We start from the raw sequence: 54723 nt of genomic DNA, 5'->3' as shown, positions 1-54723 counted from the left end.
GTCGTTCGTCCAGACCCTGTCGCCCAAGCAGCGTGCCGTGATCGTCCTGCGCTACTACGAGCAGCTCAGCGAGGCCGAGATCGCCGACGTCCTGGGCATCTCCCCCGGGACGGTGAAGTCCCAGGCCAGCCGCGCCCTCGCTGCGCTGCGTGCCCGCGCCCCCCACTCCCTCAACCCCCACGAGTCCGGAGACGCACGATGAACGAGACTCCCCTCGAGGACCAGGTCCACGACGCGCTGCACCGCCGGGCCGACGGCGTCCAGCGTGCCCCCTTCGACGTCACCGACGTCCGCACCCGCGCCCGCCGGATCCAGCGCCGGCGCACCGCGACCGTGGTCGCCAGCGTCGCGGCAGTGCTGGCGATCGCGGTCCCCGTCGGCGTCACGATGGTCGGCTCCGCCCAGCGCAGCGACGTGCCTCCCGCACCCCAGCCACCGCCCGCCGTCGCCAGCGGCACCATCCGCGTGGACGCCCGCAGCGCCCCCGTCGAGGGAGGCCCGGGAGTGCCGATGATCAACGTCGTCGAGCCGACGTACGTGGACGGTGACGAGTCGATCCCCCTGCCCGAGGCGTACGACTCGCTGGTGCCCTACGGCGACCGCTGGATCGCGACGGTCAACGTGGAGGGCGACCAGACGGTGCAGGTCCTCGACGCCGACTTCCAGCCGGTCGACGGCGACGGGCGTCCCACGACCGGTCTGACGGTCTCGGCCGACGAGTCGCGCATCGCCTGGGCGGAGTACGACGGATCCCGCTGGGTCGTCGTCGACCGCGCCGCCGACGGCAGCCGGGAGGACCGGCGCACCGAGCTGCCGCCGGCCCCGGAGGACGCCCGGGTGACGACCGTGGGCTTCGTGTCCGACACCGAGGTGCTCGCCAGCCGCACCGATCCCGTCGACTACTCGCTGTCGACGTTCGTCGTGGACGGTTCCGGCGCCTCGGACCTTCCCGGGGTCGTGCGCCCGTGGGCCGCCTCCGCAGCGACCGGGATGGCGGCCGGGGTCACGCGCGTGAAGGCCGACAACTCGTCGTGCTCGGCCGTCGTCGACGCCCGCGCCCGCACCGGGGAGCCGCTCTGGAGCACCTGCGAGCACACCCTGGTCTCCTTCAGCCCCGACGGCGCCTACGTGGTCGGCTTCGCCAACTACCTGACCGGCGACGGCTCTCCCACGCTCGCGATCCTCGACGCGGCCACGGGCGAGGAGGTCATCGACTTCGACCTCGTCGGCCCCCGCCTCGGCATCCGCGGGATCCACGAGGTCGCCTGGGAGGACGACGGGTCGATGCTCGCGACGCTGGTCAGCGGCAGTGACCAGTTCGTCGTACGCCTCGGGCTGGACGGCACCGTCGAGCGCGTCGACGTGGACCTCTCGGGGGTCGATCCCGGCGTCGTCCCGATCAAGTTCGCCGCGAGCCAGGCCGGGACCTGAGGCGGGACGTCAGCCGACGTCGGGCGTGAAGGTCGCGAGCAGGCTGTCCATGACGCCCTGGAACTCCTCGTCGCTCAGCGGCACCTTCGGGTTCCCGACCCGGGTGATCCGGATCAGCCACGCACCGTTGAGGAACATCACGCCGTAGTAGTGGATCTCGTCGCCCTGCGTGGCGGAGGTGTCGAGGACGTGCCAGGCGTTGTACTTCCCGCCACCGATGACGACGTCGTCCTGCCGCTGGGCCACCTTCTTGCCGCCGTGGTCGGCGACGAACTCCTTCGCGAACGCGTCCAGGGAGGCGGGAGCCGACAGGTCGGGCGAGAAGGACACGGCGGTCCTCCGGTCGCTGTAGCCCTGCAGGATGCCGTAGTCGGCGTAGCGCTTGTAGGTCGACAGCGCCCGCATGGTGGCGCCGGGCACCTTGATCAGCTTGCCGTCGGCCGGCTCGACCGTCGGGGTGGTCGACGTCGGCACGGGTGAGGGCGGGGCCGACGAGGTCGCCTCCGAGCCGGACGACGGCTCGTCGGCCGGGTCGTCGGCCGACGACTGGCACCCGGTGGCCGCCAGGAGCACCGCGAGGCAGGCCGACACGGCGAGGCGAGTGCTTCGCGGTCGCTGGGACGTCATCGATCAGCCTTCCGTCCGGGGACTCTCGTAGGACGCGATCACCGATTCGAGGACCGCGAGCGTCTTCTCCTCCGCCACCCGCTCGGGCATCTCCACCTCGACCTTCACGACGTACCCGGCGTCCCACAGCCCGACGGCGTGCGTGACGCCGTGCCGGTCGCGCACCACGTAGTGGTACGCCGTCAGCCCACCCATCACGGTCGTGGGCTGGGCCTCGTAGCCCTCCGGCTTGCGGCTGCGGGTCCAGAAATACTTCTCCGCCTGCCTGAGGGACAGCTGGTCGCCGCCGGTCCCGGCGGCACTCAGCATCACCGACCCGCTGTCGTCGTCCTCGGCCATGTCGACCACGATCGTGTCGTAGGTCTGGACCCACGTCTTCGGCGCGTTGACCTTGATGCCCTCGACGTCGAGCTGCGGCCCGGTCGCCGGCTCGACGGTGGGCGTCGGGTCAGCAGGCGTCGTCGACGGGCTCGGCGACGCACTGGTCGAGGCACTGGTCGAGCTCGTGGGGACGTCCCCGTCCGACCCGTCGGCGGACGCGGTGCCCTCGTCGCCGCAGCCCGTCACCGCTGACAGCGCGACGGCGCAGGACAGCGCGGCGAGCCGACGACGGTTCCCCCGAGCAGTCATGGCGGCGAGCCTAGCGTTCGACCGTTGATGCTCCGGGCGAGAGTTCCTCGATCTAGAGTGGTTTCGGTTCTGTGATCAGGGGGAAAGGACAGACCATGCTGCCGCTTGAGGACCGAGAGCTGCTCACCCAGACGATGGTGGGCCTCAACGTCGACGCCGACACCATCCAGTCGCTCATGGACTCCTTCGACATCGCTGCCGAGGACCTCGAGGCCAATCCGATCCCGGCCGTCCCGAGCACCACCTTCGGTGAGTCCTACACCGGTGGCTACCGGCTCGCGACCAACGTCGACATGGCCCACGTCGCCGTCCGCGAGGAGCTGGCCAAGATCATCGCCGGGCTGCGCCAGATGGGCGAGTCCGTGCAGCTGTTCAGCGAGGACGTCCAGAACACCACCGAGCAGACGACCGCGACGATGAACCTCTACAACGCCGGTGTGTCCTGCGTCGCCGCCCCCGACTTCGGCACCGACCAGTGCACGATCCCCACGGACGAGGGCTGAGGCATGACCAAGGGACCCAACCGCCAGGTGCTCGACAGCTATCTCGACACCGCGCAGGAGGGCCGGCTCAAGACGGCCGGCGAGCAGTGGAAGCAGAAGGCCACCGACCTCCAGACGCTGGCCGACGCGCTGTCCAAGGCCGCTGAGCAGGCCGAGCTCCGCATCGGCGAGCAGACCCTCACCGGACCTGCCGTGCGTGCCGGCATGGAGAGCTCGTCGACGTCGCTCAAGGCGAAGTCCGAGCAGCTCCACACCGCCGGAGAGGCGCTCAAGCAGGTCGGCCAGCAGATCGACGACACCCGCACCACGCGCGACAGCCTCGCCGACCTCGGCGAGAAGCCGCCGGCCTACCAGGCCCCTGCCAACACCACCGGCGTGCCGCCGACGCAGGAGGAGATCTCCGCCCAGGCCGCCGCCTCGCAGGCGCGGCAGAACGAGCGGAGCGCCTGGCAGTCGGACTACGACAAGCAGGAGGCGAAGTCCCTCGCCCTCACCAAGCAGATGGACGCCGCCTTCCTCGGCGCCATCCCGCCGATGAAGGACATCCACGGCCAGTCCGACCCGACGGAGCCGCCGCCCAACGTGCCGTCCGGTCCGCAGGGTCCGCTCCTGCCCGGCGCGGCTGTCCCCCCGAAGGGCCCGGGCGGCGGCGACGACGACGGCGGCGGCAAGGACAAGGACGACGACAAGGGCGGCAAGGGAGACGGGAAGGACGACGGCAATGACGACGGCAAGAACCCGCCGACGACCACGACGACCACCACCACCACGACCACCACCACCACGACGCCGACCACGACCACCACACCGACGACCGAGGTGTCGCACCCGACGCACCCGTCGTCCACGGTGACCGCCACGTCGCAGAGCGGCACCACCTACCAGCCGACGACCGGGTCGGTCTCCGCCCCGGGCGCCACCGGCGGCACCTCGGCGGGTTCGACCGCCGGCGCGTTCGGTGCGGCCGCGGGTGCGGCCGGCGGCGCGGGCGCGATGGGCGGCATGTCGGGCGGTGTCCGGCCCGCACTTCCCGGAGCGTCCGGCAGCACGAGCCCGGCCCGCCCGATCGGGGCGACGGGTCGCTCGGGCAGCGCGGGGGCGCTGTCACGCGCCAGCGGTTCGGCGGGCTCGTCCGCTGCCCGCAGCGGCGCCCCGGGCAGCGCGGCCTCGCGTGGCTCGGCGGGTTCGGCGTCCGGTCGCGGCACCGGCAGCTCGGCCGGTGGCCGTGGCACGGCCGGTGGACGCGGCGCGGCCGGCGGTTCGCAGTCCGGCTCCCGCTCGGGCGGTCGCGGCAGCAGCGGTGCTCGCAGCGGCGGCGCCGGCGGCCAGGGCGGTCGCGGCGGCCGCAAGGGCGAGCGCGACAAGGCAGCGGAGCGCGACAGCCTGGTCTACGACCAGGACTGGCTCGGCGACGACGACGTCGCCCCCGGAGTCCTCGACTGAGGCCACCCCTCGGTCAGGTGAACATGTGGCAGGTCCCCGCTCTCGGGCGGGGACCTTCTTCATGCCACCTGCGGTGACCCGACGGGTCAGGCGACGACGGTCGTGATCGGCAGCGAGCTGTCGGCGGGCAGGTCCAGCAGCGACGGCGTACGTCCGCGCGCGACGAGCTCGGCGCCGAGCGCGGCGACCATGGCTCCGTTGTCGGTGCACAGGCCGGGTCGCGGCACGCGCACCCGGATCCCGGCCGCGGTCGCGCGCTCCTCGGCCATCGCCCGGAGCCGGCTGTTGGCGGCCACGCCGCCGCCGATGAGGATGTCCTCGATACCGCGGCTCGTCGCGGCGTCGATCGCCTTGCGGGTCAGCACGTCGCAGACCGCCTCCTGGAACGAGGCCGCGACGTCGGCCACGTCGATCGTCACGCCCTCGCGCTGCTGGGTCTCGACCCAGCGGGCGACGGCCGTCTTGAGCCCGGAGAAGGAGAAGTCGAACCGGTGCCGCTCGAGGTCGCGCCGGCTCGTCAGGCCGCGCGGGAAGTCGATCGCGACGCTGTTGCCGCTGCGGGCCTGCTTGTCGATGTGGGGCCCACCGGGGAACGGCAGGCCGAGCAGCCGGGCGACCTTGTCGAAGGCCTCCCCCGCCGCGTCGTCGATCGTCGAGCCCATCGGCTCGACGCCGACGGTGACGTCGGTGACCTCGAGCAGGCTGGAGTGCCCGCCGGAGACGAGCATCGCCAGACAGGGCTCGGGCAGCGGGCCGTGCTCGAGCTGGTCGACGGCGACGTGCGCGGCGAGGTGGTTCACGCCGTAGATCGGCTTGCCGAGGCCGATGGCGAGCGCCTTGGCACTGGCCACCCCGACCAGCAGCGCGCCGGCCAGGCCGGGCCCGCTCGTCACGGCGATCGCGTCGATGTCGCTCAGCGCGACGCCGGCAGTCTCCGCGGCCCGCTCGATGGTGGGCACCATCGCCTCGAGGTGCGCACGGCTGGCGACCTCGGGCACCACGCCGCCGAAGCGCGCGTGCTCCTCGACGCTGCTGGCGACCGTGTCGGCGAGCAGGGTGTGGCCGCGGACGATGCCGACGCCGGTCTCGTCGCAGGAGGTCTCGATGCCGAGGACCAGGGGCTCGTCAGTCATGCGAGGTCGCCGTCTCCGCGCGGGCCGCACCGGGCAGCCAGCGGCACATCACCAGGGCCTCGGAGCCGTCGCGGTAGTAGTGGGGTCGTACGTCGATCACGCTGAACTGGCGGGCGACGTAGAAGCCGAGCGCCTCGGAGTTCGTCACGCTCACCTCGAGCAGCATCCGCGACGCGTCGTCGGTGCCGACCAAGAGCTCGTCGAGCAGCCGCGAGGCGATGCCGTGGCGCCGGGCGTCGGGGCGGACCCCGATGCGCAGCAGGTCGACGATGTCGCCGGCCGTCATCGTCACGCCGTAGCCGGAGAGGTCGTCGGCCACCACGAAGCGGCGGCCCGGTCCCTCGATCTCCTGGCGGATCAGCTGCTCGCTCCACGCGTCGAGGCCGAAGAGCTCCTGCTCGAGCGCGGCGAGGGCGGGCAGGTCGGCCAGCACGGCGGGACGGATCACGAGACGGGCTTTCTGGGTGCGCCGGCGACCGCATCGGGACGTCGGAGGTAGAGGGGCTCGGGGTCCAGCAATTCTACGAGCTCGGCGCCCACGCCCGCCGCGAGCCAGCCGGCGCTGGGCCGGGTCGGGGTGATCGCCGTCGGGAACGCGTCGGGGTAGAGCCCGGGCCCCGCTCCGGCGACCGGGGTATCGGTGGCGACGTCGGCCGGCTTGGTGACGACGGGGCCCTCCAGCCGCCGGCCGTCGACGTCGTACGACGCGAGGTAGACCTCCTTGCGCCGGGCGTCGGTCGCGACGAGGAAGCTGCCGCTCGCCGCGCCGGTCTCGACCGCCTCGAGCGCGATCGCGTCGAGGGAGCACACGCCGTAGACCGGGACGTCCAGCACGAAGCCGAGCGTGCGGGCGGTGACGACGCCGACGCGCAGGCCGGTGAACGGGCCCGGGCCGACGCCGACGGCGATCGCGGTGAGGTCCTGGCGCACGATGCCGACCTCGGCCATCGCGCGGGCGATGAGGGGGGCCAGGTGCTCGCCGTGCTTCATCGGCACGTCGGAGGAGTGCTCGACGACCACCCGGTCGCCGTCGTGGAGGGCGACGGAGACGAGCGGGGTCGCGGTGTCGAAGGCGAGGAGCACGGCGTCGAGATTACTGCCCGACGACCCAGCGCAGGGACACGCGTCGCGGGTCGAGCTCGTCGTCGGCGGGCGCGTCGCCCACCGTGCGTTCGATGGTGACCTCCAGGCGCGAGTCGGCCAGGCCCTCGGCCAGGCCGGCACCCCACTCGACGACGGTCACGGCGTCCTCGAGCGAGGCGTCCAGGTCGAGGTCGTCCAGCTCGTCGAGGCCGCCGAGCCGGTAGGCGTCGACGTGCACGAGGTCGGGCCCGCCGACGAGCGAGGGGTGGACCCGGGAGATCACGAACGTCGGCGAGGTGACGCCGCCGCGCACCTGGAGCCCCTCGCCGAGGCCCTGCGTGAAGGTCGTCTTGCCGGCGCCGAGCTCGCCGGTGAGCACGACGAGGTCCCCGGCGACCAGGCTCGCGCCCACGCGGGTGCCCAGGCCGCGCATGGTCTCGGCGTCCGGTGCGTCGAAGGTCGTGCCGAGCCACAGCGCGAGCTCGACGTAGGGGCTGGTGCGGCCGGTGACGACGAAGTCGTTGGCCTCCCAGAACGCGACGGTGCCGGGCAGCTCCTCGCGGGCGAGCACGATGATCGCGGAGCGTCCGGTGGCCGCCTCGCGCGCGGCCTCGACGAGGGCCGTGGCGACGCCCCGGCCCTGGGCCTCGGGCACCACGCCGAAGCGGCGCAGGACGACGGCGTCGTCGCGCGGGTCGAGCACGACGCACCCGGCCGGGGTGCCGTCGACGGTCGCGAGGAGGCCGCCGCGGGCGGCCAGCAGGCGGGCGATCGAGTCGAGGTCCTCCGACAGCGCGTCGGCCGGCGGGTCGAGCGGTGCCCGCGCCCCGAAGGCCGCCTGCACCACCGCCAGGACCTCCGCGGCGGCCTCGGGACCCACCCGGCGCACGACGACGCTCATCGCGTCCCCTGCCCCTGGGCCAGGGAGATCAGGTCGTCGAGCTCGGCCGTGACCTCCTTGTGGTGCTCGAGCAGCACCATGTGGCCGGCGCCCTCGCACTCCAGCAGGCTCGAGCCGGGGATCCGGCTGTGCAGCTTGCGGCTGTGGCCGACCGAGGTGATCTTGTCCTCGGTGCCGCAGATGATCGAGGTGGGCACGCGGCCGAGCGCCTCGAGGTGGTCGAACTTGTCGAGCGTCGCGAAGGCCGGGTAGAACTCCGCGACCACGGCGAAGGGCGTCGCGTTGAGCATCGAGAAGACGAACTCGACCATCGCAGCGGGGACGGGGTCGGTGCCGAAGGCGTAGCGGTCGGTGATCACGTCCGCGACCGCCCGGCCCCACGAGCGGGCGATGTCGACGGCCCGGTGGCCGATCGTGAGGGTGCGCACCGCGCGCCCCATGAACCTGCCGCCGAGGCCGAGCGGCAGCACCGGGAAGAGGATCCGGCCGGGGTCGAGGCCGCCCGCCGTCGTGGAGACGAGGGCGGCGCCGACGACCTTGTCGCCGAAGAGGTCGGCGTGCTCGTGGGCGAGCGCGATGACGCTCATCCCGCCCATGGAGTGGCCGACCACGACGCACCTGCCGGGCACGGTGTCCTCGATGACGCGGCGCAGGTCGGAGCCGAGCTGCTCGATGGTGCTGTGCTCCTCGCTGGAGCGCGCGGAGCGCCCGTGGCTGCGCTGGTCGAAGAAGACCGTGCGCACCTCACCGCGGTAGGCGGCGCGCTGGAAGTGCCAGCAGTCGAGGTTGAGGCAGTAGCCGTGGACGAAGACGATCGTCAGGTCGCCGTCGGCGGGAGCCACGCCCCCGAAGTCCTGCGGCTCGTCGATCTCGACGTGGAGGTCGAGGGAGTCGTCGGCGACGACGACCCTGGCGGGGCTGTGGAGCGATCCGAACTCGACCTTCTCGCCCGCGTCGCGCTTGCCGATGATCCGGCTCTGCCGGGCGATGCCGACGGCACCGGCAGCGGCTGCGAGGCCCGCCGCCCCCACGACGGTGCCGAAGATGCGGCCCTTGATGCTCAACGTGCGGTCCCTTCGACGTCGGGGCTGGCGTCCGAGTCGACGTGCCGGCGGACGAACCGGCCGCCGATCCGGGTCACGATCTCGTAGCTGATGGTGTCGACGGCGTCCGCCCAGTCCTGGGCGGTCGGCTCGCCGCGGTCGCCGGGGCCGAAGAGGACGACCTCAGTGCCGGGTGGCGGCAGCTCGCCGTGCAGGTCGACCACGAGCTGGTCCATGCACACCCGGCCACGGACCGGGCGGAGCGAGTCCTCGACCCAGACCGACGCGGCGTTGCCGGCGGCGCGCGGCACGCCCTCGCCGTAGCCGGTGGGGACGACGCCGACGCTGGTGTCGCGGTCGGCGACCCAGGTGTGGCCGTAGGAGACGCCGTCGCCCGCGGCGATCTCCTTGCTCATCACGAGCCGGGCGCGGGCGGTCATCGCCGGCCGGAGCCCGACGCGGGGGCTGGTGCCGGGGGCCGGGTCGAGGCCGTAGGTCGCGATGCCGCAGCGGACCAGGTCGAAGTGCGCGGACGGGCGCAGCAGCGTGGCCGCCGAGTTGGCGAGGTGGGTCACCTCGGGCTCGAGCCCGGCCTCCTCGGCGAGCACGAGTGCCTCGCGGAAGGCCGCCTCCTGCGCGTCGTTGGCCGGGTGGGCGGGCTCGTCGCTCGCGGCGAGGTGGGACCAGAGGCCGGTGACGGTGATCCGCCGGTCGTCCTCGAGGGTGGCCGCGGCCGCGAAGAACGCCGGCCACTCCGCCCGCGGCGCTCCCCCGCGGGACAGCCCGGTGTCGACCTTCAGCTGCACCCGCGCACCGCCGACGGCGGCGATCTCCTCGAGCTCCTCGACGGAGTACGCCGTGAGCTCGATGCCCGCCGCGACCCCGGCGGCGTAGTCGTCCCCCGGCGCGGTCAGCCAGCACAGCAGCGGTCCCTGGTCGCCGGCAGCGCGGAGGGCGAGCGCCTCGTCGAGCGTCGCGACCCCGAGCCAGTCGGCGCCCGCGTCCCGCGCGGCGGCGGCGACCTCGACCATGCCGTGGCCGTAGGCGTCCGCCTTGACGACGGCCATCAGCTGCACGGGCCCGTCGACGGAGACGAGGTCCTTGAGGATGCGGACGTTGTGCCGGACGGCTGCCAGGTCCACCACGATCTCGGCACGATACGCGGGACCGGTCATGGGGTCGATCCTCCCAAACCTGCGAGGACCTCGCGCACGACCCGCGGGATCTGGACCGCCACCCGGCTCGCGGTCAGGGGCCCGCCGTCGGCGGCCTCCGTCGCGGCGGCACCGTGCAGCCAGGACCCCACGGAGGCGGCGTCGTAGGGCTCGAGCCCGGCCGCCAGCAGCGCCCCGACGAGTCCGGAGAGCACGTCGCCCGCACCCGCCGTGGCCAGCCACGGCACCCCGGTCGTCGTCACCCGGACCCGGCCGGACGGATCGGCGACGAGCGTGTGGTGGCCCTTGAGCAGCACCACGCAGTCCCAGCGCCGGGCCGCCTCCCGGGCGTGCTCCAGCGGCGCGGCCTCGACGGCGGCGCGCTCGACGCCGAGCAGGGCGGCGAGCTCGCCGGCGTGCGGCGTGAGCACCCAGCCCGGCACGGGTCCGTCGACGTGGCGCAGCGCGTCGGCGTCGACCACGACGGGTGCGCCGTCCGCGCGGGCCTCGACGAGCATGTCCCCTGCGTCGTCGCCACCACCGGGCCCGACGACCCAGGCCTGCACCCGGCCGTCGCCGACGACCTCGGGGTGCGCGGCGCGGACGGTGTCGGCGACCTGCTCCGGACCGACGTACCTCACCATGCCGACCAGGCCGGTGTTGGCGCCCGACACGGCGAGCAGGGCGGCCCCGGGGTAGGTGCCGGAGCCGGCGCGGACGCCGACGACGCCGCGGGTGTACTTCTGCGCGTCGACGGACGGCCGCGGCAGGAGGGCGCGCACGTCGTCGGGCTGGAGCGCCTCGAGGGCCGGGTCGGCGTGGACGAGGTGCGGCTCGAGGTCGAGCTCGACGAGGTGCAGCGCGCCGCAGGCGAGCGACGCCGGGTCGGCGAGGTGGGCGACCTTGTGGGTGCCGAAGGTGACGGTGAGGTCGGCGGTCACGTGGGGTCCGGCGAGCCGGCCGGTGTCGACGTCGACCCCGGACGGCACGTCGACCGCGACGACGGGCACGCCGGCGAACCGTTCGAGCGCTGCGACCGCGTCCGGCCGCAGCCCGGGGCGCCCGCCGATGCCGACGATGCCGTCGACCAGGACCTCCTGGCCGTCGCCGAGGTCGTCGAGGACGTCCGTGGCCAGCCCGCCGGACGCACGGAACGCCGCCAGGCCCTCCTCGTGGATGCGCTCGGACAGCAGCAGGGCCTCGACCCGCGCACCACGCCGGGCGAGCCGGGCGCCGGCCCAGAGCGCGTCGCCACCGTTGTCGCCGGAGCCGACGAGCAGCAGGACCCGGTGGCCGTACGCACCACCCAGCAGGTCGGTGATCGCGGTGGCGAGGCCTGCCGCCGCCCGCTGCATCAGCGCGCCGTCGGGCAGCCCTGCCATGGCGAGGGCCTCGGCCCGACGTACGTCGGCGACGGTGTGCGCGTGGAGCATGTCGTCCTCCTCAGGACTCGAGCACGACGACCGCCGAGGCGATCCCGGCGTCGTGCGAGAGCGAGACGTGGACGTGCGCGACCCCGAGCTGCTCGGCGCGGGCGGCGACCGTGCCGCGGATCTCGAAGCGCGGCCGGCCCGTGTCCTCGGAGACGATCTCGGCGTCGTGCCAGTGCATCCCGACCGGTGCGCCGAGCGCCTTGGCGATCGCCTCCTTGGCCGCGAAGCGGGCCGCCAGCGACGCGGGCGGCCGGACCGCCTCGGCAGGGGTGAACAGCCGCGCCCTGAGGGAGGGCGTGCGCTCGAGGGAGGTCACGAAGCGGTCGATGTCGACCACGTCGATCCCGACGCCGATGACGGGCACGGGGTGCCTACTCGACCGTGACGGACTTGGCGAGGTTGCGCGGCTGGTCGACGTCGTGGCCGAGCAGGGTGGCCAGCTCGCACGCGAACAGCTGCAGCGGCACGACCGCGACGAGCGGCTGGAGCAGCACCGGCACCTGCGGCAGCGTGATCAGCACGTCGGCGTAGGGCTCGATGGCGGTGTCGCCCTCCTCCGCGAGGCAGAGGGTGCGGGCGCCGCGGGCGCGGACCTCCTGGATGCCGCTGATCATCTTGTCGTGGAGCTGGTCGCGACCCCGGGGAGGTACGACGCACAGGATCGGCAGGCCCTCCTCGACGAGCGCGATCGGACCGTGCTTCAGCTCGCCGGCCGCGAACCCCTCGGCGTGGAGGTAGGCGATCTCCTTGAGCTTGAGCGCACCCTCGAGGGCGACCGGGTAGCCCGCGTGGCGACCGAGGAACAGCACCGACTTGTTGTCGATGTGGTCGCGGGCGATGCCGTAGACCTGCTCGGCCTTGGCGAGCACGGTCTCGACGTGCCCGGGCATCTCCTCGAGCTGGTCCATGACCTGGGAGATCTCGTCGCCGAAGCGGGTGCCCTTGACCTGCGCCAGGTAGAGCGCGAGGAGGTAGCAGGCGACCAGCTGGGTCAGGAAGCCCTTGGTCGAGGCGACGCCGATCTCCGGGCCGGCGTGGGTGTAGATCACGCCGTCGGACTCGCGCGGGATCGTGGAGCCGTTGGTGTTGCAGATCGCGAGCACCTTCGAGCGCTGGACGCGCGCGTGCCGGATCGCCTGGAGGGTGTCGGCGGTCTCGCCCGACTGGCTGATCGCGACCACCAGCGTGGAGGCGGTGAGGATCGGGTCGCGGTAGCGGAACTCGCTCGCGAGCTCGACCTCGACCGGGATGCGGCACCAGTGCTCGATGGCGTACTTGGCCACCATGCCGGCGTAGAACGACGTCCCGGCCGCGATGATGATGATCTTGTCGATGTCGCGCAGGTCCTGGTCGGACAGCCGCATCTCGTCGAGCTGGAGCAGCCCGTCGGCGCCGCGGCGACCGAGCAGCGAGTCGGCCACGGCGCGCGGCTGCTCGAAGATCTCCTTGCGCATGAACCAGTCGTGGCCGTCCTTCTCGGCGGCCGACAGGTCCCAGTCGACGTGGTAGCGCGTGCCCTCGGCCGGGGTGCCGTCGAAGCCCGTGACGCCGACGCCCTCGCGGGTGATCGTGACGACCTGGTCCTGGCCGAGCTCCATCGCCTCGCGGGTGTGCTCGATGAAGGCGGCGACGTCGGAGCCGAGGAAGTTCTCACCCTCGCCGATGCCGACGACGAGGGGTGAGTTGCGACGGGCGGCGACCACCCGGTCGGGGTCGTGCGCGTCGACGGCGACGAGGGTGAAGGCACCCTCGAGGCCGCGGCAGACGTTCTGCATGGCGACGGTCAGGTCGATGCCGGTCTCGAGCTGCTCCTCGAGCAGGTGGGCCGCGACCTCGGTGTCGGTGTCGGAGGCCATCTCCACGCCCTCGGACTCGAGGCGCGCACGGAGCTCGGCGAAGTTCTCGATGATGCCGTTGTGGACCAGCGCCACCCGCCGCGCGCGGCCGAGGTGCGGGTGCGCGTTGCGGTCGGTCGGCGGGCCGTGGGTCGCCCAGCGGGTGTGGCCGATGCCGGTCGTGACCGCCGGGAGCGGGGACTCGGCGATCGCCTTCTCGAGGTTGGCGAGCTTGCCGGCGCGCTTGTCGGCGACGATCTCGCCCGCGTCGATCAGGGCGATGCCGGCGGAGTCGTAGCCGCGGTACTCCAGTCGTCGCAGCCCCTCGATGACCACGCCCTCGGCGGGCTTGTCGCCCACGTATCCCACGATTCCGCACATGACCGGGAAGTCTATCGGCAGACCGGGTCGCCACCGCGCGGCGGCGCGGTGCCACAATCGCACCCATGTCCGAGGCCTCGTCGTCCGCCCACGGCAGCTCCGCCCAGCACGAGGTCTCCCCCTACGTCGAGCTCGAGCGCGCCGCGTGGGCACAGCTCGCGGGCACCGCCGAGACGTCGCTGACGCCCGAGGAGGTCGTCCGCCTCCGCGGCCTGGGCGACCAGCTCGACCTGCGCGAGATCGAGCAGGTCTACCTCCCGCTGTCGCGACTGCTGAGCCTCTACGTCGCCGGCAACTCGCGCCTCCACCGCGAGCAGGAGGAGTTCCTGCACCGCGTCACCCCACCGCGTACGCCCTTCGTGATCGGCCTCGCCGGGTCGGTCGCGGTCGGCAAGTCGACGACGGCGCGCGTGCTGCAGCAGATGCTCGCGCACTGGCCCGAGCACCCCAACGTCGCGCTCGTGACCACCGACGGCTTCCTGCTCCCCAACGCCGAGCTCGAGCGCCGCGGGATCCTGCACCGCAAGGGCTTCCCGGAGTCCTACGACCGCCGCGCGCTGCTGAAGTTCGTCGTCGACATCAAGTCCGGCAAGGACGAGGTCGAGGCGCCGATCTACTCCCACCTCGTCTACGACGTGCTGCCCGACGAGAGGGTCGTGGTCAAGCGCCCCGACATCGTCATCGTCGAGGGCCTCAACGTCCTCCAGCCCGCGCGGGTGCGCGACGACGGCCGCACCGGGCTCGCGGTCAGCGACTTCTTCGACTTCTCCGTCTACGTCGACGCCGCCCTCACCGACATCCGCCGCTGGTACGTCGACCGCTTCCTCCGCCTGCGCGAGACCGCCTTCCGCGACCCGGCGTCCTACTTCCGCAAGTACGCCGCCCTCTCCCACGACGAGGCCGTCGACCAGGCCTCCCGCATCTGGGAGTCGATCAACGAGCCCAACCTCGTGCAGAACGTCGCCCCCACCCGCTCCCGCGCGAACCTCGTCCTCCGCAAGGACGCCGACCACTCGGTCCGCTACGTCCGCCTCCGCAAGCTGTAGCGGGACGTCATGGGAAATCCCGGTTCGAACCGAGGATCCTCATGACGCAACGGCCATGGGACAGCCGCGTGAGGCCAACGCCTCGATGATCTGGGCGAAGAAATCGTCGGCGGCCACCCGGAGCCCGAGCAACGGCAGCCGGAGCACGATCGCGCGGTCGATCGCGATCGTGTTGTGCCGCAGGGCGTCCGCGACGACGTTCGTCGCCCAGGCATGCTGGATCCCGTCGATCTCGACGACGACACCCCACTGCTCCCAGTAGACGTCGAGGTACCACTTCTTGTCCGGCCCCTGCCTGAGCACCTGCCTGGTGGGCTCGGGGATGCGACGCAGCCGGCACATCTGCGCGAACTCGTGCTCGCCCAGTGACCGCACACCGCCGACGAGGTCGGTGACGACCGTGGCCACGAGGAGGCGCCGTCGGTCGCGCCTGACGGTGAGCAGCTCCGCGCCGAGCCGCTCGGGCAGGGTCATCCCCTGCTGGACGACCATCGTCAGGATCAGCGTCGCCTGCTTGTCGGACTTCGCCCACAGCGCGCCGCGCACGCCGGCCACGTGCGGTCGCGTCCGCGGGATCCCGGACGGCTCGAGGTCGGCGGCGCGGAGCCGACGCGTCTGTCGTACGTCGATCCCGGTCGCACGGCGTACGAGCACGCCCCGCGGCACGGACACCCGGATCACGTCCTCGGTGAAGTGCTCGAGCCCTCCAGCGACGAGCGAAGAGGTCCCGTCGAGGCAGCCACGACGTCCGGCCTCGAACACGGCAGCCCAGTGCTGCCCCAGCACCGGCAGGGGTCCGGTGTGCACCGCGAGGCTCTGGGTGTGGACCGGCCGCCAGCGTCCGGCGTGCACGTGCGCCAGCACCTCGTGGTCCGTGATCCGCAGCTGGCGGAGCTGGTCGCGCGACACGACGCCACCCTGCTGGTCCGCGATGCCTCGGACCAGCCCGAGGCGCCGGGCTCGCTCGGCGTGGCTGCGAGGCGGTCGACCCTTCTGCGGCATCGCACGACCATCGCGCCTTGCGAGGCTGCCCGCATCCGTCGACCGCCCGGGCTGTGGAGAACCCTCGTCGAGGTCATGGGAAATCCCGGTGCGAACCGAGGATTCTCATGACGTCCGGGCCTACAGCCTCTTCTGGAGCTCGAGGAGCGTCTCGATCGTGCGGTAGCCGAGCGCCTCGTTGACGGCGTTCATCCACGTGTTGACCTCGGCGTTGGAGGTGTCGACGGAGACGAGGGAGGGGTACGTCGCCACGGCCACGTCATGGGTCGCGAGCTTGAGCACGAGCCCGAGCCGGTGGCCGCGGTGGGCCGGGTCGACGAGGGTGATCCCGACCTGGCCGTAGGCCGGGTCGTCGTCGTCGATGCGGACGTCGGACACCCCCGCGACCGAGCCGTCGGGGGCGATCGCCAGCGCGGTGTGCATGTGGCGGCCGATCTCGGTGAGCCGCTGCTCGGCCTCCCGGATGCGCGCACCGTCCCACTCGGAGTCGGTCAGGTCGAGGTCGCCGAGGGGCACCTCGTCGAGCAGCATCCCGAGCAGCCGGCCGTAGGAGTCGAGGTGCTCGTCCGGGCAGACCGTGTCGAAGGTGACGATCCGGTAGCCGTCCGGGACCGGCGCCGACGCAGCGAGGTCATTCCGCCGTGCCACGTAGTCGGCCAGGGTGAGCTCCTTGATCGACTCGCGGCTCGCGACGGCGTAGCCCATCGCGGCGGCGAAGGCCTCCGACGCGCCGCCGGACCCGTCGGGCGGGAGGTAGGCCTCGCTCTGGAGCGTCGTGCGCCCGTCTCCTCCTGCGACCACCTCCAGCTCGGTCGCGAGCCGTCGCCCGATGCCCTCGCGGGTCCGGTCGGGCCGGACGTAGGCGAAGGCCGTCGCCGTGTGGAGGTTCTCCTTGAGCGGCCGGATCAGCAGCCCGGCGCCGACCATCTCCCGGCCGTCGATCGCGCCGATCAGCGTGATGCCGCGCTCGGGGTTGTGGGCCGGCAGCGCGACGCGGCTCTGCTCCCACAGCGGCCACGGCTTGCCGGGGCGGTACGACGTCGCCGCGTGGCCGACCTCCCACCAGGCGCGGAGGGCCGCCTCGTTGCGCGGGTTGAACTGCTCGACGTCGACCACGGACCGACCGTAGCCATCCCGACCAGCGGTGGCCACGCAGATATCGGGTGCGGCACGACGCGGAGCCGCGGCAGGCTGGTGCCATGACGACCGACTCACCGCTCCGCACCCGACTGCGCTCCGCGCTGCTCGAGGCGCGCCGGGCCCGCGACGCCGAGACCGTGTCCACCCTGCGTACGGCCCTCGCCGCGCTGGAGAACGCCGAGGCCGTCCCGACCGAGGCGCGCGCGGGTGCGCTCGAGGACGCCCCGGTCGGTGTCGGCGCGACCGAGGCCGAGCGGCGGGTGCTCAGCGACGCCGACGAGGCCGCCGTGCTCGACGCGGAGATCGCGTCGCTGCAGGAGGCCGGGCGCGCCTACGCCTGCTCGGTCCCGGAGCGAGCGCTGGCCGCACGCCAGGCGGCGCAGACGCTGCGCGGCCTGCGCGAGGGCTAGGACGCCGGAGGACCAGGGGCGTGGCCGCGCCGGGCCTCGATCCGCTCCGCCTCCCGGACGACCGCTCGCGCCTCGGTGCGCCCGCGCCAGCGCACGACCAGGCCGATCAGGAGGATGAAGAGGGGCAGGCCGATCCCGAGCCAGAGCCACGTGGTCAGGGGTGAGGTCGTCTCCACGACCGAGCCGTCCGGGGAGACCCAGAGGTCCCAGGTGTCGCCCACCGCGTGGTCGGGGTCCCCGGAGCGCCGGAAGGTCGCGGTGCGGTCGTCAGCGCCGGCGGACCAGGTGAGGTCGTAGGTCGTGCGCGGCTTGTCGACGTCGCCGGGCACGGCACCGGGACGGACCGCGACGACCGTGGTCTCGCGCAGGTCGGTGCCACCGAGCAGGTGGGTGCGGGCGCCCGGGGTCACGACGACGAGGGCTGCTGCGAGCACCAGCCCGACGACGATGCCGAGGAGGACGTCCCTGGGCGAGAGCAGGCCCGGGACCTCGGGCGCGCCGCCGTCGAGCCCCGTCCCCGGATCGGTGGTCACGACAGCGAGAGCTGGCGCTTGACCACGTCGGCCAGCCGGGTGGCGACGGCCTGTGCCTCGTCGTGGGTGGGCGCCTCGACCATGACGCGCACGATCGGCTCGGTGCCCGACGGGCGGAGCAGGATCCGGCCGCGCTCACCGAGCGCCGCCTCCTCCTCGGCCACCGCCGCGGCGACCACCGCGTCGTCGTCGGCGCGCGACTTGTCGACGCCGGGGACGTTGAGCAGCACCTGCGGCAGGCGCGTCATGACCGACGCGAGCTCGGCGAGCGTCCGGCCGGTGGTGGCCATCCGCTCCATCACGTGGAGCGTGGTGAGGATGCCGTCGCCGGTGGTGGCGTGGTCGCTGAGGATGACGTGGCCCGACTGCTCGCCGCCGAGGTTGTAGCCGGAGACCTTCATCGCCTCGAGGACGTAGCGGTCGCCCACCTTCGTCTGGCGCACGCCGACGCCGCTGGCCTTCATGGCCTGCACGAAGCCGAGGTTGCTCATCACCGTCGCGACGACGGTGTCCTTGGTGAGGCGGCCCTGCTCGAGGAGGGAGAGGGAGAGGATCGCGAGGATCTGGTCACCGTCGACGACGTTGCCGTCGGCGTCGACCGCCAGGCAGCGGTCGGCGTCGCCGTCGAGGGCGAAGCCGGCGTGGGCGCCGTGCTCGACGACGGCGGCCTGGAGGTCACCGAGGTGGGTCGAGCCGCAGTTGTCGTTGATGTTGAGGCCGTCGGGGTCGGCGTGGATCGCGATGACCGTCGCGCCGGCGTCCTCCAGCGCCCGCGGGCCGGCCGCGTGGGCGGCCCCCTCGGCGCAGTCGAGGACGACCTTCAGCCCCACGAGCGGGTGCGTGATCGTGCTCTCGAGGTGGGCGGCGTACTCCGACACGGCGGTCTCGTAGGTCTTCACCCGGCCGACGCCGCCACCGGTGGGCCGCTCCCACGGCTCGCCCATGCGGCGCTCGATGGCGATCTCGATCGCGTCGTCGAGCTTGTGCCCCCCGCGCGCGAGGAACTTGATGCCGTTGTCGGGCATCGGGTTGTGCGAGGCGGACAGCATCACGCCGAGGTCGGCGCCGAGCCGGTCGGTCATGTAGGCCACGCCCGGGGTCGGCAGCACACCCAGCAGGAGCACGTCGACTCCCGCCGACGCGAGGCCGGCGACGACCGCCGACTCGAGGAACTGCCCGGAGATGCGCGTGTCCCGGCCCACCACGGCGAGGGGACGGTGCCCCTCGAACTCGCCGCGGTCGGCCAGGACGTGTGCCGCACAGACGGAGAGGTCCAGGGCCAGCTCCGCAGTGAGATCTGCGTTTGCCAGGCCCCGGACCCCGTCCGTGCCGAAGAGTCGCGGCAAGGTCAGCGCTTGCTGAACTGCGACGCCTTGCGAGCCTTCTTGAGACCAGCCTTCTTGCGCTCCACGACGCGGGCGTCGCGGGTGAGCAGGCCGGCCTTCTTGAGCGCCGGGCGGTTGGCCTCGACGTCGATGCCGTTGAGCGAGCGCGCCACGCCGAGGCGCAGGGCGCCGGCCTGGCCGGCGATGCCGCCGCCGTGGATGCGGGCGATCACGTCGAAGCGGCCCTCGAGCTGCAGCTCGACGAACGGCTCGTTGGCGATCTGCTGGTGCAGCTTGTTCGGGAAGTAGCTGTCCATCGTGCGGCCGTTGATGGTCCACTCGCCGGTGCCCGGGACGATGCGGACGCGGGCGACGGCCTCCTTGCGACGGCCGGTCGCCGCGCCGGGCGCGATGGTGGCCGGGCGGGCGGGGGTGTCGGCCGAGGCGTCGCTCTCGGACGTGTAGGCGACGCCGTCGGCGTCGGTCTCGAAGGTCTCCTCGACCTCGGTGGTGTTCTCAGTCATCTGTGAGTCCTCAGTCACTGGGAGATCTGCGAGATCTCGAACGGGGTGGCCTGCTGGGCCAGGTGCGGGTGGTCGGGGCCTCCGTAGACCTTCAGCTTCTTCAGCATCTGGCGACCGAGCTTGTTCTTGGGGAGCATGCCCCACACCGCGTTCTCGATGGCCTTGCGCGGGTCCTTCTCGAGGAGCTCGCCGAACGGGGTGGCCGAGAGGCCGCCCGGGTAGCCGGAGTGGCGGTAGGCCATCTTGGTGGTCTTCTTGGTCCCCGACAGCGACACCTTCGAGGCGTTCACGATGATCACGAAGTCGCCCATGTCCATGTGAGGAGCAAAGGTCGGCTTGTGCTTGCCGCGGAGGAGGTTCGCGGTCTGGACGGCGAGGCGGCCCAGGACCACGTCGGTGGCGTCGATGACGAGCCACTCACGCTGGATGTCAGCGGGCTTGGGGCTGTACGTGCGCACGGCGGTATCCCGTTCTGGTTCGTTGGTCCCGCTCCTCGGTCGAGGAGCGGAGGTCGTGCTGCGGCTTCTGACGAACACGGCCCGGATCGCTCCCTGCTCAGCAGGGATGACGTCCGGATCTGCACCCGCCCCCGGAGAGGACGGACGCGGCAGGAGTCGCGACCAGCAAGAGTACGGCGCGTCGGCGCGGGGGGTCAAAACGGCGCGGGACCATGATGGGGCCGTGCGCAACGGCGGTGTGTCCTTCTGGTGGCAGCAGGTCGGGCTGCCCTCCCCCGCCGACCGGCTCGAGGGTGGCACGACCTGCGACGTCGCGATCGTCGGGGGCGGCCTGACCGGGCTCTGGACGGCGTACTACCTCCACGAGGCCGACCCGTCCCTCGACATCCGCGTGCTCGAGGCCGAGTTCGCCGGCTTCGGGGCGTCGGGGCGCAACGGCGGCTGGCTGTCGTCGGAGCTGGCGGGCAGCGCCGCGACGTACGCCGCCGTGGCGGGCGAGGCCGGCGTCCAGCGGCTGCGGGCCGAGCTCCGCGCGAGCGTCGACGAGGTCGTCGACGTCACCGACCGGGAGGGCATCGACGCCGACGTGGTCCGCAGCGGCGTGCTCTACGTCGCCCGCTCGCAGGCCCAGGCGGGACGGCTCGCCGGCGAGCTCGACGCGAGGCAGGTCGCCGAGCGGATCAGGGTCGCGGGTGCGCTGTCCGGCCACTTCGACCCCGACTGCGCGCGCGTGCACCCCGCGAAGCTGGTGTCCGGGGTGGCCCGGGTCGTGCGCGAGCGCGGCGTGCGCATCCACGAGGGCACCCGCGTGACGTCGGTCGGGCCCGGCGTCGTGCGCACCGAGCGGGGCACCGTCCGGGCGCCGGTCGTGCTGCGCTGCCTGGAGGGATTCACCGCCGGGCTGGCCGGGCACCGCCGCGACTGGCTGCCGATGAACTCCGCCATCGTGGTGACCGCTCCCCTGACCGACGCCCAGTGGGACGCCGTCGGCTGGTCGGGCGAGGAGCTCCTCGGCGACGAGGCGCACGCCTACTGCTACGCCCAGCGCACGGCCGACGGCCGGATCGCGCTCGGCGGACGCGGGGTGCCGTACCGCTTCGGGTCCCGCACGGACGTCGACGGCCGCACCCAGGACTGGACGGTCGAGTCGCTGCGCACGACCCTGACGTCCCTCTTCCCCGCCCTCGAGGGGATCCGCTTCGACCACGCCTGGTGCGGCGTCCTCGGCGTGCCGCGCGACTGGAGCGCGAGCGTGTCCTTCGACCCCGCGACCGGGCTCGGCCACGCCGGCGGCTACGTCGGATCGGGCCTCACCGCGACCAACCTCGCGGGCCGCACGCTGCGCGACCTCGTCCTCGGCCGCAGCACCGACCTGACCGCCCTCCCGTGGACCGGGCACGACGTGCGGCGCTGGGAGCCTGAGCCGCTGCGGTGGCTCGGCGTGCACGCGCTCTACCGCCTCTACCGCGCCGCCGACAGGCGCGAGGACGCCGGGCTGACCCGCACGAGCCGGATCGCCCGGGTGGCCAACCGGGTGGCGGGTCGGTGACGTCCTACCGAAGTAGGGGTCGGGTCCCATGGTGGACACCTGGTTCGCGACGTGCGGAGTCACCCGACTAAGTTGGGCAGGACAACTAGACGTGCACATACGTAGTGAACAGGAGCCGACGTGACCGACGTTGCGGCCAAGGATTCCCTGACTGTCACCGACAACCGGACCGGTCAGACGTACGACCTCGCGATCACCGACAACACGATCGCGGCCAAGGACCTGGGGCAGATCCGCCTCACCGACGACGAGCCCGGACTCGCCACCTACGACCCGGGCTTCGTGAACACCGCGTCGTGCCGCTCGGCCGTCACCTTCATCGACGGCGACAAGGGCATCCTCGAGTACCGCGGGTACCCGATCGAGCAGCTCGCCGAGAAGTCGAACTTCCTCGAGGTGGCCTACCTCCTCATCCACGGCGAGCTCCCCACCAAGGAGCAGTACGACTCCTGGGTGCACGAGATCACCTACCACACGTTCGTCCACGAGAACGTGAAGACCTTCATGCAGGGCTTCCGCTACGACGCCCACCCGATGGGCATGCTGATGGCCTCGGTCGGCGCGCTGTCGACGTTCTACCCCGACGCCCGCAACATCAGCGACGCCGACAACCGCCACATGCAGATCGTCCGCATGATCGCGAAGATGCCGACCCTCGGCGCCTGGTCGTTCCGCCACGCGCAGGGCAAGCCCTACGTCTATCCCGACAACGACCTCGGCTACACCGCCAACTTCCTCTCGATGCTCTTCAAGATGAGCGAGTCGAAGTTCGAGGCCGACCCGCGCCTGGTCAAGGCCCTCGACGTGCTCTTCATCCTGCACGCCGACCACGAGCAGAACTGCTCGACCAACGCGGTCCGCTCCGTCGGCTCCTCGCAGGTCGACCCCTACTCCGCCGTCGCGGCCGGGGTGGGCGCGCTCTACGGCCCGCTCCACGGTGGCGCCAACGAGGCGGTGCTGCGGATGCTCAAGCGCATCGGCAGCAAGGAGAACATCCCCGCCTTCATCGAGGGCGTGAAGAACGGCAACGAGCGCCTCATGGGCTTCGGCCACCGGGTCTACAAGAACTTCGACCCGCGCGCCACGATCATCAAGAAGGCCTGCGACGACGTCTTCGAGGTCACCGGGGTCAACCCGCTCCTCGAGATCGCCAAGGAGCTGGAGAAGATCGCGCTCGAGGACGAGTACTTCGTCAAGCGCAAGCTCTACCCCAACGTGGACTTCTACTCGGGCCTGATCTACGAGGCCTTCCAGTTCCCGCCGGAGATGTTCACGGTGCTCTTCGCCATCGGCCGCACGCCGGGCTGGCTGGCTCAGTGGTCCGAGCTGGTGCAGGACAAGGACCAGAAGATCGCCCGTCCGAAGCAGATCTACACCGGCGACCGCGAGCTCACCTTCACGGCCGCCTCCGAGCGCTGGGCGTGACCACCAGCTCGTAGCAGCCCGACGAGAGCCCCCGGCCCCTGGCCGGGGGCTCTCGCCTTCTGACGCGCCGCAGGCAGACGTCACTACACTCCGGCAGCGTGGGGACGACGACGCCCGGAGGCCTGGCCCCGCTGCTGCGCAGGCTGCGTGAGGCCGCCGGGTTGTCACAGGAGGAGCTGGCCGGGCGCTCCGGCCTCAGCGTGCACGCCATCAGCGCGCTCGAACGCGGCACCCGCACACGTCCCTACCCGCACACGCTCCGCTCGCTCGCAGCCGCTCTCGGGCTGACCGAGGACGAACGCACCCGCCTCTTCGGGTCCGTGCCGGCACGCGGCGCGCACGCCGCGGCGGTCGACGTCGAGGCCGTGACCCCACGCGGGCTCCCGAGGCCGGTGACCGATCTGGTGGGCCGCGAGGAGGACGTCGAGCAGGTCGCAGAGCTGCTGAGCACCAGCAGGCTCGTCACCCTCAGCGGTCCTGGCGGAGTCGGCAAGACCCGGCTCGCGCTCGCGGTCGCGACGCGCGTGAGCAACCGATTCGCCGACGGGGTCGCCCTCGTCGAGCTGGCTCCGCTGCTCGACCGCGACCAGGTGCTGTCCGCGGTCGCGGACGCCGTCGAGGCCGGCCGAGACCCCGGCCGCGCGGTCCTCGACGGAGTCGTCGAGCGGCTGGGTGGGCGCCAGCTGCTGCTCGTCCTGGACAACATGGAGCACCTCCTCGCCGCTGCTCCCGAGGTCGTGGCTCTCGTGGAGGCCGTGCCGGACCTGAAGGTCCTCACGACCAGCCGTGCCCCCCTCCGCGTGCGGGGTGAGAAGGAGTACGCCGTCGAGCCGCTCGATGCGACCCCGCTTCCCGACGGATCCGCCTCGCCCGCGGCGCTGCTGCTGCTCGACCGGGCGCAGAGGGTCAGTCCCACCTGGGGTGAGCGGTCGTCCGACGCGGACGCTGTCGCCGCCATCTGTGAGCGGCTCGCCGGTCTCCCCCTCGCCCTCGAGCTGGCGGCCGCCCGCGCGCGCGTCCTGGACCCCACCTCGCTCCTCGACCGCCTCGACTCGGCGTTGCGCTCCGGTCCACGCGACCTGCCGGCACGCCAACGCACGATGCGGACGACGCTCGACTGGAGCAACGGTCTTCTCGACGAGCCGGCTCAGCAGCTCGTGCGCCTCACCGGGGTCTTCGTCGGCGGCACCACGCTGGCCGACCTCGAGTCGGTGGCCCACCTCGCCGGCGCGACCTACGACGTCAGCGAGGCACTCGAGTCGCTGGTCGAGCACTCCCTCGTCGTCGCCGAGCCGTCGGGTCGTGTCCGGATGCTCGAGCCGGTCGCCCAGTACGCGCGTGACCTGCTGCACGAGTCGGGCGAGTGGGACGCGGCCGCCCGAGCACACGCCGCGCACTACCTGGCTCTCGCAGAGCAGACCGCACCCAGCTATCGCCGGGGCGACCAGGTCTCGGCCCTGACCCGCATCGACCTCGACCACGCGAACCTGTCGGCGGCCGCGGAGCGCAGCCTTGCCTCGGAGGACCTCGAGACGCCGGCCCGCATCGCCTGGGCACTGTGGCTCTACTGGTGGCTGCGGGGGCACCACGCGCACGGGCGGCGACTGTCCGAGGCGGTGCTCGCGCGCCACGACGAGTCGGCGGACGGGCTGGACTCGCTGGTCGTGGCCCGCACGGCGCTGGCGGCGGCGACGATGGCGTTCGCCATGGATGAAGTCGACGGCGCCGCGCGATGGTGGCAACGCGCGGCACGTCACGGCTCCTCCGACGACGTGGTCGCCGCCAACAGCGTCGCGGGCTCCGGCCTCGTCGCACTCGCTCGCGGTGACCTCGTGGTGGCGGAGGGGCTGTTCCGTGAGGCCGTGCGCCACGCCGAGGCGGCCGGCGACGAGGGCGAGTGGACGTGGGCACTCAGCCACGTGTGGCTCGGCACGGTGATGCTGTTGCGGGGACGCCCCGAAGAAGCCGTGGACCTGGCGCAGGCCGGCCTGCGGTCGGCATCGGCGCGCCACGACCGGCTGTCGAGCTACATCGCCCTCTACAACCTCTTCCAGGCGGAGCTGGCCCGCGGGGACCACGCGGCCGCGCGCCTCCACCTGCAGGACGGCGTGCGACTCTCGCTCGAGACGGGCGACCAGGGCAACCTGGCCTACCTGCTCGACGCCGGGGCCGTCCTTGCCGCAGCGGCCGGGCAGCACGCGCGCGTCCCCCTGCTGCTCGGCGCGGCCCAGGCGACGCGCGAGTCCCTCGGCTCCTTCGGCTACGGCTACTACCGCCCCGACCCCTCAGCGATCGCGGCCGCCGAGGCAGACGCCCGCAGCCACCTGGGCGGCGATCGCTTCGACGACGCGCTCGACACCGGGCGCGGACTCGGCGCCGCGGAGGCTGCGGCCATGCTCAGCGGCGCCTGACCGCTGACGACCCGTCGCGCGCCACCCGCACACCACCCGTACACCCCACGCTGTCCGTGGTCCGTGACGGCGGTCGGTCCCAAGGTGGAGGCACACGGCACCCACCGGTGCACCACCTCCAGGACGGGAGCAACCATGAGCGCCACGACCGACCTGCCGGACCTGAGGGTCGCCGGGGCCAGGGACCGCGACTTCGCGGCCTACGTCGACGAGCGACGCCCGGCGCTCCTGCGCTGGGCCCGCGCGGTGGCGGGCGACCCGCACACCGCCGAGGACCTGCTGCAGACCTCGCTCGTGCGTGTCCTGCCCCACTGGGGCCGGCTGCGCGACGCGGCCGCGGCGGACGCCTACGTGCGACGCGCCATCCTCCACCAGCACGTCAGCTGGCAGCGCCAGAGGTGGCGCCGCTCGGAGGCGCCCACGGACCTGCTGCCCGAGCCCGACACGTCGCACGACACCCGCCACACCCCGGAGCCACCCGGCCCTGACCTCGGTGTCGAGCTGTGGCGGTTGGTGAACGTCCTGCCCACCCAGCAGCGGGCCACCGTGGCGCTGCGGTTCTACGAGGGACTCAGCGTCGCGGAGACCGCGACCGTGCTCGGGTGCTCGTCCGGCACGGTCAAGTCCAACACCAGCCGTGCCCTCGCCGCGCTCCGTCGGCGCGCCGCCCACTCCGCGCTCGCCGGTTGACCCCTCCGGTTCCCCGGGACCGCCCGTCCGACCGACCTGTCCGTCTCCACCCACCACTCACCTGAGGAGCTCCCATGTCCCCGTCCAGCTGGCTTCCCGACGACTTCCACCACCCGCAGCGGGTCGAGGTCGCCTTCGGCCACCACCTGCGCCCGATCACCCCCGCCGACACCGATCTGGACATGGTGGCCGTCATGGGATCGCGTGAGCGGTTGTGGAGCATCTACGGCGAGGCATGGGGCTGGCCCCCGGCCCACATGACCCACGAGGCCGACCGTGAGGACCTGGCCCGGCACGCGGCGGAGATGGAGACCCACCAGTCCTTCAACTACGCCCTCTTCGACACCGATGAGACAGCCCTCCTCGGCTGCGTCTACATCGACCCGCCGGAGAAGCCCGGCGCGGACGCCGAGATCTCCTGGTGGGTGGTGGACGAGTGCGTCGACACGCTGCTCGCGCGTGCCCTGGACGAGCTGGTGCCCCGCTGGATCGCCGAGTCGTGGCCGCTCGCGAGTCCACGCTACGTCGGCCGCGACCTGTCCTGGGCGGCCTGGATGGCGTTGCCCGACCTGCCGCGCTGAGGTTTCTGCACCTTCCCAGCCGGTTCTCAGGGCATCCACAGGCTCGCGGCGCAACCTCGAAGTCATGAGCGACGGACAGAGCCCCTACCAGCCCTCCGAGCAGGGCCCCCAGCAGGACCCGCAGCACACCACCCCGCACCACCCCCAGCAGAACCCCTTCACGCAGGCGTCCTCCGGGTGGTCCGGCGGCGACCAGCCCGGCGGTGGGCTCGCCGCCCCACCTCGTCCCGCCGAGCCGCGGAAGCGTCGTCGTACGGGCCTCGCCGCCGCGGTCGTCGCGACCTCGCTCGTCTTCGGTGCCGGTGCCGGCGTCGGCGGTGCGGCCTTCTGGGACGCCACGCACGACGACTCCGCCACCAGCTCGCAGGCCGACCAGGTCGCGACGTCGCCGGTCTCCCAGACCCAGGCCCCGGCGGCCGACGGGTCCGTGGAGTCGGTGGCCCAGAAGGTGCTGCCGAGCGTGGTGAAGATCGACGTCACGACCGCCGAGGGCGGCGCTTCCGGCTCCGGCATCATCCTCACCGCCGACGGCACGATCCTGACGAACAACCACGTGGTCGAGGGCGCGGAGCCGGGGTCGCTGAAGGTCTCCTTCGCCGACGGCACGACCGCCGACGCCGAGGTCCTCGGCACCGACCCGCTCACCGACACGGCCGTGATCAAGGCCCAGGACGTCTCGGGCCTGACGCCCGCGACGATCGGCAAGTCCGCCAACCTGGGCGTCGGCCAGGGCGTCGTCGCGATCGGCTCGCCCTTCGGCCTCGACGCCACCGTGACGAGCGGCATCGTCAGTGCGCTCGACCGCCCGGTCAACGTCGGCTCCGACGACCAAGGCAACTCCACCACGTACCCCGCGATCCAGACCGACGCGGCGATCAACCCGGGCAACTCCGGTGGTCCGCTCGTCGACATGAACGGCGCCGTGATCGGCATCAACTCCTCGATCCGCACCGCGTCGTCGAGCTCGGGCTTCGGCTCGTCGGGCCAGTCGGGCTCGATCGGCCTCGGCTTCGCGATCCCGATCGACGAGGTCATGCCGATCGTCGACCAGATGGCCAAGGGCGAGACCCCGACCCACGCACGCCTCGGCATCCAGGTCGGCAACCCCACCACCGGTGACGAGTCCGGTGCGGTCGTGTCCGACGTGACGGCTGGCTCCACCGCCCAGAAGGCCGGGCTGGGCTCGGGCGACGTGATCACCAAGGTCGACGACCAGCGCATCACGGGTGCCGACTCCCTCGTCGCCACCATCCGCTCCTACCGTCCGGGCGACACCGTCAGCGTCACCTGGACGAGCGGTGGCAAGGAGCAGAGCGCGGACCTCGTGCTCGACTCCGACGCCACCTCGACGAACGGCTGACCCCTACCCCTCCGGGGGACCTCCGTCGTCAGGCTCAGGCCGGCCGCGCCATGATGGTGCGGCCGGCCTGATCCGTCTTCTACCGAGGAGTCACATGCAGCTCGAGCTGAGCCCGTCCGACGCCGAGTTCCGGGACCGCATGCGGGAGTTCTTCACCAGCAAGGTCCCGCAGGAGATCCGCGACACCGTCCTCGAGGGGCGCCACCTCTCCCGCGACCAGATCGTGGAGAGCCAGCGGATCCTCAACGCCGAGGGCCTCGCCGTGCCGCACTGGCCGACCGAGTGGGGCGGGCAGGACTGGACCGAGCTCCAGCGGCACCTCTGGCACGAGGAGATGCAGCGCGCCGGGGTGCCGATCCCGCTGGCCTTCAACGCCTCCATGATCGGCCCCGTGATCGCGCAGTTCGGCAGCGAGGAGCAGAAGCAGCGCTTCCTGCCCGACACCGCCAACCTCGACATCTGGTGGTCGCAGGGCTTCTCCGAGCCCGACGCCGGCTCCGACCTCGCGAGCCTGCGCACCAGCGCCGTGCGCGACGGCGACGACTGGGTCGTCAACGGCCAGAAGACCTGGACGACGCTCGGGCAGTACGGCGACTGGATCTTCACGCTCGTGCGCACCGACCCCGAGGTGAAGAAGCAGCAGGGCATCTCGATGCTGCTCATCGACATGACCACGCCCGGCGTCGAGGTCCGCCCGATCGAGCTGATCGACGGCGGCCACGAGGTCAACGAGGTCTGGTTCACCGACGTCCGCGTGCCCGGCGACAACATGGTCGGCGAGCTCAACAGCGGCTGGACGCAGGCCAAGTTCCTGCTCGGCAACGAGCGGGTCGGCGTCGCGCCGGTCGGTGCCACGAAGCGGGCGCTGGCCACCCTCAAGCAGACCGCCGCGGACCAGATGCAGGACCCGCTCGTGCGGGCTCGCGTCGCGGAGCTGGAGAACGAGCTGCTCGCCCTCGAGCTCACCGCCCTGCGCGTCGTCGCCAACTCCTCCGACGGCGCGCCGCACCCGGCGTCGTCGGTGCTCAAGCTCAAGGGCACCGAGCTCCAGCAGGCCGTCAGCGAGCTCGCGCTCGAGCTCGCCGGACCTGCGTCGCTGGCGTCGCGAGCGGGCGACGACTCACCGCAGGAAGGCTGGGCACGGCGGTCCGCACCGACCTACCTCAACCTCCGCAAGGCCTCGATCTACGGCGGGTCCAACGAGATCCAGCGCCAGATCATCAGCCGCACCATCCTGGGACTCTGAGGGAGCAACGACGATGGACTTCACCTACGACGACGAGCAGCAGGCCCTGCGCGAGGCCGTCCGCGGCCTCCTCAATGGGGCGTACGCCGACCACGAGGCGCGCCGGCGCACGGTGGCCGAGGAGCCGGGCTTCGACCGCGCCCTCTGGGGCAGGCTGGCCGAGATGGGCGTCCTCGGGCTGCCCTTCAGCGAGGCCGACGGCGGCGTCGGGGCCGGGCCGGTCGAGATCGGCATCGTGTGCCAGGAGCTCGGCCGCGTGCTCGCGCCGGAGCCCTACCTCGCCACGGTCGTGCACGCGGGCGGCCTGGTCGCCGCGGTCGGCACGCCTGAGCAGAAGGCCGACCTGCTGGGCCGGCTGAGCTCCGGGGAGATCGTGCTCGCCGCGGCCGACACCTCCCCCGGTGGACGCTGGGCCTCGCGCGCGGACGGCGTCCGCGCCACCGTCTCCGGCGGCGACTGGACGCTCGACGGAGTGGCCGACCCGGTCGTCGGCGGCGAGTCGGCCGACCACCTGGTCGTGACCGCGGCCCTGCCTGACGACGGCGGCACCGGTGTCTTCCTCGTGGCTGCGTCCGCAGCCACCGTGACGGGATACGCGACGGCCGACCTCACCCGCGCTGCCAGCGTCACCTTCGACGGCAGTGCGGCCACGCCGCTCGGCGAGCCCGGACGCGACCTGTCCGCCAGCATCGCCACGATCAGCGACCTCACCCGGATCATGGGCGCCAACCAGGCGCTCGGCGTGATGCAGAGCCAGGTGCGGGCGACGACCGACTACCTGAAGTCGCGCAAGCAGTTCGGGGTCACGCTCAACACCTTCCAGGCGCTGAACTTCCGCGCCGCCGACATGTACGTCTCCCTCGAGCTCGCGACCAGCCTCGTCGACTGGGCGACGATGACGATCGCCGGCGGCGACCCCGAGGCTGTCGCCGACGCAGCCGACCGGGTGGGGCTGCAGGTCAGCCGGTCCGGGCGCCACATCGGCCAGGAGGCGATCCAGCTGCACGGCGGCATCGGGATGACCGCGGAGTACGCCGTCGGCGTCGGCACCGCGCACCTGACCGTCCTGGAGCAGTGGCTCGGCAACGGCTCGCACCACCTCACCCGCCTGGCCGCGCGCGTCGACGACCACGAGCTGGTCGAGGCGCTCTAGGCATGGACCTCTCGCTCACCGAGGAGCAGCAGGCCTTCCGGTCGCTGGCGCGCGACTTCCTCGAGCGCGAGGCGGTCCCGCACCGGATGCAGTGGGACCACGACGAGTCGGTCGACCTCGCGATCGTGCCCCGGATGGCCGAGCTCGGCTTCTTCGGGCTCACCATCCCGGAGGAGTACGGCGGCGTCGGCGGCGACTACGTGACGTACTCCCTCGCGATGGAGGAGCTCGGCCGCGCCGACTCCGCGCTGCGCGGGATCGTCTCGGTCAGCAGCGGGCTCGTCGGCAAGTCGATCCTCTTCCACGGCACCGAGGAGCAGAAGCAGGAGTGGCTGCCCGCGCTCGCGTCCGCGACGAAGCTCGGGTGCTTCGGGCTCACCGAGCCCGGCACCGGCTCGGACGCCGGCAACCTCACCTCGCGCGCCACCCGGGACGGCGACGACTGGGTGGTCAACGGCCAGAAGCTCTTCATCACCAACGGCACCTGGGCCGACGTCGCCCTCGTCTTCGCCCGCACCAGCGACGACGGCCCGCGCGGGGTGACCGCGTTCCTCGTGCCGACCGACTCCCCCGGCTTCCGCGCCCGCGAGGTGAAGAACAAGCTCGGCCTGCGCGGCCAGGCGACGGCCGAGCTGTTCCTCGACGACGTACGGCTCCCGGACTCCGCGCGCCTCGGCGAGGTCGGCCAGGGCTTCAAGATCGCGATGGGCACCCTCGACAAGGGGCGCCTCGCGGTGGCCTCCGGCTGCGTCGGCATCGTGCAGGGCTGCCTCGAGGCGTCGGTGGCGTACGCCGCCGAGCGCACGCAGTTCGGCAAGCCGATCGCGTCGTTCCAGCTCGTGCAGGACCTGATCGCCGACATGTCCGTCGACGCCGACGCGGCCCGCCTCCTGGCGTGGCGCTGCGCCGACCTGATCGACCGCGGCGAGCCCTACGGCACCGCCGCGTCCAAGGCCAAGCTCTTCGCGTCCGAGGCCGCGGTCCGCGCCGCCAACAACGCGATCCAGGTGCACGGCGGGGCGGGCTACGTCGACGACTTCCCGGTCGCGAAGTACCTGCGGGACGCCCGCGTGATGACGCTCTACGAAGGCACCTCGCAGATCCAGAAGCTGCTCATCGGGCGCGCGGAGACGGGCATCAGCGCGTTCTGAGCGGCGGGCCGACCACGCGGCGCTGCTCGGCACCCTCGATCGAGTCCATCGCGCGGGGATCGGGGACCTGCCCCGGCGACAGGCCGGCGAGGTAGTCGCGCTGGCCGCGGAAGAACTCCTCGATGCCACCGGGCGTGACCACGGTGACGAACCGGCACGGTGCCGCGCCCAGGTTGGCGACGGCGTGCGGCACGGACCGCGGGAACCACAGCACGCCGCCCTCGGCGAGGACACCTCGCTCGGCCCCGACCTGGTAGTCCAGCTCTCCTTCGACCACGACGACGACCTCGTCCTCGGCGTCGTGGACGTGCAGCGGCGGCCCTCCCGCGAGGACGACCCCCTCGAGGACCGTGACGAGACCGTGCGACTCGGCTGCCGTCACCTTGAGCGACAGCAGGCTGCCGCCTCCCATGTCGAGGTCCTCGAGCGCATCCCCCGGTCGCAGGGCGTAGCCACCGTGGAAGGTCACACCCGTCAGCATCACCCTGGTGCCCTCGCGTGGCAAGGGTCCGGCGATGCGGCTCGCGCACCGGCGAAATCGGCGAATCCACCACCACACCGCGCGCGCAGTGGGAAGGTCGTGCGCGGGCAGGGACGTGGCAGCCGCGACGGACGCCCACGACTCCGGGACGGGTGGACACATGAGGATCGGCTACGCGCACGTGACCTCGACGCTGGCGCTGGTGGTGGCACTCGGCGGGACGTCGTACGCCGCCGTGCAGGTCACGGGCAAGGACGTCCTCGACGGGTCGCTGACGGGCAAGGACCTCAAGGCCGGCACCATCACGGGCAAGAACGTCAAGAACGGCGCGATCAGCAGCCAGGACGTCGCGGACGGGAGCCTCGCCGCCAAGGACTTCGCGGACGGCCAGCTCCCCGCCGGCGCGACCGGTCCGGCCGGACCTGCCGGAACCACCGGGCCGACCGGACCTGCCGGAGCCACCGGGGTGACCGGACCGGCCGGGGCGACGGGCCCGAGGGGCGCCGACGGGCCCCAGGGCCCCGTCGGGCCGGCGGGGGTCTCGGGCTACCAGGTGGTGCGCGGGACGACGGTGTCGTCGAACGGGTCCTACACCGCCCAGGCACTCTGCCCGACGGGCAAGAAGGCCATCGGCGGCGGCGGGAGCCAGGCGCAGTACATGTGGTTCCTCGACGACAGCAAGCCGCTGAGCGACGGGACCGGGTGGCAGGTCGAGTACTCGCCGGGCCCCAGCGCTCCGACGCCCGGGTTCGGCGAGGCCTGGGTGGTCTGCGTCAACGTCTCCTGAGGCCTGGCCGAGGTACGAGGAGTCCCGGACGCCGCCTCCGCGTCATCGGGCCCGGCTGACGCGTCCCTCGTCCCAGACCGGGCCGGGCGACTCGTAGACCTCGCCGTCGGCGCCGTAGACCAGGAACCGGTCGAAGCCGCGGGCGAACCAGCGGTCGTGGGTGACCGCGAGCACGGTGCCCTCGAAGGCCTCGAGCCCGGCCTCCAGCGCCTCGGCCGACTGGACGTCGAGGTTGTCGGTGGGCTCGTCGAGCAGCAGCAGGGTGGCGCCGGAGAGCTCGAGGAGCAGGATCTGGAAGCGCGCCTGCTGGCCGCCGCTCAGCGACTCGAAGGCCTGCTCGCCGGCGTGGGCGAGCTCGTAGCGGTCGAGCACCCGGCTCGCGGCCTCGCGGCCCATGCCGTCACGGTGGTCGTCGCCGCGGTGCAGGATCTCCAGCAGCGTCCGGCCGACGAGCTCGGGATGGGCGTGCGTCTGCACGAACCACCCCGGACGGACCCGGGCGCCGAGCTTGGCGTTGCCCGTGTGGCGGACCGGCTCCGGCGGGTCGCCGACCGGCTGGTGCTCGACGTCCGGGTCGCTGCCGCCGGCTGCGAGGAGACGCAGGAAGTGCGACTTGCCCGATCCGTTGGAGCCGAGCACGGCCACCCGCTCGCCGTACCAGACCTCCAGGTCGAACGGCTTCATCAGACCGGTGAGCTCGAGCCCCGTGGCCACGACGGCGCGCTTGCCGGTGCGCCCGCCCTTGAGCCGCATCGTCACCTGCTGCTCGCGCGGCTGCTCCATCGGCGGTCCGGCGTCCTCGAACTTCTTCAGCCGCGTCTGCGCCGCGCGGTACTGCGAGGACATGCCGTCGTTGTACTCCGACTTGATCTTGAGCCGCAGCACGAGCGCCTTGATCTTGGCGTGCTCCTCGTCCCAGCGCCGGCGCATCTCCTCGAAGCGCTCGAAGCGGTCGCTGCGCGCCTCGTGGTACGACGCGAAGCCGCCCGGGTGGGTCCACACGAGGTTGCCGGCGCTGCCGAGCTCGACGGTGACGATGCGGGTCGCGGTGTTGTTGAGCAGCTCGCGGTCGTGGCTGATGAACAGGATGGTCTTCGCCGACTCGCGGATCCGCTCCTCGAGCCAGATCTTGCCCGGCACGTCGAGGTAGTTGTCCGGCTCGTCGAGCAGCAGCACCTGGTCGGGGCCCCGCAGGAGGTACTCCAGCACCAGCCTCTTCTGCTCACCACCGGAGAGGGTCGACAGCAGGCGGTGGCGCGCGCGGTCGAACGGCAGCGACATCGACGCGGTGGTGCACACGTCCCAGACCACCTCGGTGTCGTAGCCGCCGGCGTCGGCGTACTCCCCCAGGGCGGTCGCGTAGGCCATCTGGGTGCGCTCGTCGTCGACGTCCATCAGCGCCAGCTCGGCGGCGTCGACGGCCTCCGCGGCCGTGCGGACCCGCGGCGGGGCCACCGAGAGCAGCAGGTCGTGGACGGTCTCGTCACCGCCGCCGTGGCCGACGAACTGGCGCATCACCCCGAGCCCGCCGGACCGGGTGACGACACCCGCGTGCGGGGTCAGGTCGCCGGTGACGATGCGCAGGAGCGTCGTCTTGCCGGCCCCGTTGGCGCCGACGAGGGCGACCTTCTGGCCGTCGCCGACCCGGAAGCTGACGTCGTCGAGCAGCACCCGCCCGTCCGGCAGCTCGTACCTCACACCGGCCACGTCCACATGTCCCACGTGGACGATTGTCGCAAGCCCGACCCCGAGTCGTCGCATGGATATGCGGTCTAGTCCACCGTTAGGGTGGCACGCATGGCCTCGACGACCACGCCCGAGCAAGCGCCCGCCACGAAGTGGAAGATCGTGGGTCCCGGACTGGTGGTGGCCGCCACCGGCGTCGGTGCGGCCGACCTGGTCGCGACGCTGATCGCGGGGCAGAAGTTCGGCTACACGCTGCTGTGGTGCGTGGTCGTCGGCTGCGTGATGAAGATCGTGCTGGTGGAGGGCGCGGGCCGCTACTCGCTGGCGACCGGAAAGACGATCTTCGAGGGCTGGCGCTCGCTCGGGGCATGGACGACGTGGTACTTCGCGCCCTACATCGTGATCTGGGGCTTCGTGTACGGCGCTGCCGCGATGGCCGGCACCGGGCTCGCCCTGCAGGGTCTCGCCGGCGGCCTGTCGACGACGTGGTTGGGCATCCTCTCCGGCGTCCTGGGCCTGCTGCTCGTGTGGACGGGGCGCTACGGGATCTTCGAGAAGGTGCTCGCGGCGCTGGTCGGGATCATGTTCGTCACGATGGTCGGCGCGGCCCTGTTGACGCTGCCCAACCTCGGTGAGCTGCTGACCGGCCTCGCGCCGCGCATCCCCGAGGACGGCCTGGTCAACACGCTGGCGCTCGCCGGCGGCGTGGGCGGCACCATCACCTTGGCGGCCTACGGCTACTGGCTGCGCGAGAAGGGCTGGAACACGCCGGAGTTCATGCGGGTCATGCGCATCGACAACACCGTCGCCTACATCGTCACCGGCATCTTCGTGCTGGCCACCCTCGTCGTCGGCGCCGAGCTGCTCTACTCGACCAGCGTCGCGATCGAGAGCGGCGACCAGGGCCTGGTCGACCTCGGCGTCGTGCTCCAGGACCGCTACGGCCAGTGGGCCGGCAAGCTCTTCCTGCTGGGCTTCTGGGCGGCGGCGATGTCGTCGCTCGTCGGTGTGTGGAACGGCGTCAGCCTGATGTTCGCCGACTTCATGCGGCACATGACCAACGGTCCCGCCGACGACGCCCGCGCCGGCGGCAGGTGGTACCGCGCCTACATCCTCTGGCTGACCTTCCCGCCGATGATCATGATGTTCCTCGGCAAGCCGGTCTGGCTGATCCTCGCCTACGGCGTCCTCGGCGCGTTCTTCATGCCGTTCCTCGCCGTCACCCTGCTGTGGCTGCTCAACACGGACCGGACGCCGGCCGAGTGGCGCAACAAGCTCCACTCCAACGTGCTGATGGTGCTCTGCGCGCTCGCCTTCGTCGCGCTCTGCGTCAACGAGGTGCGCAAGGCGGTCCAGCCCGACTGAGGCTCAGCCGATCGAGGCTCAGCCGATCGAGGCCAGGACCTGGTGCGCCGCCGGGGTCAGCTTCCGCGTCGAGCCGTCGAAGTAGAGGCCGAGGCCCTTCCGGCAGCCGTCGACCACCCCCGTGCCGCGGTAGCCGTCGGCGTCGAGGACCACGATGCGGCTGCTCAGGGACTGGTTGGCGCAGCCGCTGTCGAGGGTGGCGACCGGCGCCTGCTCGAGAGTGGTCCACCGGCTCGCGGCCGCCCCACCTGTCCAGGTCCCGCTCGCTGCGAGCAGGTCCTGCGCGTCGTAGCGGCAGAGCGTGAGCGGGCTGTCGCTCGAGGTGAGCGCCTCAGCGTCCCCGAGCGTGGCCGGGCAGCCGTGGGGGTCGACACCCACGAAGCGTCGTACGGAGTCCACGATCCGGCGGGTGAGTGCCTCGTCGGGAGTGGCCACCACGACCGTGTCCTGTCCGTCCTGCCAGTAGCCCATCCACGTCCCGTCGGGATAGTCCGGGTCCTCCCCCTCGAACCACGCCTGCCAGACGTCACCACTGGCGTAGGGCGGTTCCTCGCCGTCCAGCACCCCGATCGTCGCGCCCCAGCCGTGGGTGGGCGAGCACCCGATCCGGAAGGCGACGGTGTCCGGTCGCGCGACCCGCGGTGCATCGCCGAGCGTGCCGTCGAAGGCGCACCAGTCGGTGCCGCCGTGGCTCCAGTCGTCGGGCACGTCGAAGGTCAGGTCGTGCCAGGTCTCGGCGCGGAAGCCCTGGGGGATCGCCACCGGCGGCTGCGTGGCCACACGCGTGCCGTCCGGGTCACCCGTCCCGCTCCCGCCGCCGTCGCCCAGGGCGGTGAGCCCCCACGGCACTGCGGCCGCGACCACGCCCGCGACCGCCACCGCGAGTGTCGTACGACGCCGGCGGAGCCGTCGCCGCGCACCCGCGGCCAGCCCGGTCGCGTCGGGCGCCGCCGCGGCGTGCTCGCCGAGGGCGTCGCGCAGCCGTGCCTCGAGATCGCTCGTCCGCTCACTCATCGTCGTCTCCCAGCTCGTGTCGGAGCGTCGCGATCCCGCGGGACACGCGGGAGCGCACGCTGCCCTCGCGCACCCCGGTCAGGGCGGCGATCTCGGCGTAGTCCAGGTCCTCGTAGAACCGCAGCACCACTGCGGTGCGCTGGTCGGCCGGCAACGCCCGGCAGGCGCGCCAGAGCCGGTCGCGCTCCTCCGGCTCCACGCCGGCAGGCACCGGACGGTCGAGGACGGTGTCGACGGGCAGCTCGCGCCGGCGGAACTTTCGCCAGCCCGAGACGTTGGCGTTGACGACCATCCGGCGCACGTAGGCGTCGGGGTCCTCCACGCGTGCGATCCGCGACCAGCGCGGCAGCGCCCGGGACAGCGCGTCCTGCACGACGTCCTCGGCGTCGGTCGCACTGCCGGTGAGGACGTAGGCCAGCCGCAGGAGTCCCGGACCCCGGGCCGCGACCCAGCTGTCGAAGTCGGGCACCTCCACGCGGGTCCTCCCGAGCTCGATCAACGTCGTCATGCCCTACCAACGCCGCATCCCGGCCGGGTGTTGCAGGGCAGGCGTCAGATTCTCTCCGCCACCCGCCGGGCCGCCACGCCGAGCACCTCCCACGTCGAGGAGAACGGCGGGGCGTAGGCGAGGTCCATCCACGCGAGGTCGTCGACCGTGCCGCCGGACCAGAGCACGGCGGCGGCGGTGTCGATGCGCTTGCCGGCACCCCGGCCGCCGACGACCTGCACGCCGAGCAGGCGGCGGGTCTCGCGATCGGCCATCACCCAGATCGCGATCGGCTCGGCCTCGGGCATGTAGTCGGTGGTCGTGGTCCCCTCCGTCACCAGCGCGACGACGTCGAGGCCCGCGGCCTCGTCGCGCGACAGCCCGGTCCGGGCGATCTCGAGGTAGGTGTCGCCGTGGACGAAGCGGGTGATGGCGGTGTCGACCATGCCGTCGAAGGCGAGCGATCCCCCGGCGAGGCTGTCGCCGAGCGCACGTCCGTGCTTGGTGGCATAGGTCCCGAGCGGGCGGAACACCCATGCGTCGTCGATCCGCCGCCGCACCTCGCAGCAGTCGCCGGCCGCCCACACGTGCTCGGCGACGCGACCGTGCGGGTCCGGCCGGAGCGCGCCGTTGCCGGTCATCTCGAGACCCGAACCGGTCAGGAACGACGTGGCCGGACGGACGCCGGTCGCGACCACCACGAGGTCGGCCGGCCGGCTCCCGCCGTCCCAGTGCACGCCGGTGACGCGGCCGTCGCGCGTGTCGAGCCCGGTCACCTCCGCACCGAGGACCACCTCGGCGCCGGCCTCGCGCAGGGCGGCGTTGACCCGCTCCTTCATCTCGTCCTCGAGCATCGACATGCCCTGACCACGGGTGATCACGGTGACCGCGAATCCGTGCCGCAGGGCCGCCTCCGCCACCTCGACGCCGACGTAGCCGCCACCCACGACGACCACGCGCGCGTCGTCGCCCGCGGCAGCGAACCGCTCGAGCCACTCCGCGCCGTCGTCGAGCGTCTTGACCACACCCACCCCGTCGTGGGCCGACCCGTCGGGGCGCAGCGCCCAGTCGGGCACCACGGCCGGGGCGCCGCTGGCGACCACCAGGTCGTCGTACTCCACCACGGTGCCGTCGGCCGTCGTCACCGTCCGCGCGGCGAGGTCGGCGGCGACCACCTCGGTCCCGAGCCGCAGGTCGATGCCGGCCTCGCGGTGCTGCTCGGCCGTGCGCGCGACCAGGTCGTCACCGCTCGCGACGTCACCGGCCATCCAGTAGGGGATCCCGCAGGCGCTGTAGGACGTGTGGGTGCCCTTGTCGAGCACGGTGATCGCCAGCTCACGACCGGTCCGCCTGGCCGTCCGCAGCGCCTGGTGGGCGGCGGACATGCCGGCGGCGTCGGCCCCGACGACGACCACCCGCTGCGGAGACGCGCTCATTCCTCCGTCTGCTTCGCCCAGAGGTTGATGCCGGACTCGACGGCGAAGGAGTCGATCGCCGCGCGCTCGACCCCCGTCAGGGCCGGGCTCTCGAGGGCATCGAGGTTGGTGTCGAGCTGCTCGACGCTCGAGGCCCCGATCACCGCACTGGTCACCCGCTCGTCGCGCAGCACCCACTGGAGGGCGAGCTGGGCGAGCTTCTGGCCGCGCTCCTGGGCGATCTCATTGAGGTTGCGCACCCGCTCGAGCGTCTCGTCGTCGAGCCCGGTCATCGTCGAGTCGTCGCGCGCGGCACGGGAGTCCTGCGGCACACCGTCGAGGTAACGATCGGTGAGCAGCCCCTGCGCGAGCGCGGAGAAGACGATGCAGCCCATCCCCTGCTGCTCGAGCTCGGCGAGGAGCCCGTCCTCGATCCAGCGGTTGAGCATGTTGTAGGACGGCTGGTGGATCAGCAGCGGCGTGCCGAGCTCGCGCGCGATGTCGGCGGCCTCCTTGGTCTTCGCCGCGGAGTACGACGAGATGCCGACGTAGAGCGCGCGGCCCGACCGCACGGCCGCGTCGAGCGCCATCATCGTCTCCTCGACGGGGGTGTCGGGGTCGAAGCGGTGGCTGTAGAAGATGTCGACGTAGTCGAGGCCGAGGCGTGCCAGCGACTGGTCGAGCGAGGCGAGGACGTACTTCCGGGACCCGCCGCCCTGACCGTAGGGGCCCGGCCACATGTCCCAGCCGGCCTTCGTGGAGATGATCAGCTCGTCGCGGTAGGGCTTGAAGTCGTCCTCGAGGTAGCGCCCGAAGTTCTCCTCCGCGCGGCCGTAGGGCGGGCCGTAGTTGTTGGCCAGGTCGAAGTGGGTGACGCCCCGGTCGAAGGCGCGGCGCAGGATCGCGCGCTGGGTCTCCTCGGGCCGGTCGGTGCCGAAGTTCTGCCACAGCCCGAGGGACAGCACCGGGAGCTTGAGACCGCTCCGGCCGGTGAAGCGGTACTGCATGCCGGTGGAGTCGTCGTACCTGTCGGGGGCTGCGTCGTAGGCCATGGGCCCCATCCTGCCCGTTCGCGCCTCAGGGATGGCCCCGGAGGCGTGTCGGGGGGATGCCTGATGGTGGAGTGCCACCCGACAGGGTTGACTTGCCCCATGTCCTCCTCGCTCGCCACCGCCCTGCGCAGCTCCGCACTGCGCCTCGCGATCGCGTCCGTGAAGCGCGTCCCGGCGAGCATCCGCTTCCCGCTGCAGCGCGACGGCGTCCAGCCCGTGCCCCGCCTCGAGGCCAGCCGCGCCCGCGGCGACGTCGTCCAGCTGGGCCGGCTCTTCGGCACCCGGCTCTGGCTCGTGACGGGCTACGACGTCTCCCGGTCCGTGCTGGCCGACTCCGGGGCGTTCGCCAACGACGTGCGGGGGCTGATCGGGCGGCAGGACAGGGCGCCGGCGGAGCGGATCGGTGGCCTCGGCATGACCGACCAGCCCGACCACGGCCGGCTCCGGGGCGTGCTGACCCCCTACTTCACCCGCCGGCGGCTCGCCGAGCTCCAGGACGACATCGACCGCGTGGTCGAGGCCGCGCTCGACGACATGGAGGCCCACGGCCCCGAGGTCGACCTCGTCGAGCACTTCGGCTTCGCCGTGCCGTTCGGTGTCATCTGCGACCTGCTCGGCATGCCCGACGTCGACCGCGCGGAGTTCCGCCAGCACGGCGCCGCGCGCTTCGACCTGCGCGACGCCGGGGCCGGCATCTTCGACACCGCGACCGGAACGCGCGAGTTCCTCATCGACCTCGTCGAGTCCGAACGGCGCGACCCGCACCTGCCCGACGGGCTCGTGTCCCGGATGGTCGCCGACCACGGCGCCGACTTCGACGACGTCGAGCTCGGCGGGCTCGCCGACGGCATCTTCCTCGGCGGCTACGAGACCAGCGCCAGCATGCTCTCGCTCGGCACCTACGTCCTGCTCCAGGACTCGCAGTCGTGGAAGACCCTCCAGCACGGCGACGCCGAGGAGGTCGACCGCGTGGTCGAGGAGCTGCTGCGCTTCGTGTGCCCGGTCCAGGTCGCCTTCCCCCGGATCGCCCGCCACGAGGTCGAGATCGGCGGGGCGCGCGTGCGCAAGGGCGACATCGTCGTGGTCTCGCTCACCGGCGCCGGGCGCGACCCGGCGCGCCACGTCGACCCGCAGTCGTTCGACCCGACCACCGACGCGGCCGGCACGCTCGCGTTCGGCCACGGCCTGCACCGCTGCGTCGGCGCCGAGCTCGCCCGGATGGAGCTGCGCACGGCCCTGGTCGCGCTCGCCCGACGCTTCCCGGACCTGTCGCTCGCCTGCGACCCGTCGGAGCTGACGTTCAGCGAGCTCGCCATCGTCCACGCCGTGGACCGGCTGCCCGTCCGGCTGGGTTAGGCCCGTCTCCGTACGGTGGGAGGCGTGGCAGGCCGTCCCGCCCTCGTGCTCGCCGCGGCAGTCGTCGCGGTCGCCACCGGCTGCACCGCCGAGGACCCGCGCCGCGGCACCGCACCCGCCGAGAGTGGTACGACGTCCGCGCCGGCCACCCCGTCGACCCCGGCCACCCCGAGCCCGACCAGCCCCACCCCGGAGGCGACGACGACGGCGCCCACCGAGGAGCCGACCGCCGAGCCCACCGCCGAGCCCACCAGCGAGCCGGCCGCCGTGCCCGAGCCCCGGCGCTCCTTCGTCACGATCCCGGCGATCGGCCTGCGCGACTTCCCCGTCGTGCGCTACCGCGGCTCGCCCGACGACGCTCCCGGCACGGCCTTGCAGGACGCCGGGGAGATGGCCTCGCCCCGCGGCCCGCGCGGCGGCACCGCGCCCGGCGAGGTCGGCAACTACATCGTCACCGGGCACCGGCTCACCGGCACCGCCCCGCTGCGCAGCTCACCGTCGCTCGTGCGGGGCGACCGGATCCTCGTGCGGACCGGCGACACGGTCTTCGTCTACGAGGTGCGCCGCACCCGCTGGACGTCGTTCCGCCGGCCCGCCTCGCTGCGCGCCCAGCGCGCCGAGGTGCCCGGACACCCGGACGAGACCGCGACGCGGCCGATGATCACGCTGTCCACCTGCGCGACCCTCGAGGACCACGCCAACGGCAACTACTGGGCCGACCGGTTCGACAACCCCGAGCACCGCATCGACAAGATCGGGGTGCTGGTCGACACCCGGCCGGCCTGAATCCGGTTGACCCCGTTCGCGGTGCCGGGATGGGATGCGCGGCATGCCCGACCTGAGCGACCGCTGGCGCGAGCCCGACTTCGTCACCGCCGTCCACGCGTGGATCCACGACCAGCTCGACGGAACCGACTCGCCCGTCGTCGCGATCGAGCAGACCCACGTCACCGACTGGTCGACCGTCATGCGGGTGACGACCCGGCTCGGCACGAGGTGGTTCAAGGCCAACGACCAGTCGATGGCGCACGAGGCGGCGCTGACCGCCTTCCTCGCGCCTCGCTCGCACGAGCGGGTGCCCGTCCCCTGGCCGTTCGACCTCGAGACGGGCTGGATGCTGATGGCCGACATGTCTCCCCGGCTGCGCGAGGTGGTCGCCGAGGAGCGCAGCCTCGACCACTGGGCCGAGGCCCTCGGGGCCTACGCGCGCATCCAGATCGCCTGCGAGGACGAGGTCGACACCCTCCTCGCCCTCGGCGTGCCCGACCGCCGCCTGCACACGCTGCCCGGGGCATACGCCGACCTGCTGGCCGGCCTCGACGACCCCGACCCGCGCCTGCCCGACCCGCCGGCGGTCGCGGAGCTGTGCGACGCGCTGGCGGCGTACGGCGTCCGGGAGACGGTGCAGCACGACGACCTCCACGACGGCCAGGTGTTCCTCGCCAGCGGTCGCGCCCACATCCTCGACTGGGGCGACGCCTGCGTCTCCCACCCGTTCTTCACCCTCGCCGTGACGCTCGAGGGCGTGATCGCGTGGGGCGTGGACGACGTCGCGGGGTCGGAGGACCTCGGGCCGCACCTCGCGGCCTACCTGCGTCCCTACGCGGAGGCCTACGACCTCTCACCCGACCAGCTCGGCGACGCCGCACGCCGGGCGATGCGGCTCGGGTGGATCTGCCGGGCTGTCAACGGGGCGATGCCCGGGGACCCGGAGCAGACCCGGACGCGGTTGGGGATGTTCCTCGGCGGCGCTGCCTAGCTGTACTGACCCGGCAGGTTGGTCACGCGGCTGATGGGCGGGTTGCCTGCGAGTGAGCTGTGTGCACGGTGATGGTTGTAGATGTGCAGCCAGGCTGGCAAGGCCCGTCGTCGGGCGGTCTCGCTGGAGTACGGCTTGGCGTAGGCCCACTCGGTGAGCAGGGTGCGGTTGAAGCGTTCTGCTTTGCCGTTGGTTTGAGGTCGGTACGGACGGGTGCGGCTGTGTCGGCATCCGGTCTCGTCAATGGCCTCGGCCCACATGCGTGAGCGGTAGCAGGCGCCGTTGTCGGTCAGCACTCGACGGATGTGGATGCCCATGGCGTTGAACCACGCCACGGCTCGACGCCAGAACCCGGCCGCGGTGGCGCCCTGCTCGTCGGAGTGGATCTCGCAGTAGGCCAGTCGGGTGTGGTCGTCGATCGCGGTGTGGATGTAGGCGTAGCCCAGGTTCGGTCGGCCGTGGACCTTGCGGGGCCGGTCCGGGTCGCGGTGCGCCTGGCTGTTCACCCCGCCCTGGCTGCGGCCGTGGATGCGCCAGCCGCCGCCGTCGGGGATGTTGCCGAGCTTCTTGATGTCGACGTGGACCAGATCGCCCGGGTATGGGTGCTCGTAGCGCACCACGGGGTCACGGCGGACCGGCAGGCCGGTGGCGCGATCGATCCCGACCAGCTTGGGCAGTCCAAGCCGCGCGATCACCCGTCCCACCGTGGAAGAGTTCATGTCGAGCCGGCCGGCGATCTGCACGGGGCCGAGTTGTTTGGTGGTGCGCAGGTGCTTGACCTTGGCCTCGAGCCGGCGGCTGGTGCGTCGTGGCGAGTGGTGTGGCCGGCTGGATCGGTCGCCCATAGCTGAGGGACCGTGCTCGCGGTAGCGGTCGGCCCACCGCTTCGCGGTCGTGGGTGAGACCTGGAACCGCTCGGCAGCACGTCGTAGCGGCCAGCCGTCCTCGACGACACAGCGGGCCAGATACAGCCGCCCTCGCGGGGTCAGCGTGGCATTAGCGTGGGACATGGAGACCTCCGGGATCTGGGGTGCGAATGCGTGGTTGCTTCACACCTCACCCGGAGGTCTCCATCTCGTCTAGACCCAGTCGGCTGTCACCAACCTCTGTGGTCAGTACACCTAGCAGCCGCTCAGCCGCGCCGGGTCTCCAGGACGCGGAAGCCCTTGTGGCTCGCCAGGCGCTCGGTGGGCCAGCCCTGCTCGACGAGCCAGCGCTGGAGCGAGTCGGCGCCGAGGAACTTGCCGACGACCATCACCATCCGGCCGCCGGGCGCGAGCCGCGGCAGCCAGGTGAGCAGGAGCTCGTGCAGCGCCGCCTTGCCGATGCGGATCGGCGGGTTCGACCAGATCTCGTCGAAGACCTGGTTGCCCGGCACCTGCTCGGGCGTGCAGGCCACGAAGCGCGGGTCGAGCCCGGCCGCGCGGGCGTTCTCGTTGGCGAGCAGGAGCGCGCGCTCGTTGACGTCGACGGCGGTCACGTTGGCGAGCGGCACCGCCCGGGCCAGCGCCAGCCCGATCACGCCGTAGCCGCAGCCGAGGTCGAGGAACTGGCCCTGCGGCGGCGGGTCGAGCTCCTGGAACAGCACGGCCGTCGCGTGGTCGAGGTGGCCGCGGCTGAACACGCCCGCCCCGGTCTCGAAGGTCAGGCTGCTCCCCCACAGCTCGGCGGTGAAGCTCTCCCGCTCGAACGGCACGCTCGGGTCCGCGGAGAAGTAGTGCTCGACGGTCTCGTCGGGGTTCGGGTCAGGCATCGATGGCCTCTCGCTTGGCTCGGGCACGGTCGGCCTGTGCGGCCAGCTCGTCGTCGTCGGGGTAGCCGACCTCCTCGAGCGTGAGCCCGTGGGCGTGCACGACGCGCACGCCCTGGTCGCGGCGTCGTCCGGCCATCACCTCGGCGGGCCAGGAGGTCGGCTGCCGACCCTCCCCGACCGCGATCAGGCTGCCGACGAGCGCGCGCACCATGTTGTGGCAGAAGGCGTCGGCGCGCACCGCCCCGACCACCAGGCCCGCGTCGTCGCGACGCCAGTCGAGGTCGAGCAGGGTCCGCACCGTGGTCGCGCCCTCGCGCTGCTTGCAGAAGGACGCGAAGTCCCGGAGCCCGACGAGTGGCGCGGAGGCCTCGTTCATCGCCTCGACGTCGAGCCGGCGACCCCAGCTGAGCACGTGTCCGCGCACGAGCGGGTCGGCCAGCTCCTGCGCGTCGGCGATGCGGTAGGCGTAGCGGCGCCAGACGGCGGAGAAGCGGGCGTCGAAGCCCGCGGGCGCCTCGCTCACGCGTCGTACGCGCAGGTCCGGTGGCAGGATCCCGTCGACCCGGCGGGCGAGGGCGTCCAGCGGCGGGTCGGCCGACCGTCCCGCCGAGGCCTCGAGGACCCCGGGCTCGACGTCGAGGTGGGCCACCTGGCCGCGCGCGTGCACGCCGGCGTCCGTGCGGCCGGCGACGGTCACTCGCGGCTGCGGCACCCGCAGCGCGGTCGCGAGCGCGGACTCGAGCGTGCCCTGCACGGTGCGCAGCCCCGGCTGGGCGGCCCACCCGGAGAAGTCGGTGCCGTCATAGGCACAGTCGATCCGCAGCCGCACGGGACGATCCTAGGTGGCGTGGTGCCGGACGTTCACTCGCACCCGGGGCCTGACCGTGCCTACTCTGGCCACGTCATGACTTCCCTGCGCCTCGCCCCGCTGCTCGCGTCCGTCGTCCTCCTCGCGCCGACGTCCCACGTCGCCGCGCCGGCCGCCGCGGCATCGCCCGCGGGTGAGCGTGCCGTCGCGCACGCCGGCCCCGACTCCGACGGCGACGGCCTCCCCGACGACGGCGACGGCTGCCCGACCGTCGCGTCGAGCAACCCCACCGGCTGTCCGTCGGCGTCGCGCCGGGTGTCGCTGACGTGGCTGAAGGGCGAGCGCCGGCTCCAGGCGCGGGTGACCTCACCGGTCAAGGCATGCTCCGCGCGCGCCAAGATCACGCTCTGGCGCGAGCGGGCCGACCGCGACGAGAAGGTGGTCGCGTCGATCGCGTCCCACGACGGCCGCCGCAGGTTCGCGGGGCGCGGTGGTGCGCGCTACCACGTGACCGTCTCGCTGGCCTACAGCTCCGGTGTCGCGGAGTGCGGGGCTGCGACCTCGCGCACGGTCCGGGTGCCCCGCTGACCCTTTGTCAACCGATGGGTTGACAACGTCACGTCCATCGCCCTACCTTCTATTCAACCGATCAGTTGAAGAAGGTGCTCCATGACGGACCAGCTCTCCCGCGTCTTCGCCGCGCTCGCCGACCCGACCCGTCGCGACATGGTGGCTCGTCTCACCGAGGCCGACCACACCGTGGGCGACCTCGCCGAGCCCTACGACGTGAGCCTCCAGGCCGTCTCGAAGCACCTGAAGGTGCTCGAGGACGCCGGCCTGGTGACCCGGACCAAGGAGGCCCAGCGCCGCCCGGTGCACCTGGAAGCCGAGGTGTTCGACCTGATGACCGCGTGGATCGAGCGCTACCGCCGACGGGCCGAGGAGCAGTTCAGCCGCCTCGACGCCGTGCTCGCGCGGATGCAGGACGACGACAGCACGACCAGCACGACCACCCGCAGTGACCTCACCCAGGAAGGAACCGCATCATGACCACCACCCAGAGCCCCGACACGTCCACCCGCTTCCCCGAGGCGGCCATCCTCGCCGACGAGCACGTGCCGGCCGTCCACATCTGGCGGGACTTCGACGCCACGCCCGCGCAGCTGATGCGCGCGCACACCGACGCCGACCTCTTCGCCCAGTGGGTCGGGCCGAGCTCGCTCTCCACCCGCGTCGAGGAGTGGTCGTGCCGCACGAACGGCGCCTACCGCTACGTCTCCACCCGCGGCGAGGAGGAGTACGCCTTCCGCGGCACGTTCCCGTTCGTGGGCGAGGGGAAGATCGTGCAGACCTTCACGTGGGAGGGCATGCCGGAGGCGGTCGCCCTCGAGACGCTGACGTTCGAGGACCTCGGCGACGGCCGCACCCGGCTCCACGCGTTCTCCCTCTGCGACTCCTTCGAGGGACGCGACCAGATGCTCGCCAGCGGCATGGAGTCCGGCATCCACGACGGCTACGCCAAGCTCGACCGGATGCTCGCGGAGGGCACCCTCTGATGGCGCTCCCCGACGCCCCGGCCGCCCGCCACGAGCAGGTGGCCGGGGAGTTCTCCCGGCTCGTCGGCGCGACCACCGACTGGTCGGCCCCCGCTCCCGTCGACGGCTGGACCGCCCGCGACGTGGTCGACCACCTCGTCACCTGGCTCCCGGGCTTCCTCGCCTCCGGCGGCGTCGAGCTGCCCGCCGGCCCGTCTGCCGCCGACGACCCCGTCGGCGCCTGGCAGCACCACGCCGACGGCGTCCAGTCGCTGCTCACCGACCGCGGCGAGGACGAGTTCACCCACCCCTTCCTCGGCACCATGACGCTGGCGCAGGCCATCGACCGGTTCTACGTCTCCGACGTCTTCATGCACTCCTGGGACCTCGCCACCGCGACCGGCCAGGTCGCCCGGCTCGACGAGGACTTCGCAGCCGAGCTGCTCGGCGGGATGGCCGCGATGGAGGACGTGCTCCGCAGCTCGGGCCAGTACGGCCCCGCCGTGCCCGTCCCCGACGACGCCCCCGTCGTCGCCCGGCTGATCGGCTTCGTGGGTCGCGACCCCGCCCGGGCAGGCCGGTAGTCGTCACCTCCTAGGGTGGCGGCATGAGGTACGTCGTCATCGGGGCCGGTGCGGTCGGTGGAGTCATCGGCGCACGGCTCTCCCTGGCGGGGGTCGACGTCACGCTCGTGGCGCGCGGCCCGCACCTCGAGGCCATCCGCACCGACGGCCTGGTCGTCGAGTCCGCGGCCGGCCGCGAGGTCGCCCGGGTGGAAGCCGTCGGCTCCCCGGCCGACGTCACCTGGGCGGACGACCACGTCGTGCTCCTGTGCGTGAAGGGCCAGCAGACCGTCGCCGCCCTGGAGGACCTCGCCACCAGCGCCCCGCCCGGCACCCCGGTCGTCTCGGTGCAGAACGGCGTCGCCAACGAGCGCGAGCTGCTGCGCCGGTTCGAGCGGACCTACGGCATCACCGTCATGCAGCCGTGCGCCCACCTCGAGCCCGGCGTCGTGGTCCAGCAGTGCCACCCGATCCCCGGCCTGCTCGACATCGGCCGCTACCCGACCGGCGTCGACGACGTCTGCACCGCGGTCTCCGACGACCTTCAGCGCGCCGGCTTCGAGTCGGTCCCGCGGCCCGACATCATGGCGTGGAAGCACCGCAAGCTCGTGCTCAACCTCGGCAACGCCGTGCAGGCGTGCTTCGAGCCCTCCCCCGCCGCCGACGAGCTCCAGGACCGCGTCCGGGCCGAGGGCGAGGCCGTCCTCGCAGCCGCCGGGATCCCGGTCGTGTCGACGGAGGAGGACGCCGTACGCCGCGGCGACAAGCTCCGGGGCCGCCAGCGCGCCGACGCCTTCGGCTCCACCTGGCAGAGCCTCACCCGCGGCACGGGCGACGTCGAGACCGACCTCCTCAACGGCGAGATCGTGCTCCTCGGGCGCCTCCACGGAGTGCCGGTCCCCGCCAACGCCGCCCTCCAGCGGATCTCGAACGCTGCCGCGCGCGACGGCGTACGTCCCCGCTCCCTCGACGCCGCCGAGGTCCTGGCCTCCCTCTGACCCGTCCCGTCAGGACGCACGAAGGCCCGCCGCCCCGGGTGGGGTGGCGGGCCTTCGTGGTGCGGCTGTGTGGCTCAGGCCTTGGACTCGTCCGCGGGGGTCTCGTCCGACTCGGCAGCCTCAGCGGCGGCCTCGTGCTCCTCGGCAGCAGCCTCGTGCTCCTCAGCGGCGGCCTCGTGCTCCTCGGCAGCAGCCTCGTGCTCGGCGGCGGCAGCCTCGTGCTCCTCGGCCGCGGTGGCCTCGGTCTCCTCGACCTCGGGCTCGGCGGCCGGCGCGGGAGCGGCGGCAGCCTCGGTCTTCTTGGTGGAGGGGGCCTTCGGGCTGTAGGCCTCGGTCACCAGCTCGATGACCGCCATGGGGGCGTTGTCGCCCTTGCGGGGGCCGATCTTGGTGATGCGGGTGTAGCCGCCGGGACGCTCCGAGAAGGTCGGCGCGATCTCGGTGAACAGGGTGTGCACGACCGACTTGTCGCGGATGGTCTTGAGGACCTCGCGACGGTTGTGCAGGTCGCCCCGCTTGGCCTTGGTGATCAGCTTCTCCGCGACCGGGCGCAGCAGGCGCGCGCGGGTCTCGGTGGTGGTGATCCGGCCGTGCTCGAACAGGGCGGTGGCCAGGTTCGACAGCATCAGGCGCTGGTGGGCCGGGCTGCCGCCGAGGCGGGGGCCCTTCTTGGGCTTGGGCATGTCGTGCCTTCCTTCTCTCGGGCCGTGTCAGGTACCCGGGTAGACGACCGGCAGGGCTGCCGGTCGGTTTGGGTCGTACGATCCCGGCCACCGTGAGGTGGCCGGGACCGGGAGATCAGAGCTGCTCGTCCTCGATGAACGCGTCGTCGTCGTCGTCGTCGCCGTAGGCGGCGAGGGCGGCGTGCGGGTCGAAGCCGGGCGCGCTGTCCTTGAGCGAGAGGCCCATCTCGACGAGCTTGGCCTTCACCTCGTCGATGGACTTGGCGCCGAAGTTGCGGATGTCGAGCAGGTCCTGCTCCGAGCGGGAGATGAGCTCACCCACGGTGTGGATGCCCTCGCGCTTGAGGCAGTTGTAGGAGCGAACCGTGAGCTGCAGGTCCTCGACCGGCAGGGCCAGGTCGGCGGCGAGCTGCTCGTCGACGGGCGACGGGCCGATGTCGATGCCCTCGGCCTCGACGTTGAGCTCACGGGCCAGGCCGAAGAGCTCGACGAGCGTCTTGCCGGCCGAGGCGATCGCGTCACGGGGACGGATCGACTGCTTGGTCTCGACGTCGATGACGAGCTTGTCGAAGTCGGTGCGCTGCTCGACACGGGTGGCCTCGACCTTGTAGGTCACCTTCAGCACGGGGCTGTAGATCGAGTCGACCGGCATGCGGCCGATCTCGTTGTCGGCACCCTTGTTCTGGACCGACGAGACGTAGCCGCGGCCACGCTCGACGACGAGCTCCATCTCCAGCTTGCCCTTGTCGGACAGCGTGGCGATCTTGAGCTCGGGGTTGTGGACCTCGACACCGGCGGGCGGCGTGATGTCGGCGGCGGTGACGTCACCGGCACCGGACTTGCGGAGGTACATCACGACCGGCTCGTCGTGCTCGGAGGAGACGACGATGCCCTTGAGGTTGAGGATGATCTCGGTCATGTCCTCGGTGACGCCCTCGATGGTCGAGAACTCGTGGAGGACGGAGTCGACCTTGATGCTGGTGACGGACGCACCCGGGATCGAGCTGAGGAGCGTACGACGCAGCGAGTTGCCGAGCGTGTAGCCGAAGCCCGGCTCCAGCGGCTCGATGACGAACCGCGAGCGGAACTCGTCGACGGTCTCTTCCGTGAGGGTGGGGCGCTGAGCGATGAGCACGGAGGCTGTCCTTTCCGGATCCACCCGCTATTTGACGGATCCGAACATGATGAGGAGTGGTGTGGAAGAGGGGCGTCGGCGGCCTCCCCCGATCGAGGAGGAGGCCACCGACAAGGGGTCACTTCTTGGAGTAGTACTCCACGATGAGCTGCTCCTGGACCGGGACGTCGATCTGCGCCCGGATCGGAACCTGGTGCACGAGGATGCGCATCCGCGACGGGATGACCTCCAGCCAGGCGGGCGTCACGCGCTCGCCGTGGGTCTCGCGGGCCACGATCATCGGGGTCGACTCGAGCGACTTCTCGCGCACGTCGATGATGTCGTGGTCGGTGACCTGGAAGGACGGGATGTCGACCTTCTTGCCGTTGACCTGGAAGTGGCCGTGCACGACGAGCTGGCGGGCCTGGCGGCGCGTCCGGGCGAAGCCGGCGCGGTAGACCACGTTGTCGAGGCGGCACTCGAGGAGCTGCAGGAGGTTGTCGCCGGTCTTGCCCTGGCGACGGCTGGCCTCCTTGTAGTAGCGGACGAACTGCTTCTCCATCACGCCGTAGGTGAAGCGCGCCTTCTGCTTCTCACGGAGTTGCAGCAGGTACTCGGACTCCTTGATGCGGCCGCGACCGTGCTGGCCGGGCGCGTAGGGACGCTTCTCGAAGGCAGCGTCACCGCCGACGAGGTCGACACCGAGACGGCGCGACTTGCGGGTCATGGGACCGGTGTAGCGGGCCATGTTTCAGTCTCTCTTTCTCAGTCTCGGGTCAGACGCGGCGGCGCTTGGGCGGCCGGCATCCGTTGTGGGGTGTGGGCGTGACGTCCTGGATGGTGCCGACCTCGAGGCCGATGGCACCCAGCGAACGGATGGCGGTCTCACGACCCGAGCCCGGACCCTTGACGAAGACGTCGATCTTCTTCATGCCATGGTCCATGGCGCGACGGCCGGCGGCCTCGGCAGCCATCTGGGCGGCGAAGGGGGTGGACTTGCGCGAGCCCTTGAAGCCGACGGTGCCGGCAGAGGCCCACGAGATCACCGCACCGGTCGGGTCGGTGATCGTGACGATGGTGTTGTTGAACGTGCTCTTGATGTGGGCTTCGCCCTGAGCGATGTTCTTCTTCTCCTTGCGGCGGACCTTGGTCGCGCGGCTCTTGGGAGGCATTCAGTAACTCCTGTGAGGTTCTGGTCTGGAAGCTTCGATGACGGCGGTGATCAGCGCAGGGCGCCGATCACTTCGCCTTCTTCTTGCCGGCGACGGTGCGCTTCGGGCCCTTGCGGGTGCGCGCGTTGGTCTTGGTGCGCTGGCCGCGGACCGGAAGGCCCATGCGGTGGCGGCGACCCTGGTAGCTGCCGATCTCGATCTTGCGGCGGATGTCCGCCTGGACCTCACGTCGGAGGTCACCCTCGATCTTGAAGTTGGCTTCGATCTCGTCGCGAAGCTTGACCAGCTCCTCGTCACCGAGCGTGTGGACGCGAGCGTTCGGGTCCACGCCGGTGGCAGCGAGCAGCTGCTGGGAGCGGGTACGGCCGATGCCGTAGATGTAGGTGAGAGCGACCTCGATGCGCTTGTCGCGCGGGAGGTCGACACCAACGAGGCGTGCCATGTGGTGGTTCCTGTTCTGTTTCTCGCCCTGGTTTCGGACGTGTCGCGCCTCGACCCCCGAGGGGACTCGAGCTCCGGCCAGTGCTCCGGAGGTGGTTCGGACGGGCGGTGCCCGGCCTAGCGATCACGTTGTATGGAGTTGCTGTGGTCCTGCTGGGATTCAGGCCCGCTTGCCGCAAGCGGCTGCGCGGCTCGCGATGGGCATCCAGCTCCGGCTGCGCCGTACCTGGAAGCCCACGCTCACCCCTGACGCTGCTTGTGGCGGGGGTTCTCGCAGATGACCATGACCCGGCCGTGACGGCGGATGACCTTGCACTTGTCACAGATGGGCTTGACGCTGGGGTTGACCTTCATGTCAACGAATCCTTGCTACTCGGCTGGACTGTCACTTGTAGCGGTAGACGATCCGACCCCGGGTGAGGTCGTACGGCGAGAGCTCCACCACGACCCGGTCCTCGGGGAGGATCCGGATGTAGTGCTGTCGCATCTTGCCGCTGATGTGCGCGAGCACCTTGTGCCCGTTCGCCAGCTCCACGCGGAACATGGCGTTGGGAAGGGCCTCCACGACGGTGCCCTCGATCTCGATCACGCCTTCTTTCTTCGGCATGTCCTCCACAATCTGTTGTCTCGTTGTCTACCGTGGCCCGGGAACCGCCCGGCTCCTGCGTGCAGGAGGCCGGTGGACCTCGTGAGGCGGCCTGCGAGACCTCATTTCCCCGGGCACGCGCACGACCGTCGAGACGTTCACACGAGATTCCGGGCAGCCGCGAGGCACCACAGAACACAGCCCACGTTGGGCCGACGCACCAGTTTAGTCAGGCGACCTGCGAGAACGCCAATCCGAGGGCCTGCGCAGGGCGGCCCCCAGGCGCGCGACCCGGCCGGCCGGTGACGCCTCCTCGTCGGATGCACCGTCCGCGTCGGCCCGGGGCCGCGAGCGCACGCCCAGCAGCGAGCGCAGGCTGATCGCCGCGAGCAGGCGCTGGCGCCGGCGTACGCCCTGCGACATCGCCCGGCGCTCGGCGTCGACGGAGGCCCAGTACGTCGCCGCCGCGTCCGCCTCGGGCGCGCTCGGGCCGAAGACGGAGCTGTCCGCGCGGCGCGCGAGCCCCGCCGCGCCGTCGGACACGATGCCCGCCGACTGCTCCCGGCGGGTCACGGTGGGGCCGAGGGGGACGACCTGCCCGAGGTCGAGCGCGTGGTCGACGAGCTCGCGCCAGGCGCCGACGAAGCGGGCCGAGGCCGAGTCGGCGCTGCGGCGGCGGTGGCGGCGCAGTGCCTTCAGGGCGACGACCGCGCCGAGGAGCAGGGCGATGAGCAGGAGTGGACCGCCGACGTAGGTGATCACGGCGCCGACCCAGCCGGGGAGCCCGGCGATCAGGCCCTCCTCGTCGTCGGCGTCCTTGCGGGTGGCGCGGCGCTCCTTGAGGTCGGCGTCGCTCTGCTCCCCCGCGTCGGACGGCGGCGGGATCGGGTTGGGCGGCGGGATGACGGTGCCCGACATCGGCGTGTTGGTCTCGGGGAGCTGGTCGGCGGGTGGCGTGGTCGACATGAACGCGCTGGTGGGCAGCGTCTTCCACGAGCCGTCGGCCGCGCGCAGCTCGACCCACGCGGAGACGTCCTTGCCGGTGACCGTGCCCCCCTCGGGGACGGTCGCGCCGAGCACGACCCGCGCCGGCACGCCGATGTTGTTGGCGATCAGCGCCATCGTGGCGGCGTACTGCTCGTCGTTGCCGACGATCTGCGGGGCGTTGACGAACTCGTCGGACAGCCTCCACACGCTGTGGCCGGCGACGTAGACCCGTTCGGTGCGCCCGATGCCGTCGGAGTACTTGCCCTCGGTCCTGAGGTGCTCGGCGGCAGCGAGGACGCGCGCCATGGGGTCCGAGCCCGCCGACTCGGTCCACTTCTCGGTCGGGCCCTGGATGAAGGCGGCGCTCGCGGGGAGGCCGGTCACGTCGGACGACGCGACGGTCCCGCGGGTCAGCTCGTCGTCGGGCTCGACGGCGGTGAAGGTGTAGCGGTCGCCGGGCTGGAGCCCGCTCGGCACGACCGCGGTCGACGTGGCGAGGTTGTAGCGGAAGACCTCGGCCTTCGCCCGCGCGTCGGCGGTCTCGAACGCCATCGACTGGAGCGCACCGACGGTGGGCAGCCACACGCCGTCGTAACCCTCGTCGAGGGTGATCGTGACGTCGACCTCCGTGCCGCGGACCGGGTTGTCGATCGTGGACGACACCCGCTGGAAGGAGTCGTCGGCCGGTCCGGGCAGCGCGTCGTCGGTGGCGCCCCAGACCATGCCGTCGTAGCGGTCCATCGCCGCGAACCGGACGAGGGTGCCGGGCTCGACGCCCTCGATGTCGAAGAGCGCCTTGTCGTAGACGTTGGCGTCGTCGGTGCGGCCCTTGAGGTCGACGTACTTGCGGAAGCCCGCCAGCGGCGAGGGGTACTGGCCGATGTCGAACGGCGGCTCCACCCAGTTGCGGGCCACGAGCCGCTCGCGGTCGTTGCGGGCGAAGACGGCGCTCGCGGGGAAGGCCAGCGCGGCGGCGAGCGCGAGCATGACCACGGCGCCGACGCCCCGGACGTAGGACGTGGTGCCGCCCTGGACGGTCGCGCTGGCGCGGCGGGCCCGGACCGCGAGCCAGGCGAGCGC

At 72.3% G+C, this 54723-nt stretch carries 59 protein-coding genes (2 of these 59 running past the window's edge); 25 read left to right on the top strand and 34 right to left on the bottom strand.

The annotated features are described in order from the left end of the window. Together BLV76_RS11990 and BLV76_RS11985 are read left to right on the top strand one after the other, a co-directional pair. A protein-coding gene (locus tag BLV76_RS11990) for a SigE family RNA polymerase sigma factor (protein ID WP_090969338.1) crosses the window boundary here: on the top strand, positions 1 to 202 show its final stretch. 392 nt of this gene lie to the left of the window's left edge; the window shows 202 of its 594 coding nt (coding positions 393-594); its start codon lies off the left edge, out of view; its stop codon occupies positions 200 to 202. Further along, positions 199 to 1431, top strand: coding sequence for a WD40 repeat domain-containing protein (locus BLV76_RS11985; protein ID WP_090969337.1), 1233 nt, complete (start codon positions 199 to 201; stop codon positions 1429 to 1431). The genes BLV76_RS11990 and BLV76_RS11985 overlap by 4 nt, the downstream gene beginning before the upstream one ends. 9 nt (positions 1432 to 1440) lie before the next feature. On the opposite strand, the gene BLV76_RS11980 is transcribed toward BLV76_RS11985, so the two are convergent. Beyond that, complete coding sequence (locus tag BLV76_RS11980) at positions 1441 to 2058, bottom strand: hypothetical protein (protein WP_139306558.1); 618 nt, start codon at positions 2056 to 2058, stop codon at positions 1441 to 1443. 3 nt (positions 2059 to 2061) lie between these two features. Further along, a complete protein-coding gene (locus BLV76_RS11975; RefSeq protein ID WP_139306557.1) occupies positions 2062 to 2688 on the bottom strand; it encodes a hypothetical protein in 627 nt (208 codons plus the stop codon). Between the two features lie 95 nt (positions 2689 to 2783). Here BLV76_RS11975 and BLV76_RS11970 point away from each other — a divergent pair, with 95 nt between their 5' ends. Both BLV76_RS11970 and BLV76_RS22545 read left to right on the top strand, forming a co-directional pair. Further along, on the top strand, positions 2784 to 3191 hold the full coding sequence (locus BLV76_RS11970) for a hypothetical protein (protein WP_090969334.1): 408 nt from the start codon (positions 2784 to 2786) through the stop codon (positions 3189 to 3191). 3 nt (positions 3192 to 3194) lie between these two features. Continuing rightward, complete coding sequence (locus BLV76_RS22545) at positions 3195 to 4634, top strand: hypothetical protein (protein ID WP_090969333.1); 1440 nt, start codon at positions 3195 to 3197, stop codon at positions 4632 to 4634. Between the two features lie 86 nt (positions 4635 to 4720). Here the strand turns inward: BLV76_RS22545 and tsaD are convergent, their stop codons facing one another. The 9 genes from tsaD to glmS are packed head-to-tail and all read right to left on the bottom strand — an operon-like array spanning position 4721 to position 13597. Continuing rightward, positions 4721 to 5767 (bottom strand): tRNA (adenosine(37)-N6)-threonylcarbamoyltransferase complex transferase subunit TsaD, encoded by a 1047-nt coding sequence (gene tsaD / locus BLV76_RS11960; protein WP_090969332.1) that lies wholly within the window; start codon positions 5765 to 5767, stop codon positions 4721 to 4723. Further along, a complete protein-coding gene (locus BLV76_RS22540; RefSeq protein ID WP_175539647.1) occupies positions 5760 to 6215 on the bottom strand; it encodes a GNAT family N-acetyltransferase in 456 nt (151 codons plus the stop codon). Before BLV76_RS22540 ends, tsaD begins: the two co-directional genes overlap by 8 nt. Then, positions 6212 to 6850 carry a tRNA (adenosine(37)-N6)-threonylcarbamoyltransferase complex dimerization subunit type 1 TsaB gene (tsaB, locus tag BLV76_RS11950; RefSeq protein ID WP_090969331.1) on the bottom strand — a complete coding sequence of 213 codons (639 nt, stop codon included), beginning with the start codon at positions 6848 to 6850 and terminating at the stop codon, positions 6212 to 6214. Before tsaB ends, BLV76_RS22540 begins: the two co-directional genes overlap by 4 nt. A gap of 10 nt (positions 6851 to 6860) precedes the next feature. Further along, entirely contained in the window at positions 6861 to 7751 is an 891-nt protein-coding gene (gene tsaE / locus BLV76_RS11945; RefSeq protein WP_090969330.1) for a tRNA (adenosine(37)-N6)-threonylcarbamoyltransferase complex ATPase subunit type 1 TsaE, read from the bottom strand. After that, positions 7748 to 8815 carry an alpha/beta fold hydrolase gene (locus BLV76_RS11940; RefSeq protein WP_090969329.1) on the bottom strand — a complete coding sequence of 356 codons (1068 nt, stop codon included), beginning with the start codon at positions 8813 to 8815 and terminating at the stop codon, positions 7748 to 7750. Before BLV76_RS11940 ends, tsaE begins: the two co-directional genes overlap by 4 nt. Next, on the bottom strand, positions 8812 to 9969 hold the full coding sequence (gene alr / locus BLV76_RS11935; RefSeq protein ID WP_090969328.1) for an alanine racemase: 1158 nt from the start codon (positions 9967 to 9969) through the stop codon (positions 8812 to 8814). The genes BLV76_RS11940 and alr overlap by 4 nt, the downstream gene beginning before the upstream one ends. Further along, on the bottom strand, positions 9966 to 11381 hold the full coding sequence (locus BLV76_RS11930) for an NAD(P)H-hydrate dehydratase (RefSeq protein WP_090969327.1): 1416 nt from the start codon (positions 11379 to 11381) through the stop codon (positions 9966 to 9968). Before BLV76_RS11930 ends, alr begins: the two co-directional genes overlap by 4 nt. 10 nt (positions 11382 to 11391) lie before the next feature. Further along, on the bottom strand, positions 11392 to 11745 hold the full coding sequence (locus tag BLV76_RS11925) for a holo-ACP synthase (RefSeq protein ID WP_090969326.1): 354 nt from the start codon (positions 11743 to 11745) through the stop codon (positions 11392 to 11394). 7 nt (positions 11746 to 11752) lie between these two features. Beyond that, positions 11753 to 13597: a glutamine--fructose-6-phosphate transaminase (isomerizing) gene (gene glmS, locus BLV76_RS11920; RefSeq protein WP_090969325.1), complete on the bottom strand. Its 1845-nt coding sequence runs from the start codon at positions 13595 to 13597 to the stop codon at positions 11753 to 11755. A 65-nt stretch (positions 13598 to 13662) separates the two neighbouring features. On the opposite strand from glmS, the gene coaA reads away from it, so the two are divergent. Then, positions 13663 to 14643 (top strand): type I pantothenate kinase, encoded by a 981-nt coding sequence (gene coaA, locus BLV76_RS11915; protein ID WP_090969324.1) that lies wholly within the window; start codon positions 13663 to 13665, stop codon positions 14641 to 14643. Positions 14644 to 14682: 39 nt separating this feature from the next. Here coaA and BLV76_RS11910 read toward each other — a convergent pair whose 3' ends face one another. After that, positions 14683 to 15645 (bottom strand): hypothetical protein, encoded by a 963-nt coding sequence (locus BLV76_RS11910; protein ID WP_090969323.1) that lies wholly within the window; start codon positions 15643 to 15645, stop codon positions 14683 to 14685. A gap of 120 nt (positions 15646 to 15765) precedes the next feature. Further along, a complete protein-coding gene (locus tag BLV76_RS11905) occupies positions 15766 to 16761 on the bottom strand; it encodes a GNAT family N-acetyltransferase (protein WP_090969322.1) in 996 nt (331 codons plus the stop codon). 83 nt (positions 16762 to 16844) lie between these two features. Here BLV76_RS11905 and BLV76_RS11900 point away from each other — a divergent pair, with 83 nt between their 5' ends. Further along, entirely contained in the window at positions 16845 to 17195 is a 351-nt protein-coding gene (locus tag BLV76_RS11900) for a GatB/YqeY domain-containing protein (protein ID WP_090969321.1), read from the top strand. On the opposite strand, the gene BLV76_RS11895 is transcribed toward BLV76_RS11900, so the two are convergent. From BLV76_RS11895 to rplM, 4 genes are read right to left on the bottom strand one after another with little or no spacing between them, the layout of a single operon-like run. Then, on the bottom strand, positions 17192 to 17728 hold the full coding sequence (locus BLV76_RS11895; RefSeq protein ID WP_090969320.1) for a hypothetical protein: 537 nt from the start codon (positions 17726 to 17728) through the stop codon (positions 17192 to 17194). The genes BLV76_RS11900 and BLV76_RS11895 overlap by 4 nt on opposite strands. Beyond that, entirely contained in the window at positions 17725 to 19074 is a 1350-nt protein-coding gene (glmM, locus tag BLV76_RS11890; RefSeq protein WP_090969319.1) for a phosphoglucosamine mutase, read from the bottom strand. Before glmM ends, BLV76_RS11895 begins: the two co-directional genes overlap by 4 nt. 2 nt (positions 19075 to 19076) lie before the next feature. Next, positions 19077 to 19577 carry a 30S ribosomal protein S9 gene (gene rpsI / locus BLV76_RS11885; RefSeq protein ID WP_090969318.1) on the bottom strand — a complete coding sequence of 167 codons (501 nt, stop codon included), beginning with the start codon at positions 19575 to 19577 and terminating at the stop codon, positions 19077 to 19079. A 14-nt stretch (positions 19578 to 19591) separates the two neighbouring features. Continuing rightward, positions 19592 to 20035 carry a 50S ribosomal protein L13 gene (gene rplM / locus BLV76_RS11880; protein ID WP_056906648.1) on the bottom strand — a complete coding sequence of 148 codons (444 nt, stop codon included), beginning with the start codon at positions 20033 to 20035 and terminating at the stop codon, positions 19592 to 19594. Positions 20036 to 20258: 223 nt separating this feature from the next. On the opposite strand from rplM, the gene BLV76_RS11875 reads away from it, so the two are divergent. The 9 genes from BLV76_RS11875 to BLV76_RS11835 all read left to right on the top strand — a co-directional run bounded on the left by BLV76_RS11875 (position 20259) and on the right by BLV76_RS11835 (position 31601). Beyond that, a complete protein-coding gene (locus BLV76_RS11875; RefSeq protein WP_245734645.1) occupies positions 20259 to 21584 on the top strand; it encodes an NAD(P)/FAD-dependent oxidoreductase in 1326 nt (441 codons plus the stop codon). 120 nt (positions 21585 to 21704) lie between these two features. After that, the gene (locus BLV76_RS11870) at positions 21705 to 23009 is read left to right on the top strand and encodes a citrate synthase (RefSeq protein ID WP_090969316.1); all 1305 of its coding nucleotides are present in this window, start codon (positions 21705 to 21707) and stop codon (positions 23007 to 23009) included. A gap of 98 nt (positions 23010 to 23107) precedes the next feature. Further along, positions 23108 to 25420 carry an ATP-binding protein gene (locus BLV76_RS11865; RefSeq protein ID WP_139306555.1) on the top strand — a complete coding sequence of 771 codons (2313 nt, stop codon included), beginning with the start codon at positions 23108 to 23110 and terminating at the stop codon, positions 25418 to 25420. A gap of 135 nt (positions 25421 to 25555) precedes the next feature. Beyond that, a complete protein-coding gene (locus BLV76_RS11860; protein WP_090969314.1) occupies positions 25556 to 26110 on the top strand; it encodes a SigE family RNA polymerase sigma factor in 555 nt (184 codons plus the stop codon). A 74-nt stretch (positions 26111 to 26184) separates the two neighbouring features. Continuing rightward, positions 26185 to 26691: a GNAT family N-acetyltransferase gene (locus BLV76_RS11855; protein ID WP_090969313.1), complete on the top strand. Its 507-nt coding sequence runs from the start codon at positions 26185 to 26187 to the stop codon at positions 26689 to 26691. A gap of 64 nt (positions 26692 to 26755) precedes the next feature. Further along, positions 26756 to 28051, top strand: coding sequence for a S1C family serine protease (locus BLV76_RS11850; RefSeq protein ID WP_090969312.1), 1296 nt, complete (start codon positions 26756 to 26758; stop codon positions 28049 to 28051). Between the two features lie 94 nt (positions 28052 to 28145). Continuing rightward, the gene (locus BLV76_RS11845; RefSeq protein WP_090969311.1) at positions 28146 to 29297 is read left to right on the top strand and encodes an acyl-CoA dehydrogenase family protein; all 1152 of its coding nucleotides are present in this window, start codon (positions 28146 to 28148) and stop codon (positions 29295 to 29297) included. Between the two features lie 13 nt (positions 29298 to 29310). Further along, on the top strand, positions 29311 to 30450 hold the full coding sequence (locus tag BLV76_RS11840) for an acyl-CoA dehydrogenase family protein (protein WP_090969310.1): 1140 nt from the start codon (positions 29311 to 29313) through the stop codon (positions 30448 to 30450). Positions 30451 to 30452: 2 nt separating this feature from the next. Continuing rightward, positions 30453 to 31601, top strand: coding sequence for an acyl-CoA dehydrogenase family protein (locus tag BLV76_RS11835; protein WP_090969309.1), 1149 nt, complete (start codon positions 30453 to 30455; stop codon positions 31599 to 31601). On the opposite strand, the gene BLV76_RS11830 is transcribed toward BLV76_RS11835, so the two are convergent. Next, positions 31588 to 32070 (bottom strand): cupin domain-containing protein, encoded by a 483-nt coding sequence (locus BLV76_RS11830; protein WP_175539646.1) that lies wholly within the window; start codon positions 32068 to 32070, stop codon positions 31588 to 31590. The two genes, BLV76_RS11835 and BLV76_RS11830, sit on opposite strands and share 14 nt — an antisense overlap. Positions 32071 to 32242: 172 nt before the next feature. Here BLV76_RS11830 and BLV76_RS22535 point away from each other — a divergent pair, with 172 nt between their 5' ends. Further along, the gene (locus tag BLV76_RS22535; RefSeq protein ID WP_175539645.1) at positions 32243 to 32869 is read left to right on the top strand and encodes a collagen-like protein; all 627 of its coding nucleotides are present in this window, start codon (positions 32243 to 32245) and stop codon (positions 32867 to 32869) included. A gap of 42 nt (positions 32870 to 32911) precedes the next feature. On the opposite strand, the gene BLV76_RS11820 is transcribed toward BLV76_RS22535, so the two are convergent. Further along, positions 32912 to 34591 (bottom strand): ABC-F family ATP-binding cassette domain-containing protein, encoded by a 1680-nt coding sequence (locus BLV76_RS11820; RefSeq protein WP_090969307.1) that lies wholly within the window; start codon positions 34589 to 34591, stop codon positions 32912 to 32914. A gap of 75 nt (positions 34592 to 34666) precedes the next feature. On the opposite strand from BLV76_RS11820, the gene BLV76_RS11815 reads away from it, so the two are divergent. Next, complete coding sequence (locus BLV76_RS11815) at positions 34667 to 35920, top strand: Nramp family divalent metal transporter (protein ID WP_090969306.1); 1254 nt, start codon at positions 34667 to 34669, stop codon at positions 35918 to 35920. An 18-nt stretch (positions 35921 to 35938) separates the two neighbouring features. Here the strand turns inward: BLV76_RS11815 and BLV76_RS11810 are convergent, their stop codons facing one another. From BLV76_RS11810 to mgrA, 4 genes are read right to left on the bottom strand one after another with little or no spacing between them, the layout of a single operon-like run. Continuing rightward, the gene (locus BLV76_RS11810) at positions 35939 to 36934 is read right to left on the bottom strand and encodes a hypothetical protein (protein ID WP_090969305.1); all 996 of its coding nucleotides are present in this window, start codon (positions 36932 to 36934) and stop codon (positions 35939 to 35941) included. Next, on the bottom strand, positions 36927 to 37442 hold the full coding sequence (locus BLV76_RS11805; protein WP_090969304.1) for a SigE family RNA polymerase sigma factor: 516 nt from the start codon (positions 37440 to 37442) through the stop codon (positions 36927 to 36929). The genes BLV76_RS11810 and BLV76_RS11805 overlap by 8 nt, the downstream gene beginning before the upstream one ends. A 44-nt stretch (positions 37443 to 37486) precedes the next feature. Further along, complete coding sequence (locus BLV76_RS11800; protein WP_090969303.1) at positions 37487 to 38857, bottom strand: FAD-dependent oxidoreductase; 1371 nt, start codon at positions 38855 to 38857, stop codon at positions 37487 to 37489. Further along, positions 38854 to 39888, bottom strand: coding sequence for an L-glyceraldehyde 3-phosphate reductase (gene mgrA / locus BLV76_RS11795; protein ID WP_090969302.1), 1035 nt, complete (start codon positions 39886 to 39888; stop codon positions 38854 to 38856). Before mgrA ends, BLV76_RS11800 begins: the two co-directional genes overlap by 4 nt. 99 nt (positions 39889 to 39987) lie before the next feature. On the opposite strand from mgrA, the gene BLV76_RS11790 reads away from it, so the two are divergent. The 3 genes from BLV76_RS11790 to BLV76_RS11780 are packed head-to-tail and all read left to right on the top strand — an operon-like array spanning position 39988 to position 43003. Continuing rightward, a complete protein-coding gene (locus tag BLV76_RS11790) occupies positions 39988 to 41244 on the top strand; it encodes a cytochrome P450 (RefSeq protein WP_090969301.1) in 1257 nt (418 codons plus the stop codon). Positions 41245 to 41268: 24 nt separating this feature from the next. Then, positions 41269 to 42030, top strand: coding sequence for a class E sortase (locus BLV76_RS11785; RefSeq protein WP_175539644.1), 762 nt, complete (start codon positions 41269 to 41271; stop codon positions 42028 to 42030). Between the two features lie 43 nt (positions 42031 to 42073). After that, positions 42074 to 43003 carry a phosphotransferase gene (locus BLV76_RS11780; protein WP_175539643.1) on the top strand — a complete coding sequence of 310 codons (930 nt, stop codon included), beginning with the start codon at positions 42074 to 42076 and terminating at the stop codon, positions 43001 to 43003. Here BLV76_RS11780 and BLV76_RS11775 read toward each other — a convergent pair. From BLV76_RS11775 to truA, 3 genes are all read right to left on the bottom strand, one after another. After that, the gene (locus tag BLV76_RS11775; RefSeq protein ID WP_090969299.1) at positions 43000 to 44013 is read right to left on the bottom strand and encodes an IS481 family transposase; all 1014 of its coding nucleotides are present in this window, start codon (positions 44011 to 44013) and stop codon (positions 43000 to 43002) included. The two genes, BLV76_RS11780 and BLV76_RS11775, sit on opposite strands and share 4 nt — an antisense overlap. Before the next feature lie 122 nt (positions 44014 to 44135). Further along, positions 44136 to 44756, bottom strand: a complete 621-nt coding sequence (locus BLV76_RS11770) for a class I SAM-dependent methyltransferase (protein WP_090969298.1) — start codon at positions 44754 to 44756, stop codon at positions 44136 to 44138. Further along, positions 44749 to 45585: a tRNA pseudouridine(38-40) synthase TruA gene (gene truA / locus BLV76_RS11765; protein WP_090969297.1), complete on the bottom strand. Its 837-nt coding sequence runs from the start codon at positions 45583 to 45585 to the stop codon at positions 44749 to 44751. Before truA ends, BLV76_RS11770 begins: the two co-directional genes overlap by 8 nt. 75 nt (positions 45586 to 45660) lie before the next feature. On the opposite strand from truA, the gene BLV76_RS11760 reads away from it, so the two are divergent. The 5 genes from BLV76_RS11760 to BLV76_RS11740 all read left to right on the top strand — a co-directional run bounded on the left by BLV76_RS11760 (position 45661) and on the right by BLV76_RS11740 (position 48660). After that, positions 45661 to 46152: a hypothetical protein gene (locus tag BLV76_RS11760; RefSeq protein ID WP_090969296.1), complete on the top strand. Its 492-nt coding sequence runs from the start codon at positions 45661 to 45663 to the stop codon at positions 46150 to 46152. A gap of 81 nt (positions 46153 to 46233) precedes the next feature. Further along, a complete protein-coding gene (locus tag BLV76_RS11755) occupies positions 46234 to 46614 on the top strand; it encodes an ArsR/SmtB family transcription factor (protein WP_090969295.1) in 381 nt (126 codons plus the stop codon). Beyond that, complete coding sequence (locus BLV76_RS11750; RefSeq protein WP_090969294.1) at positions 46611 to 47120, top strand: SRPBCC domain-containing protein; 510 nt, start codon at positions 46611 to 46613, stop codon at positions 47118 to 47120. Before BLV76_RS11755 ends, BLV76_RS11750 begins: the two co-directional genes overlap by 4 nt. Then, complete coding sequence (locus BLV76_RS11745) at positions 47120 to 47683, top strand: TIGR03086 family metal-binding protein (protein WP_090969293.1); 564 nt, start codon at positions 47120 to 47122, stop codon at positions 47681 to 47683. The genes BLV76_RS11750 and BLV76_RS11745 overlap by 1 nt, the downstream gene beginning before the upstream one ends. Before the next feature lie 23 nt (positions 47684 to 47706). Further along, positions 47707 to 48660, top strand: a complete 954-nt coding sequence (locus BLV76_RS11740; protein WP_090969292.1) for a ketopantoate reductase family protein — start codon at positions 47707 to 47709, stop codon at positions 48658 to 48660. Positions 48661 to 48734: 74 nt separating this feature from the next. On the opposite strand, the gene rplQ is transcribed toward BLV76_RS11740, so the two are convergent. The 8 genes from rplQ to BLV76_RS11700 form a co-directional block, all read right to left on the bottom strand. Further along, complete coding sequence (gene rplQ, locus BLV76_RS11735; RefSeq protein WP_090969291.1) at positions 48735 to 49343, bottom strand: 50S ribosomal protein L17; 609 nt, start codon at positions 49341 to 49343, stop codon at positions 48735 to 48737. 115 nt (positions 49344 to 49458) lie between these two features. After that, positions 49459 to 50478 (bottom strand): DNA-directed RNA polymerase subunit alpha, encoded by a 1020-nt coding sequence (locus BLV76_RS11730; RefSeq protein ID WP_090969290.1) that lies wholly within the window; start codon positions 50476 to 50478, stop codon positions 49459 to 49461. 118 nt (positions 50479 to 50596) lie between these two features. Next, positions 50597 to 51205 (bottom strand): 30S ribosomal protein S4, encoded by a 609-nt coding sequence (gene rpsD, locus BLV76_RS11725; RefSeq protein WP_090969289.1) that lies wholly within the window; start codon positions 51203 to 51205, stop codon positions 50597 to 50599. A gap of 28 nt (positions 51206 to 51233) precedes the next feature. After that, positions 51234 to 51629: a 30S ribosomal protein S11 gene (rpsK, locus tag BLV76_RS11720; protein WP_010831742.1), complete on the bottom strand. Its 396-nt coding sequence runs from the start codon at positions 51627 to 51629 to the stop codon at positions 51234 to 51236. A 67-nt stretch (positions 51630 to 51696) separates the two neighbouring features. After that, a complete protein-coding gene (gene rpsM, locus BLV76_RS11715) occupies positions 51697 to 52071 on the bottom strand; it encodes a 30S ribosomal protein S13 (RefSeq protein WP_090969288.1) in 375 nt (124 codons plus the stop codon). Between the two features lie 239 nt (positions 52072 to 52310). Continuing rightward, positions 52311 to 52424 carry a 50S ribosomal protein L36 gene (gene rpmJ, locus BLV76_RS11710; protein WP_004008316.1) on the bottom strand — a complete coding sequence of 38 codons (114 nt, stop codon included), beginning with the start codon at positions 52422 to 52424 and terminating at the stop codon, positions 52311 to 52313. Between the two features lie 31 nt (positions 52425 to 52455). Then, positions 52456 to 52677, bottom strand: coding sequence for a translation initiation factor IF-1 (gene infA, locus BLV76_RS11705; RefSeq protein WP_056599768.1), 222 nt, complete (start codon positions 52675 to 52677; stop codon positions 52456 to 52458). A gap of 204 nt (positions 52678 to 52881) precedes the next feature. Further along, on the bottom strand, positions 52882 to 54723 hold the 3' portion of the coding sequence (locus tag BLV76_RS11700) for a transglutaminase-like domain-containing protein (protein ID WP_090969287.1). 636 nt of this gene lie beyond the right edge of the window; the window shows 1842 of its 2478 coding nt (coding positions 637-2478); its start codon lies off the right edge, out of view — the gene reads right to left on this strand; its stop codon occupies positions 52882 to 52884.

This window comes from Nocardioides exalbidus (genome assembly GCF_900105585.1).
Lineage (GTDB): Bacteria > Actinomycetota > Actinomycetes > Propionibacteriales > Nocardioidaceae > Nocardioides > Nocardioides exalbidus.
Note: the sequence above shows the minus strand (reverse complement) of the source record. Positions and strands in the feature narration are given on the sequence as shown.

Excerpts from the sequence above, each read along its gene's own strand:
- BLV76_RS11985 (WP_090969337.1), top strand. The coding sequence starts at position 199 with ATGAACGAGACTCCCCTCGAGGACCAGGTCCACGACGCGCTGCACCGC.
- BLV76_RS11980 (WP_139306558.1), bottom strand. The coding sequence starts at position 2,058 with ATGACGTCCCAGCGACCGCGAAGCACTCGCCTCGCCGTGTCGGCCTGC.
- BLV76_RS11975 (WP_139306557.1), bottom strand. The coding sequence starts at position 2,688 with ATGACTGCTCGGGGGAACCGTCGTCGGCTCGCCGCGCTGTCCTGCGCC.
- BLV76_RS11970 (WP_090969334.1), top strand. The coding sequence starts at position 2,784 with ATGCTGCCGCTTGAGGACCGAGAGCTGCTCACCCAGACGATGGTGGGC.
- BLV76_RS22545 (WP_090969333.1), top strand. The coding sequence starts at position 3,195 with ATGACCAAGGGACCCAACCGCCAGGTGCTCGACAGCTATCTCGACACC.
- tsaD (WP_090969332.1), bottom strand. The coding sequence starts at position 5,767 with ATGACTGACGAGCCCCTGGTCCTCGGCATCGAGACCTCCTGCGACGAG.
- tsaE (WP_090969330.1), bottom strand. The coding sequence starts at position 7,751 with ATGAGCGTCGTCGTGCGCCGGGTGGGTCCCGAGGCCGCCGCGGAGGTC.
- alr (WP_090969328.1), bottom strand. The coding sequence starts at position 9,969 with ATGACCGGTCCCGCGTATCGTGCCGAGATCGTGGTGGACCTGGCAGCC.
- BLV76_RS11930 (WP_090969327.1), bottom strand. The coding sequence starts at position 11,381 with ATGCTCCACGCGCACACCGTCGCCGACGTACGTCGGGCCGAGGCCCTC.
- glmS (WP_090969325.1), bottom strand. The coding sequence starts at position 13,597 with ATGTGCGGAATCGTGGGATACGTGGGCGACAAGCCCGCCGAGGGCGTG.
- coaA (WP_090969324.1), top strand. The coding sequence starts at position 13,663 with ATGTCCGAGGCCTCGTCGTCCGCCCACGGCAGCTCCGCCCAGCACGAG.
- BLV76_RS11910 (WP_090969323.1), bottom strand. The coding sequence starts at position 15,645 with ATGCCGCAGAAGGGTCGACCGCCTCGCAGCCACGCCGAGCGAGCCCGG.
- BLV76_RS11900 (WP_090969321.1), top strand. The coding sequence starts at position 16,845 with ATGACGACCGACTCACCGCTCCGCACCCGACTGCGCTCCGCGCTGCTC.
- rpsI (WP_090969318.1), bottom strand. The coding sequence starts at position 19,577 with ATGACTGAGAACACCACCGAGGTCGAGGAGACCTTCGAGACCGACGCC.
- BLV76_RS11860 (WP_090969314.1), top strand. The coding sequence starts at position 25,556 with ATGAGCGCCACGACCGACCTGCCGGACCTGAGGGTCGCCGGGGCCAGG.
- BLV76_RS11855 (WP_090969313.1), top strand. The coding sequence starts at position 26,185 with ATGTCCCCGTCCAGCTGGCTTCCCGACGACTTCCACCACCCGCAGCGG.
- BLV76_RS11850 (WP_090969312.1), top strand. The coding sequence starts at position 26,756 with ATGAGCGACGGACAGAGCCCCTACCAGCCCTCCGAGCAGGGCCCCCAG.
- BLV76_RS11845 (WP_090969311.1), top strand. The coding sequence starts at position 28,146 with ATGCAGCTCGAGCTGAGCCCGTCCGACGCCGAGTTCCGGGACCGCATG.
- BLV76_RS11840 (WP_090969310.1), top strand. The coding sequence starts at position 29,311 with ATGGACTTCACCTACGACGACGAGCAGCAGGCCCTGCGCGAGGCCGTC.
- BLV76_RS11835 (WP_090969309.1), top strand. The coding sequence starts at position 30,453 with ATGGACCTCTCGCTCACCGAGGAGCAGCAGGCCTTCCGGTCGCTGGCG.
- BLV76_RS22535 (WP_175539645.1), top strand. The coding sequence starts at position 32,243 with ATGAGGATCGGCTACGCGCACGTGACCTCGACGCTGGCGCTGGTGGTG.
- BLV76_RS11815 (WP_090969306.1), top strand. The coding sequence starts at position 34,667 with ATGGCCTCGACGACCACGCCCGAGCAAGCGCCCGCCACGAAGTGGAAG.
- BLV76_RS11810 (WP_090969305.1), bottom strand. The coding sequence starts at position 36,934 with ATGAGTGAGCGGACGAGCGATCTCGAGGCACGGCTGCGCGACGCCCTC.
- BLV76_RS11805 (WP_090969304.1), bottom strand. The coding sequence starts at position 37,442 with ATGACGACGTTGATCGAGCTCGGGAGGACCCGCGTGGAGGTGCCCGAC.
- BLV76_RS11800 (WP_090969303.1), bottom strand. The coding sequence starts at position 38,857 with ATGAGCGCGTCTCCGCAGCGGGTGGTCGTCGTCGGGGCCGACGCCGCC.
- mgrA (WP_090969302.1), bottom strand. The coding sequence starts at position 39,888 with ATGGCCTACGACGCAGCCCCCGACAGGTACGACGACTCCACCGGCATG.
- BLV76_RS11790 (WP_090969301.1), top strand. The coding sequence starts at position 39,988 with ATGTCCTCCTCGCTCGCCACCGCCCTGCGCAGCTCCGCACTGCGCCTC.
- BLV76_RS11780 (WP_175539643.1), top strand. The coding sequence starts at position 42,074 with ATGCCCGACCTGAGCGACCGCTGGCGCGAGCCCGACTTCGTCACCGCC.
- BLV76_RS11775 (WP_090969299.1), bottom strand. The coding sequence starts at position 44,013 with ATGTCCCACGCTAATGCCACGCTGACCCCGCGAGGGCGGCTGTATCTG.
- BLV76_RS11770 (WP_090969298.1), bottom strand. The coding sequence starts at position 44,756 with ATGCCTGACCCGAACCCCGACGAGACCGTCGAGCACTACTTCTCCGCG.
- BLV76_RS11760 (WP_090969296.1), top strand. The coding sequence starts at position 45,661 with ATGACTTCCCTGCGCCTCGCCCCGCTGCTCGCGTCCGTCGTCCTCCTC.
- BLV76_RS11755 (WP_090969295.1), top strand. The coding sequence starts at position 46,234 with ATGACGGACCAGCTCTCCCGCGTCTTCGCCGCGCTCGCCGACCCGACC.
- BLV76_RS11750 (WP_090969294.1), top strand. The coding sequence starts at position 46,611 with ATGACCACCACCCAGAGCCCCGACACGTCCACCCGCTTCCCCGAGGCG.
- BLV76_RS11745 (WP_090969293.1), top strand. The coding sequence starts at position 47,120 with ATGGCGCTCCCCGACGCCCCGGCCGCCCGCCACGAGCAGGTGGCCGGG.
- BLV76_RS11740 (WP_090969292.1), top strand. The coding sequence starts at position 47,707 with ATGAGGTACGTCGTCATCGGGGCCGGTGCGGTCGGTGGAGTCATCGGC.
- rplQ (WP_090969291.1), bottom strand. The coding sequence starts at position 49,343 with ATGCCCAAGCCCAAGAAGGGCCCCCGCCTCGGCGGCAGCCCGGCCCAC.
- rpsD (WP_090969289.1), bottom strand. The coding sequence starts at position 51,205 with ATGGCCCGCTACACCGGTCCCATGACCCGCAAGTCGCGCCGTCTCGGT.
- rpsK (WP_010831742.1), bottom strand. The coding sequence starts at position 51,629 with ATGCCTCCCAAGAGCCGCGCGACCAAGGTCCGCCGCAAGGAGAAGAAG.
- rpsM (WP_090969288.1), bottom strand. The coding sequence starts at position 52,071 with ATGGCACGCCTCGTTGGTGTCGACCTCCCGCGCGACAAGCGCATCGAG.
- rpmJ (WP_004008316.1), bottom strand. The coding sequence starts at position 52,424 with ATGAAGGTCAACCCCAGCGTCAAGCCCATCTGTGACAAGTGCAAGGTC.
- infA (WP_056599768.1), bottom strand. The coding sequence starts at position 52,677 with ATGCCGAAGAAAGAAGGCGTGATCGAGATCGAGGGCACCGTCGTGGAG.